At 67.0% G+C, this 57671-nt stretch carries 52 protein-coding genes (1 of these 52 running past the window's edge); 41 read left to right on the forward strand and 11 right to left on the reverse strand.

Going from position 1 to position 57671, the window contains the following annotated elements; genetic code table 11:
- Positions 1 to 202, forward strand: a 202-nt coding sequence (locus tag JW958_00565; GenBank protein MBN1824722.1) for a hypothetical protein, incomplete at its 5' end; no start/stop codon positions are given.
- A 161-nt stretch (positions 203 to 363) separates the two neighbouring features.
- On the opposite strand, the gene JW958_00570 is transcribed toward JW958_00565, so the two are convergent.
- From JW958_00570 to JW958_00595, 6 genes are all read right to left on the reverse strand, one after another.
- Complete coding sequence (locus tag JW958_00570) at positions 364 to 843, reverse strand: hypothetical protein (protein ID MBN1824723.1); 480 nt, start codon at positions 841 to 843, stop codon at positions 364 to 366.
- An 18-nt stretch (positions 844 to 861) separates the two neighbouring features.
- Positions 862 to 2178 (reverse strand): pyridoxal phosphate-dependent aminotransferase, encoded by a 1317-nt coding sequence (locus JW958_00575; GenBank protein MBN1824724.1) that lies wholly within the window; start codon positions 2176 to 2178, stop codon positions 862 to 864.
- A 50-nt stretch (positions 2179 to 2228) separates the two neighbouring features.
- Positions 2229 to 4037 carry a phenylalanine--tRNA ligase subunit beta gene (locus tag JW958_00580; protein ID MBN1824725.1) on the reverse strand — a complete coding sequence of 603 codons (1809 nt, stop codon included), beginning with the start codon at positions 4035 to 4037 and terminating at the stop codon, positions 2229 to 2231.
- A complete protein-coding gene (locus JW958_00585; GenBank protein ID MBN1824726.1) occupies positions 4028 to 5551 on the reverse strand; it encodes a phenylalanine--tRNA ligase subunit alpha in 1524 nt (507 codons plus the stop codon). The genes JW958_00580 and JW958_00585 overlap by 10 nt, the downstream gene beginning before the upstream one ends.
- A gap of 196 nt (positions 5552 to 5747) precedes the next feature.
- The gene (locus JW958_00590) at positions 5748 to 6092 is read right to left on the reverse strand and encodes a hypothetical protein (protein MBN1824727.1); all 345 of its coding nucleotides are present in this window, start codon (positions 6090 to 6092) and stop codon (positions 5748 to 5750) included.
- Positions 6093 to 6104: 12 nt separating this feature from the next.
- Positions 6105 to 6566 carry a PTS sugar transporter subunit IIA gene (locus JW958_00595; GenBank protein MBN1824728.1) on the reverse strand — a complete coding sequence of 154 codons (462 nt, stop codon included), beginning with the start codon at positions 6564 to 6566 and terminating at the stop codon, positions 6105 to 6107.
- Positions 6567 to 6725: 159 nt separating this feature from the next.
- Here JW958_00595 and JW958_00600 point away from each other — a divergent pair, with 159 nt between their 5' ends.
- From JW958_00600 to JW958_00675, 16 genes are all read left to right on the forward strand, one after another.
- Entirely contained in the window at positions 6726 to 7550 is an 825-nt protein-coding gene (locus JW958_00600; GenBank protein MBN1824729.1) for a DNA alkylation repair protein, read from the forward strand.
- A gap of 70 nt (positions 7551 to 7620) precedes the next feature.
- Positions 7621 to 9696, forward strand: a complete 2076-nt coding sequence (fusA, locus tag JW958_00605) for an elongation factor G (protein ID MBN1824730.1) — start codon at positions 7621 to 7623, stop codon at positions 9694 to 9696.
- Between the two features lie 187 nt (positions 9697 to 9883).
- A complete protein-coding gene (locus JW958_00610; GenBank protein MBN1824731.1) occupies positions 9884 to 10636 on the forward strand; it encodes a YebC/PmpR family DNA-binding transcriptional regulator in 753 nt (250 codons plus the stop codon).
- Positions 10637 to 10666: 30 nt separating this feature from the next.
- Complete coding sequence (gene ruvC, locus JW958_00615; GenBank protein MBN1824732.1) at positions 10667 to 11152, forward strand: crossover junction endodeoxyribonuclease RuvC; 486 nt, start codon at positions 10667 to 10669, stop codon at positions 11150 to 11152.
- Positions 11149 to 11733, forward strand: a complete 585-nt coding sequence (ruvA, locus tag JW958_00620; protein MBN1824733.1) for a Holliday junction branch migration protein RuvA — start codon at positions 11149 to 11151, stop codon at positions 11731 to 11733. The genes ruvC and ruvA overlap by 4 nt, the downstream gene beginning before the upstream one ends.
- Complete coding sequence (gene ruvB, locus JW958_00625; protein MBN1824734.1) at positions 11726 to 12775, forward strand: Holliday junction branch migration DNA helicase RuvB; 1050 nt, start codon at positions 11726 to 11728, stop codon at positions 12773 to 12775. Before ruvA ends, ruvB begins: the two co-directional genes overlap by 8 nt.
- A gap of 10 nt (positions 12776 to 12785) precedes the next feature.
- A complete protein-coding gene (gene queA / locus JW958_00630; GenBank protein ID MBN1824735.1) occupies positions 12786 to 13811 on the forward strand; it encodes a tRNA preQ1(34) S-adenosylmethionine ribosyltransferase-isomerase QueA in 1026 nt (341 codons plus the stop codon).
- A 116-nt stretch (positions 13812 to 13927) separates the two neighbouring features.
- On the forward strand, positions 13928 to 14323 hold the full coding sequence (locus JW958_00635) for a hypothetical protein (protein ID MBN1824736.1): 396 nt from the start codon (positions 13928 to 13930) through the stop codon (positions 14321 to 14323).
- Between the two features lie 72 nt (positions 14324 to 14395).
- Positions 14396 to 16186 (forward strand): T9SS type A sorting domain-containing protein, encoded by a 1791-nt coding sequence (locus JW958_00640; protein ID MBN1824737.1) that lies wholly within the window; start codon positions 14396 to 14398, stop codon positions 16184 to 16186.
- A 76-nt stretch (positions 16187 to 16262) separates the two neighbouring features.
- Positions 16263 to 17414 (forward strand): tRNA guanosine(34) transglycosylase Tgt, encoded by a 1152-nt coding sequence (tgt, locus tag JW958_00645; protein ID MBN1824738.1) that lies wholly within the window; start codon positions 16263 to 16265, stop codon positions 17412 to 17414.
- A gap of 101 nt (positions 17415 to 17515) precedes the next feature.
- Complete coding sequence (yajC, locus tag JW958_00650; GenBank protein ID MBN1824739.1) at positions 17516 to 17869, forward strand: preprotein translocase subunit YajC; 354 nt, start codon at positions 17516 to 17518, stop codon at positions 17867 to 17869.
- Complete coding sequence (locus JW958_00655) at positions 17866 to 18804, forward strand: methionyl-tRNA formyltransferase (protein ID MBN1824740.1); 939 nt, start codon at positions 17866 to 17868, stop codon at positions 18802 to 18804. The genes yajC and JW958_00655 overlap by 4 nt, the downstream gene beginning before the upstream one ends.
- Before the next feature lie 2 nt (positions 18805 to 18806).
- Positions 18807 to 20150 (forward strand): 16S rRNA (cytosine(967)-C(5))-methyltransferase RsmB, encoded by a 1344-nt coding sequence (gene rsmB, locus JW958_00660; GenBank protein ID MBN1824741.1) that lies wholly within the window; start codon positions 18807 to 18809, stop codon positions 20148 to 20150.
- Complete coding sequence (locus tag JW958_00665) at positions 20150 to 20875, forward strand: PASTA domain-containing protein (protein ID MBN1824742.1); 726 nt, start codon at positions 20150 to 20152, stop codon at positions 20873 to 20875. The genes rsmB and JW958_00665 overlap by 1 nt, the downstream gene beginning before the upstream one ends.
- Entirely contained in the window at positions 20872 to 21528 is a 657-nt protein-coding gene (rpe, locus tag JW958_00670; protein MBN1824743.1) for a ribulose-phosphate 3-epimerase, read from the forward strand. The genes JW958_00665 and rpe overlap by 4 nt, the downstream gene beginning before the upstream one ends.
- 153 nt (positions 21529 to 21681) lie before the next feature.
- Entirely contained in the window at positions 21682 to 22308 is a 627-nt protein-coding gene (locus JW958_00675; protein ID MBN1824744.1) for an OmpA family protein, read from the forward strand.
- Between the two features lie 23 nt (positions 22309 to 22331).
- Here the strand turns inward: JW958_00675 and JW958_00680 are convergent, their stop codons facing one another.
- Positions 22332 to 23081, reverse strand: a complete 750-nt coding sequence (locus tag JW958_00680) for a metal-dependent transcriptional regulator (GenBank protein ID MBN1824745.1) — start codon at positions 23079 to 23081, stop codon at positions 22332 to 22334.
- Between the two features lie 179 nt (positions 23082 to 23260).
- On the opposite strand from JW958_00680, the gene ffh reads away from it, so the two are divergent.
- The 8 genes from ffh (at position 23261) to JW958_00720 (ending at position 31127) form a co-directional block, all read left to right on the forward strand.
- A complete protein-coding gene (gene ffh, locus JW958_00685) occupies positions 23261 to 24577 on the forward strand; it encodes a signal recognition particle protein (GenBank protein ID MBN1824746.1) in 1317 nt (438 codons plus the stop codon).
- A gap of 77 nt (positions 24578 to 24654) precedes the next feature.
- Positions 24655 to 25164: a 30S ribosomal protein S16 gene (gene rpsP / locus JW958_00690; GenBank protein MBN1824747.1), complete on the forward strand. Its 510-nt coding sequence runs from the start codon at positions 24655 to 24657 to the stop codon at positions 25162 to 25164.
- Entirely contained in the window at positions 25161 to 25391 is a 231-nt protein-coding gene (locus JW958_00695) for a KH domain-containing protein (protein ID MBN1824748.1), read from the forward strand. The genes rpsP and JW958_00695 overlap by 4 nt, the downstream gene beginning before the upstream one ends.
- 316 nt (positions 25392 to 25707) lie before the next feature.
- A complete protein-coding gene (rimM, locus tag JW958_00700; GenBank protein ID MBN1824749.1) occupies positions 25708 to 26223 on the forward strand; it encodes a 16S rRNA processing protein RimM in 516 nt (171 codons plus the stop codon).
- Between the two features lie 11 nt (positions 26224 to 26234).
- Positions 26235 to 26924 (forward strand): tRNA (guanosine(37)-N1)-methyltransferase TrmD, encoded by a 690-nt coding sequence (trmD, locus tag JW958_00705; GenBank protein ID MBN1824750.1) that lies wholly within the window; start codon positions 26235 to 26237, stop codon positions 26922 to 26924.
- Positions 26925 to 26937: 13 nt separating this feature from the next.
- Complete coding sequence (locus tag JW958_00710) at positions 26938 to 28074, forward strand: BamA/TamA family outer membrane protein (GenBank protein MBN1824751.1); 1137 nt, start codon at positions 26938 to 26940, stop codon at positions 28072 to 28074.
- A gap of 256 nt (positions 28075 to 28330) precedes the next feature.
- Positions 28331 to 29776 carry a T9SS type A sorting domain-containing protein gene (locus tag JW958_00715; protein MBN1824752.1) on the forward strand — a complete coding sequence of 482 codons (1446 nt, stop codon included), beginning with the start codon at positions 28331 to 28333 and terminating at the stop codon, positions 29774 to 29776.
- 43 nt (positions 29777 to 29819) lie between these two features.
- Complete coding sequence (locus tag JW958_00720; GenBank protein MBN1824753.1) at positions 29820 to 31127, forward strand: class I SAM-dependent RNA methyltransferase; 1308 nt, start codon at positions 29820 to 29822, stop codon at positions 31125 to 31127.
- 79 nt (positions 31128 to 31206) lie between these two features.
- On the opposite strand, the gene JW958_00725 is transcribed toward JW958_00720, so the two are convergent.
- Positions 31207 to 33084, reverse strand: a complete 1878-nt coding sequence (locus tag JW958_00725; GenBank protein ID MBN1824754.1) for a cation:proton antiporter — start codon at positions 33082 to 33084, stop codon at positions 31207 to 31209.
- A 222-nt stretch (positions 33085 to 33306) separates the two neighbouring features.
- On the opposite strand from JW958_00725, the gene rplS reads away from it, so the two are divergent.
- The 12 genes from rplS to JW958_00785 all read left to right on the forward strand — a co-directional run bounded on the left by rplS (position 33307) and on the right by JW958_00785 (position 46774).
- Positions 33307 to 33651 (forward strand): 50S ribosomal protein L19, encoded by a 345-nt coding sequence (gene rplS, locus JW958_00730; GenBank protein ID MBN1824755.1) that lies wholly within the window; start codon positions 33307 to 33309, stop codon positions 33649 to 33651.
- 122 nt (positions 33652 to 33773) lie between these two features.
- Positions 33774 to 34367 carry a ribonuclease HII gene (locus JW958_00735; GenBank protein ID MBN1824756.1) on the forward strand — a complete coding sequence of 198 codons (594 nt, stop codon included), beginning with the start codon at positions 33774 to 33776 and terminating at the stop codon, positions 34365 to 34367.
- A complete protein-coding gene (locus tag JW958_00740; GenBank protein MBN1824757.1) occupies positions 34364 to 34768 on the forward strand; it encodes a YraN family protein in 405 nt (134 codons plus the stop codon). The genes JW958_00735 and JW958_00740 overlap by 4 nt, the downstream gene beginning before the upstream one ends.
- 120 nt (positions 34769 to 34888) lie before the next feature.
- A complete protein-coding gene (locus tag JW958_00745; GenBank protein ID MBN1824758.1) occupies positions 34889 to 35536 on the forward strand; it encodes a hypothetical protein in 648 nt (215 codons plus the stop codon).
- Entirely contained in the window at positions 35533 to 39279 is a 3747-nt protein-coding gene (locus JW958_00750) for a hypothetical protein (GenBank protein MBN1824759.1), read from the forward strand. Before JW958_00745 ends, JW958_00750 begins: the two co-directional genes overlap by 4 nt.
- 143 nt (positions 39280 to 39422) lie before the next feature.
- Complete coding sequence (locus JW958_00755) at positions 39423 to 41597, forward strand: ATP-dependent RecD-like DNA helicase (protein ID MBN1824760.1); 2175 nt, start codon at positions 39423 to 39425, stop codon at positions 41595 to 41597.
- Positions 41594 to 43225 carry a glycosyltransferase family 39 protein gene (locus JW958_00760; protein ID MBN1824761.1) on the forward strand — a complete coding sequence of 544 codons (1632 nt, stop codon included), beginning with the start codon at positions 41594 to 41596 and terminating at the stop codon, positions 43223 to 43225. Before JW958_00755 ends, JW958_00760 begins: the two co-directional genes overlap by 4 nt.
- A 3-nt stretch (positions 43226 to 43228) precedes the next feature.
- The gene (locus JW958_00765; protein MBN1824762.1) at positions 43229 to 44254 is read left to right on the forward strand and encodes an inositol phosphorylceramide synthase; all 1026 of its coding nucleotides are present in this window, start codon (positions 43229 to 43231) and stop codon (positions 44252 to 44254) included.
- Positions 44255 to 44335: 81 nt separating this feature from the next.
- Entirely contained in the window at positions 44336 to 44668 is a 333-nt protein-coding gene (gene trxA, locus JW958_00770; GenBank protein ID MBN1824763.1) for a thioredoxin, read from the forward strand.
- A 103-nt stretch (positions 44669 to 44771) separates the two neighbouring features.
- A complete protein-coding gene (locus JW958_00775; protein MBN1824764.1) occupies positions 44772 to 45302 on the forward strand; it encodes a flavin reductase family protein in 531 nt (176 codons plus the stop codon).
- Positions 45303 to 45405: 103 nt separating this feature from the next.
- The gene (locus JW958_00780; GenBank protein ID MBN1824765.1) at positions 45406 to 45996 is read left to right on the forward strand and encodes a uracil-DNA glycosylase; all 591 of its coding nucleotides are present in this window, start codon (positions 45406 to 45408) and stop codon (positions 45994 to 45996) included.
- A 1-nt stretch (position 45997) separates the two neighbouring features.
- On the forward strand, positions 45998 to 46774 hold the full coding sequence (locus JW958_00785) for a prepilin peptidase (protein MBN1824766.1): 777 nt from the start codon (positions 45998 to 46000) through the stop codon (positions 46772 to 46774).
- Here the strand turns inward: JW958_00785 and JW958_00790 are convergent.
- A complete protein-coding gene (locus JW958_00790) occupies positions 46764 to 47432 on the reverse strand; it encodes an RlmE family RNA methyltransferase (GenBank protein ID MBN1824767.1) in 669 nt (222 codons plus the stop codon). The two genes, JW958_00785 and JW958_00790, sit on opposite strands and share 11 nt — an antisense overlap.
- Positions 47389 to 47850 carry a PTS sugar transporter subunit IIA gene (locus tag JW958_00795; protein ID MBN1824768.1) on the reverse strand — a complete coding sequence of 154 codons (462 nt, stop codon included), beginning with the start codon at positions 47848 to 47850 and terminating at the stop codon, positions 47389 to 47391. The genes JW958_00790 and JW958_00795 overlap by 44 nt, the downstream gene beginning before the upstream one ends.
- A 119-nt stretch (positions 47851 to 47969) precedes the next feature.
- On the opposite strand from JW958_00795, the gene JW958_00800 reads away from it, so the two are divergent.
- Positions 47970 to 51212, forward strand: a complete 3243-nt coding sequence (locus tag JW958_00800; GenBank protein ID MBN1824769.1) for a hypothetical protein — start codon at positions 47970 to 47972, stop codon at positions 51210 to 51212.
- On the opposite strand, the gene JW958_00805 is transcribed toward JW958_00800, so the two are convergent.
- The gene (locus JW958_00805) at positions 51161 to 51997 is read right to left on the reverse strand and encodes a PIG-L family deacetylase (GenBank protein ID MBN1824770.1); all 837 of its coding nucleotides are present in this window, start codon (positions 51995 to 51997) and stop codon (positions 51161 to 51163) included. The genes JW958_00800 and JW958_00805 overlap by 52 nt on opposite strands.
- Positions 51998 to 52105: 108 nt before the next feature.
- Between JW958_00805 and JW958_00810 the strand changes: the two genes are divergently transcribed.
- The 3 genes in view from JW958_00810 to JW958_00820 are tightly spaced (at most 54 nt apart) and all read left to right on the forward strand, a layout consistent with a single transcriptional unit that may run on beyond the window.
- Entirely contained in the window at positions 52106 to 53131 is a 1026-nt protein-coding gene (locus tag JW958_00810; GenBank protein MBN1824771.1) for an HD domain-containing protein, read from the forward strand.
- 54 nt (positions 53132 to 53185) lie between these two features.
- The gene (locus JW958_00815) at positions 53186 to 56158 is read left to right on the forward strand and encodes a PD-(D/E)XK nuclease family protein (GenBank protein ID MBN1824772.1); all 2973 of its coding nucleotides are present in this window, start codon (positions 53186 to 53188) and stop codon (positions 56156 to 56158) included.
- On the forward strand, positions 56155 to 57671 hold the 5' end (the start) of the coding sequence (locus tag JW958_00820; GenBank protein MBN1824773.1) for a UvrD-helicase domain-containing protein. It continues 1795 nt past the right edge of the window; only the first 1517 of its 3312 coding nucleotides appear in the window; the start codon lies at positions 56155 to 56157; its stop codon lies off the right edge, out of view. Before JW958_00815 ends, JW958_00820 begins: the two co-directional genes overlap by 4 nt.

Below are 57671 nucleotides of genomic sequence, written 5' to 3' on the forward strand. Positions count from 1 at the left end.
CCTCTCGGAGTCCGGGGCGTGCCGCCCCCTGGGTGGGTTCGTGATCGCCACGGAGTTCCCACAAGGGTGCGACCTCGCGCGGCTGTTCCTCACGCACCTCGAGAGGTTGGGGCCCCCGTCCCGCCCCTTCTCCTCGAAGGATCACGCCGTCCGTCCGGGGAAGAGGCGGAGGGGATGGCGGGAGAGGGTGAGGGTGCTTTGAAAACCCCTCGTAACCTGATTCACTTTTCCGGAGCGGAGCGGAGGAAAAGGTATCTGGTTACGAGGATCCGCGAAGGGCTTGCCGTCACTATCGGGATCGGGATCGCTATCGCAATCGAAATCGACCCGATTCGAATTCGTGAGCGGGGGATGGAGGAGATGCTAGTCCAGCGTGGCGTGCAGCATGGTCCAGTCGATCCGGCCGGCTTCGACTTCGTAGCCGAGGAGCATGCGGCCGGCGATGTGGCCGTCCTCGAACAAGGCGAAAGCGCTTCCCCCCGGGAGGATGACGATGTTGGAGAAGAACATCGTTCCCCCGTGCACGCCATCGAAGGGGATCAGATCCGTGCGGCTCCGTAAATCGGCGATGAGATCTCTCTCCGGATCTTCGAGTCCCTGCTTTCGCAGGAGTCGGATATCGGTGTCCGAGAGGGGGGAGGGGGATGCGTCGTCCGCCGCCGTTTCCTCTTCCGCTTCCGGAGCGGCGGTCTCCTCGACCCGGGCCTTCGCGTCCCGCAGTTCCGCCTCCCGCCGGAGGCGGATGTCGTCGACGAGGAGGATGGTCGCGAGAACGACGAGGAGGACGACGGCGAAAAAGGGGATCGGGAAGGACCGCCCGGAACCGCTCTCTCTCCACGCCATCCCCCTTTTCCTCCCTTCCTAGGCGTGCGCCGCGGCGAAGGCGCGAAGCCGCTCCTCCAACTCCGGGATCTGGTCGAGGGAGGTCAGGCTGGTGCATGCCCTGAGCCCCTCGGTCCGCACGCTCCCGGCGGTGTCCAGCGTGATGGCGCTGATCCCGTAGTGGAGCAGTTCGGCGATCAGCTTCCATCCCTCGTCGTATTTCGGATGAGAAAGGGTGAAGTAGAAACCGTCCGCCAGCGGCTCGCCGAGGTCGTTGTCGTAGACGAGTCGGAAGCCGTTCTCCAGGAAAGCCTTTTTCATCGCCGCGGCGCGGCGGGCGTACTCCTTCACGTCCTGCAGGAAGGGGATCGTTCCGTCGTTCACCCCTTTGAGGAGCGCCAGAAGGCCGTACTGCGGTCCCTCGGGGGTGCAGGCGGTGATCGGGTAGACGCCGCCGTGAATGAAGGCATAGCCGATCTTCTCCGTCCCGAACCGGTCCTTCAGGTGAGGGGACCGCTCCTCCAAGAGCGCCGGCGAGAGGAAGGTGATCGCCACGCGCTGGCCGGCGTAGCTGAAGCTCTTGGAACTGGAGACCACCGAGAACCACCGCTTGCCGTGGCGGCCGATCGTCGGCTGGTAGGGGGGCTCGCCGGGGCGGCCGTACTCTTTGCGGAAGTCCATGCCGAAGTAGGCGAGATCCTCGATGGCGATGGCGCCGTGACGGTCGATCGCCTCCGCCATGCCGGCCAGCTCTTCCTCGGTGAGGATGATCCAGGACGGATTGTTCGGGCTGGACCAGAGCACCGCCGCCACATCCCCCTTCGCGAGCCGCTCGTCCAAGGCGCGGATCAGCTTCTCCCCCCGGTGGTCGTAGAAATCGATGTGGTCGGTTTTCAGCCCGAGAAAGCGGGTCTGCTGCTTGTTCACCGGAAACCCGGGGTCGAGAAAGAGGACCGTGTCCTTCCCGGGATCCACGTGTCCCGCCACGGCGAGGCTTACGAAGCATCCCTGCATGGCCCCGACGGTGGGGACGCAGCAGGACGGCGGCAGGTCGAGGTTCATGAAGTTCTTCGCGAAGCGCGCCGCCTCCGCCTTCAGTTCCGGCACGCCGTCGAAGGGGGCGTACCGCTGGGCGACCCCCTTTTCGCGGAGCGCCGTGATCTCCGCCTCCACGCCCGCCGGGTTCGGCGGCAACCCGGGGATGCCGAACTCCATCCGGATAAAGCGGACGTCCAGCGCCTGCTCGATCTCGTTCACCACCCTGTTCATCTCGCGGATCGAAGCGGTGCTGAGGTCCACGCCCGCCTCCCGAACGATCCGCGCCACCGTTTCTCTGTCGAAAGGCACGTCGGGCATCGGTCTCTCCTATCCCTCGTGACGAAAGTCCGTGCAATCCAGGCTACGGTTCACCGGGATCGATCGAGTTCGATTTCGAAGATCGCCGCCGGCGCGGCGATGGAGTAGTTCTCCAGGACCTCCGGGTGCACCTCGCCGGCGCGGCCGATCACGCGGTTCTCGGCGAGAAGCTCCGCGCCCCGCCCCTCCAGAAAGAGGGGGTCGCGGGAAGGCCGGTAGGCGAGGGGGATCCCCAGCTCGCGGGCGGCGGCGTCGGCCACCGAACGGATGTCGGCGAAGCCGGCGGTCCGGTCCTGGATCACGCCGGCCAGATGGAGCCGCTCCTCCGGTTCGTCGTGTCCCTCCGCGAGAAGAACCACGTCGTCCGCCTCGAAGAGGCGGTGCGTTACGCCGGCGCCCCGGTTTCGTCCGAGCAGGCGGAGCAAACCGGGCGCGAGGGCGGTGCGGAGGATCCTCTGCTCCACCGACGCGGGATTCTCGGCGCGCACCGCGTCGCCCGGGTCGGCGGAGCGGGTCCTCTCGTAGAGATCCTTCTCGTTGGTCAGCATCAGGCTCATCGCCTCGGAGAAACCGAGGCCGAGCATGGTCTCCCGGGCGCGGCGCTGCAGCACCCTCTCCGGCCGTTCCCCGGCGAGGGTGAAGCTGGGGATGAGACGGCGCGGGATCTCGTCGTAGCCGATCGCCATCGCCACGTCCTCGATCAGGTCGACGGGGTGGAGGATGTCGTTCCGGTAGGCGGGGACGACGGCGCGCACCATGTCCCCCTCCGGCTCCGCGTCGTGCCGCATGGCGCGAAGAAGCTTCGCCGTTCGCGCGGCGTCCAGCGGGACGCCGATCACCCGCTCCGCCTCGCGCGGGTCGAGGCGCATCTCCGCCGGCGTCAAGTCCGGCGTCTCCCGCCGCTCACCTCCCCGAACGATCGCCACCTTCTCAGGCCGCGCCTCCTCGAAAAGCTCGAGAAAGCTGGTCGTTAACACATGAAGCGCCTTTTCCACCGGGCGCTCCTCGATCCCCGTCACGTCGATGAAGAGGTCCGTCGACCCGGCGTGGATCGCCGTCTCCTTGCTGTTGATGACGGGGGGTATGCTGAGGACCTTCCCGCGGGCGTCCTCCAGGAGCGGGTAGCGCGCGTGTTCCTTGAGCAGATGGGCGTAGTCGATCCCCTTGGGATGCTTTTCCAGGATCTCCCGCGGCGTGAGCGCCCGGTCGTCCCGCGAGGCGAGTGGGACGAAGCGGATCTCCTCGGGGCCGACGGGCCGGTAGAGGAAGGGACCTTCGAGAACGGAGAGGTCGTAGACGCCGATGGAGGCGAACTTCCGGTTGCGGCCGAGCGCCCAGTGCAGATCCTCCTGGAGCTTCATCACCGCGCGGATGGTGAAGTCGTCGAGGCGGACGCCGCGCACCGCCGCGCAGGCGATGTAGGGGCGGTAGGAATCGGAACGCCCCATGTCCGGATCGACGCGGACTTCCAGGGACGCCGGCGCGAGATCGTAACGGGGGAGGCCGGTCTCGCGCCCCAGCAGACCGCGCAGCGCGCGGGCGAGACCACCGGCGTCGAACAGATCCGGCCGCACGGGAAGGAGATCCATCCGGATCGCGTTTTCCCAGCCGAGGTCGATCCAGTACTTCTCCGGATCGCCGCCGGCGTCGGCGAGACACTCCGGGCACGCGCCGGGCGGTTCCCCCTTCTCCGTCCTCTCCACGATGGAGCCGCAGGAAGGGCAGCGGAGGCGGCGCACCGGGGCGAAGCCTTCCACGTCGCAGCCGAGCCGTTCGAGAAGATGCATCAGTGTATCGTCGTCGACGGGGGCGCCGATCCGGCGCCGCAGCGCGTCGGTGGGTATGGCGACTACAGGCACAGCGGCGTCTCCTCCAGCCAGCGGATATCGCTCCAGTAGAGTTTGCGGATGTCGGTGATGCCGAAGCGGCGCATGGCGAGCCGCTCCAGGCCGAGCCCCCATGCGAGGACCGGCGTGGCGCAGCCGTACGGCGCGGTCACCTCGGGACGGAAGACGCCGGCGCCGCCCAGCTCGAACCAGTCTCCCCGCTCCTCGTCGCGGACGAAGACCCCCACGCTCGGTTCGGTGTAGGGGAAATAGTCCGGACGGAAGCGGATCCGTTCGAAGCCCATCTGGCGGTAGAACTCGGCGAGCGTGCCGAGGAGGGTGCTGAGGCTCGCCTTCTCGTCCACGATGATCCCGTCCACCTGATAGAACTCGGGAAGGTGCTTGTAGTCGATCTTCTCGCGGCGAAAGACGCGGCCGACGAGGAAGACCTTGCGCGGGGGACGGGGATCCTCCCGGAGCGCGGCGACGGTGGCGGCCGTGGTGTGGGTGCGGAGCACCACGCGGCGCGCCGTCTCCTCGTCCCACTCGTAACGCCAGCCGATCGATCCGGTGCCGCCGCCGTTTTCGTGGATCGCGCGCACCTTCTCCACCAGCTCCCTTTCCGGAAGGGGGAAGCGCGGCGGGCGATCGACGTAGAAGGTGTCCTGCATCTCACGGGCCGGGTGGTCCTGGGGCTGGAAGAGGGCGTCGAAGTCCCAGAAGGCGCTCTCCACGCAGGAGCCGCGGATCTCTTGAAAGCCGAGGTGCAGGAAGGCGCGGCGCGCCTCCTCCAAGATGCGGCGGAAGGGATGCGCCTTCGCCGGATGCACCGGCGCCGCCTCGACCGTCACGTCGTAGGGCCGGAAGGCGACCTTCCTCCAGGCGCCGTCCACGAGGAGTTCGGGATCGAGCTGGTTTCTCTCGTCCAGCGCATCGACGCCGGCCTTCAGGAGCGCGCGCCCCTCGCCGGTGAGGGCGAGCCGCCGCCGCGTCCGGGCGCGCACCTTCACGAACTCCCTCGCCTTCAGGTCGCCGAGGGCTTCCCGGAGTCGTTCCGCCTCCGCCCCGAGGAGCTCGAGCGGGGCTTCGCCGCGTCCCCGGAAACGCTCCAGAAGTTCCGCGTCCGCGAATCCCTCCGCCGCCGCGTCCGGGTCGGGCGCGAGGGCGCCTTTCTCCTTGCGGGCCAGTTTTTTGGAGAAGAGGAAGCGGAGCAGCTTCCCCGCCTCGCCCGGCGCCATTCCGAGCCGCGCGGCGATCTCCGTCACCGGAAGAGGACCCTCCTCGACGAGGATCCGGTGAACCCGGAGCTCCGGGAGCGGCTCGCCCGATTGCAGGAAGAGGCGGCCGGCGTCCAGGAGGCTCACCTCCTCGAAGGGCTCCTCCTCGACGCGGACCCAGCCCCGCTCCTCCGCCTCCACGGCCGCGGCGGCGATGAGCGACTGGTCCACGCCGGCGGCCTCGGCCACCTCGGGAAGATAGGCGCCGGCTTCCGCGCCTTCGAGGCCGCGGAGCAACGCGCATTGATTCGGTGGTAAAGCAGTACTCATGGGGCGTCTTCCTCGTTTCCTACGTGATTGCGCGCGTTTTCGGAAGGAGGATACCACAAAGCCCCGGGGGACGGAAAACGGCAAAGTAAAACGCCGGCGGCGCTTTGCGGGGTTGTGAAGGGCGGGGTGCGGGTACGCGCGCGGCCGCTCCTCCCCGGGACGGGGAGGCGGCGGGCGCCGGACGTTTCATAAACCGTTATCTCATAAAGTAGATGAACCGTCCGCAGTGCGGGCAGCTGAGGATCTCCTCGTTCTTGTTGACCTGGGCGAGCTGGGTGGGGAGCCTCTGGAAGCAGCCGTAGCAGACTCCGTCGAAAACGGGGGCGATCACCTTGCCGTATTTGCCGCGGATCCGGTCGTAGCGGGAGAGAAGCTGCGGCGAGCAACTCTCGCGGGTGCGCTTGCGCGCGTCCTCGAGCTTTTCCTTCCGGCTCACGTCGAAACCGAGTTTCTCCTCCACTTCGGCGTTCCCTTTGCCCAGGTCGTCGATCATCAGCTCGATATCGTTCAGGATGACGAGGTATTCCAGTTCCGTCTTCAAGGACTTCTCCTATTATGAGGCCAGTTCGTCGATCAGATTGAGCAGTTCGGCTTTGGAATCGATCTCGCCCAGCCTCTTCCGGTTCTTGGGGAGCCGGATCAATTGCACGATCTTGGCCAGAATCGGGTGGTAGAGATTCGAAGGGTCGATGGGGGGGGAAGCGACGAGGAAAAAGTGCCTGACCGGTTTGCCGTCCACCGCCCCGAAATCGATCCCTTTGAGGGACCGCCCGTAGACGAGAGTGATCTGCGAGAAGATGGTGGATCGCAGATGAGGGATCGCGACCTCTTTCCCGATGCCGGTGGATCCGAGCGCCTCCCGCGACCGAACCAGTTCCAGGGCGATGTTCTTCGACTCGGGATCGATGTTCAGAAGGGCGACCAGCTCCTCCAGGACTTTGTCCTTAGTGCCGGCCTGCAATTCGAGGCTGATCGCATTCAGATCGAGATAGTCCGAAAGATGGATCGATTCCATTTGCGGGCTCCTTATTGGAGCGTTTCGCCTACGCCACGTTTTCCCCAGGGAATGTACGGTAATCGACGGCGGTCCGGCAAATGGTTTTTTCCTCCTCCGGCGCCGCTTGACCGGGCGGCCGGCCCTCCGCTACAGTCAATCGATACGGAGGAACCTGATTTGGAACAGGGAAGACTGACGAAAGAAGAGCGCAAGAACATACGGGATAAGACGTTGGAATCGTTGAACGCCTTGACCCCCGAGAGCGGAATCGAGGCGACGGCGGGCATCGCGCCGCTTCTCGTTCCGGACCCGAAAGCCGCGCCCGGGCAGAACGGTCTTCGCGTCGGTAGGGAAACGATCCTGGAAGTGATCGACGCGGTAGACAAGAAGATCCGGAGCAAGGCGAAGCGTTCCGCTCTGGTGGAGGCGCTCTGGTCCACCGGTTCCGGCGAGTGTCGCGTGGCCGCCGCGCTCCTTCTGCCCCCGCTCCTCCCCGCGCCGAACGAGGAGGAGGAGGCTATCGCGGTGGAGCGCGTTCGCGCCTATCTGGCGGCGACCGATTCGCCGGCCGTTCGGGAGGCGCTCGCCGATGCGGTCTCCCGCGAACTCGAGGCGGGGCGGGACGATTCCTGGAACCGGGCTTTCAAGGTCTGGCGGTCCGAAACGGACCCCCGCTATCGCGTGTTCGGCGTCGCCGCCTACGCCCGGCTCCTCTCCCGGGGGAAGGCGCCGGAGAAACTCTTCGACGGCCTGATGGTCGCCCGGCGCCATGCCGCCGATTCCGATCCGATGGTGCGTCGCTCCGTCGTGCAGCTTCTTCTCGCCGGGGCGCGCCGCCAGGCCCTCGCGGTGAGCCGCTTCGTGGCCCGGTTCGAAGAGGACGATCGGGAAGAGGTCCGCGCCCTTGCGGTGGAAGTGCTTCCCCGCGTCCGCAGGGAGCGGGACCAGGAGACCGGCGCCGCGCCGGGGGAGGCGGACGGGGCCGGCGTCGCCCTCTCTTGACGCGCCAGAACACCCAGTGATACACTTCCTGATTCCGATGTTAAGCGAAAAGGAATAAGGAGATACGGTTGTGAAGGAATATGGAACGGACGCTCTCCGCAACCTGGCATTCGTCGGGCACGGAGGCTCGGGCAAAACCTCCCTCGCCGACGCCCTCCTGTTCATCGCCGGCGGATCGAACCGACTGGGCCGGGTGGACGACGGCACCTCCCAATTCGATTTCGACGAGGAGGAGAAGAAGCGGAAGCTGACCATCCGGAGCAGCCTCGGATTCGTCGAATGGAAGAAGAGCAAGATCAACTTCCTCGACACACCCGGCTACGCCGACTTCATCGGAGACGTGGTGGCCGCTCTGCAGGTGACCGACGCGGTCGTGGTCCTCGTGGACGCCCAAGCGGGCGTCGAGGTGGGCACCGACCGGGTTTGGCGCTACGCCAAGAGCCGTTCCCTTCCCGCTTTCTTTTGCGTGAACAAAGTCGATCGGGAGCACGCCGACTTCGCCAAGGCCTACGGATCGATCCGGGAGCGCCTCGCCGACGGGGCGGTGGCGGTGACCATTCCCCTGAACGAAGGGGAAGGCTTCGACGGCGTGATCGACGTTCTCCGGATGAAGGCGTTCCGTTATCCCTCCGACGGCTCCGGCAAAGGGAACCCGGAGGAGATTCCCGCGGACGCGGCGGACCGCGCGCGGGAGGCGCGGGAGCGGTTGGTCGAGCAGGCCGCCGAGACGGATGATTCACTCGTGGAGAAATACCTCGACGGCGGCGAGCTGACCGAGGAGGAGATTCTTCGCGGGCTGAAGGCGGGAATCGCCGCCGGCACGCTGTACCCCGTGTTCGCCGTTTCCACGGGCCGCAACATGGGCACCGACCTGTTGCTCGATCGGATCGCCGAGTCGGGCCCCTCGCCGGCGAACCGCTCCGAGATCGTTTCCGCCGACGGCGAGCAGAAGCGGAAACCTTCCGAGAGCGAACCCCTGGCGGCGCTCGCCTTCAAGACCGTTTCCGAAGCCCACATGGGTGAACTCACCTACTTCCGCGTTTTCAGCGGCGAGATGAAGGCCTCTTCCGAGCCGTACAACCCGAGGACGGAGAAGCCCGAGAGGATCGGACAGCTCTTCTACGTTCGCGGCAGGGAGCGGGTCGAGGCGACACGGCTCACGGCCGGCGATTTCGGCGCGGGCGTCAAGCTCAAGGAAACCAAGACCGGCGACACGCTTTGCGAGCCCGGCGGCGACTTCGTCCTTCCCGCCATTCCCTTCCCGAAACCGGTGATCCGCTCCGCGGTGATCGCGATCAACAAGGGGGAGGAGGACAAGATCGGCAACGGCCTCGCCCGCCTGCAGGAAGAGGATCCCACCTTCCGCGTGGTGCACGACAAGGAAGTGCGCCAGACCCTCCTTCACGGCCTCGGCGAGATGCATCTGGACATCCTCGTGCAGAAGCTGAAGGAACGGTTCAACGTCGGGGTGGAGCTGATCAAGCCGCGCATTCCATATAAAGAAACGATCCGCGGAAAGGCGGAGGTGCAGGGCCGCTACAAGAAACAGACCGGCGGCCGCGGCCAGTTCGGCGACGTCTGGCTCCGCATCGAGCCGCAACCGCGCGGCGTCGGTTTCGAGTTCGTCGATGCCGTCGTGGGCGGCGTGGTGCCGAACAAGTTCATCCCCGCCGTCGAGAAGGGCGTGGTGGCGGCGATGGAAGAGGGGGTCGTCGCCGGCTATAAGGTGGTGGACGTGAAGGTCAGCCTTTACGACGGATCCCACCATCCGGTCGACTCTTCGGAAAACTCCTTCAAGGTCGCCGGTTCGATGGCGTTCAAGAAGGGCTTCCTCCAGGCGAACCCGATTCTCCTCGAGCCGATTTACGAGGTGAAGGTGACCGTGCCCGAGGAGTACATGGGCGACGTGATGGGCGATCTCTCCTCCCGGCGCGGCAAGATCCTCGGCATGGACTCCGAGGGGGGATTCCAGGTGTTGCGCGCCCGGGTTCCGCTGGCGGAGCTGTACAAGTATTCCACCAACCTGCGTTCCCTCACACAAGGTCGCGGGTTGTACGAGAGGGAATTCTCCACCTACGAGGAGGTTCCGAAGGATTTCGCCGAAAAGGTGATCGCCGAGGCACAGGCGGCCAAGGAGGAGGCCTGATCGGCCGGGTACGATGCGACAGACCGATCGAGACGTCGCGGGGGATCGGGCCTGTCCGGCCTGATCCCCCTTTTCATCCGAACCGGGCGCCGTTGCCCGGTTCTCGAGGGATGTGCTACACTTTCCCCGACGCGGCGGGGACGGTTCCGCCGGCGCCGCGCGGGCGATCCTACGGTTGAGGTGTGCCATGTCCGGACACTCCAAGTGGTCGACGATCAAACGTAAAAAAGGGAAGGCCGACGCGCAGCGCGGCAAGATCTTCACGCGGCTCATCCGGGAATTGACCATCGCCGCCCGGTCGGGCGGGGGCGATCCTACCTCCAATCCGCGCCTCCGCACCGCCATCGACAACGCCAAAGCGAACAACATGCCGAACGCGAACATCGAGCGAGCGATCAAGAAGGGGACCGGCGACATCCCGGGCGAGACGATCGAGGAGATCAATTACGAAGGATACGCGCCGGGCGGCGTCGCGCTCCTGATCGAGACGATGACGGACAATCGAAACCGGACCACTTCCGAGGTCCGCCACATCCTGACCAAGCTGGGCGGGCGGATGGGCGAGGTCGGTTCGGTGGCCTACCTGTTCAAACAGAAGGGCCTGATCGTGGTGGAGAAGAGGGATGGGCTCTCGGAGGACGACCTGATTATGATCGCCCTCGACGCGGGGGCGGAGGACGTCTCCGACGAGGGGGATTCCTGGGAGATTACGACCGATCCCTCCGCGGTGGGCGAAGTGACCGCGGCGCTCAAGGGGGCGGGGATCGTTCCCGACGAAGCCGAGGTGGTGCGGCTTCCCATGACCACGGTGCCGCTGGGCCGGGATGCGGCGGGGAAGGTGCTTCGTATGGTCGAGGAGTTGGAGGACAATGACGACGTGCACCGCGTCTCCGCCAATTTCGACATCCCCGACGAGTTCCTCGAAGAGCTGAGTTCCTAGGCCGCGACGCGGGCCCGAGGCGGGCGTCCCATGATCGTTCTCGGCGTCGATCCGGGGAGCGCGAGCACGGGCTTCGGCCTGATCCGCGCCGTCGGCGGGCGTTTGATCCGCATCCACTCCGGCGAGATCCGCCCCCCCCGAAACGCCCCTTTCCCGGAGAAACTGCAGGTGGTTTACCGCGGCGTGCGGGATCTCCTGGACAGGGAGGCTGTGGACGAGGCGGCGGTGGAGGATCTCTTCCAGGGCGTGAACCCCCGGACCGTGGCGCGGATCGGCCTGGTGCGCGGCGTGGTGCTCCTCGCCGCGGCGGACTCTTCGGTTTCCATCGCCGAATACCCGCCGGCGCGGATCAAGTCGGCGGTGACCGGGAACGGCCAAGCCACCAAGGAGCAGGTGCGTTATATGGTGCGGAGCATCCTCGACCTAGCCGATCTCTCCGGATCGACGGACGAGTCGGACGCCCTCGCCGTGGCGATCTGCCACTGCCACCGGGTGGCGCGGGAGGGGGCGCGATGATCGCCTACGTGCGGGGCCGCCTGGCGGAGAAGAGCCCTTCGCGGGCGGTGGTGGATGTGGGGGGCGTCGGTTTCGACCTCCTCATCTCGCTCTCCACTTTCGAGGACCTGCCCGCCGAGGGGAGAGAAGCGACGCTTTTCACCCTCCCCTATCTCCGGGAGGAGAAACTATACCTCTATGGTTTTTCCGATCGATCCGAGAGGGACGTTTTCCTGCAGACACTCGCCGTGCCGGGTGTCGGTCCCAAGCTGGCGCTGGCGGTGCTGTCGGCCCTCCGGCCGGATCGGTTCCGCGAGGCGGTACTGAACGGGGACACGATTCTCCTCACCCGGGTGCCCGGGATCGGCAAGAAGAGTGCCGAGCGGTTGGTGTTGGAGCTGAAGGGGCGTTTCGAACTGGAAGGTGGGACGGCGGGCACCGCCCTCCCCGGCGGGATCGCCGGCGAAGCGATCCTGGCGTTGGAAGCGCTCGGTTTCCGGGGGGACAAGGCGGCGAGGGCCGTGGAGCGGGCCGCCTCGGAGGGCGGTGGGGAAGACTCGACTCTGGAGCAATTGGTGAGGGAGGCTCTTCGTTTTGTCTGATTCGAACGCGCGCGATCAACGGGACCTGACCGCCGGCGCCCCCTTTCCGGGGGAGGAGCGTTTCGAAGAGACGCTGCGGCCGCGGAGGTTGGACGACTTCATCGGCCAGGAAAAGGTGAAGGCGAACCTGCGCGTGTTCATCGAGGCGACGCGGAATCGGGGCGAGGCGCTGGATCACGTTCTTCTCTCCGGACCGCCGGGGCTCGGCAAAACCACCCTCGCCTGGATTCTCGCCGAGGAACTGGGGGTGGAGATCAAGACGAGCTCCGGGCCGATCATCGAGAAGCCTGGTGATCTCGCCGGAATGCTCACCGGCCTCTCGGAGCGCGCGATTCTCTTTCTGGACGAGATCCACCGGATGAGCCACGTGGTGGAGGAATACCTTTATCCGGCCATGGAGGACTATCAGATCGATATCCTGATCGACAAGGGCCCCCACGCCCGCTCGGTCCGCCTCAGCCTTCCTCCCTTCACGCTCGTCGGCGCCACCACCCGCTCCGGTCTTTTGACGCGGCCGCTCCGGAGCCGATTCGGCGTGGAGTGCCACATGGACTTCTACGATGCAAAGGATCTGCACAGGATCGTCATCCGCTCCGGCCGGATCCTCGGCGTGGATGTGGACGACGAGGGCGCCTCCGAGATCGCCCGCCGCTCCCGCGGAACGCCGCGGGTCGCCAACCGGTTGCTCCGGCGGGTGCGGGATTTCGCCGAGGTGGAGGGGAGCGGCCTGATCGACGTCTCCCTGGCGCGACACGCCCTCGCCCGTCTCGACGTGGACGAGCGGGGTCTCGGGGGGATGGATATCCGGATCCTGGAGGCGGTGGTGCGCAAGTTCGACGGCGGGCCGGTGGGACTCGGCACGCTGGCCGTCTCCGTCGGCGAAGAGGCGGACACCATCGAAGACGTGCACGAACCTTTCCTCCTCCGCGAGGGTCTCCTGCAGCGGACTCCGCGGGGGCGCGTGGCGACCGCCGAAGCGTACCGCCACCTCGGCGTGGATCCGGAGGGGGATCGCCGGCGGCCGCAGGAGCGCCTCCTTTGATCGCTTCCCGATGAAAATCTCCGACTACGATTTCGAGCTGCCCGAGGAGCGGATCGCCCAGACGCCTGCGCCGGAGCGGGACCGGGCGCGGCTGATGACGGTGGAGCGTCGCGGCGGCGGGATCGGGCATGCCGAGGTTCGTGACCTGCCCTGGCTTCTCCGGCCGGGCGATCTTTTAATCTTCAACGACACGCGCGTTTTTCCCGCCCGCCTCTTCGGCGTTCTCGACGGGACGCGGAGGGCGGAAGCGCTCTTCCTCCGTCCGGTCGGGGAGGGGGAGTGGCTCCTTCTCGTCCGTCCTTCCCGCAAGGTGCGGCCCGGTTCGATCCTCCGCTTCGAGGGGGCGGGACTGGAAGGCGAGGCGGTGCGCCGCGGCGGCGAGGGGGAATGGGTGGTCCGCTTCTCGGGGGGAGAAGACGTGGACCGCGCCCTGGACGGAGCGGGGGAGGTGCCTCTCCCTCCCTACATTCGGCGCCGCCCCGACGAGTCGGACCGTACGCGCTACCAGACCGTGTTCGCGCGAACGAGGGGATCCATCGCTGCGCCCACCGCCGGGCTTCATTTCACCGAGTCGCTTCTCGAGGATCTGGACCGCGCCGGAATCCGCCGCGCACGCGTGACTCTGCACGTCGGGCCGGGGACTTTCCGTCCCGTCCGCGCCGAAGAGGTGGAGGACCACCGGATGGAGGAGGAGGAGTACCGCGTTCCGGAGGAGACCGCGGAAGCGGTGGATCGCGTCCGCCGTGAGGGAGGAAGAGTGGTGGCGGTGGGAACGACCGTGGTGCGCGCGTTGGAGACGGTCGCCCGGGGGGACCGCATCGAACCGGGGACCGGGTGGACGCGTCTCTTCCTCCATCCGCCGGCCAAGCCGCGCGTGACGGACGGATTATTGACCAATTTTCACCTGCCCCGCTCCACACTTTTCCTGCTCGTTTGCGCCTTCACCGGCGCGGACCGGATGATCGACGCCTACCGGTACGCGGTAGGGGAGGGGTATCGTTTCTACAGCTACGGCGACTGCATGCTGATCCTCTGATTCCCCGCCGCCGCCGAACGCCGACCCGTGAAATTCTCGGTGCTGAATAGCGGTCTGGGCCGTCCCACCATGCCGAACGACATCGCGACCTTCGCACCGGACGGCGCTCATGTTTCGTGAGCAGCGGGAACATTCCCCTGTGGCCGGACGGCACCAACTCCATGATCATTCAGGCGCCGTTGATCGGCCTCCTGGAGAGTGAAGAGGTGGATGCCCTCTCCTGGGGGAAGGATCTGGTGGTGCTTCCCTCGGAAGTTCAAAAGCATTTCCCTCTCACCTTCTATTTCTCCGTCGATTATCTGACCACCGGCCTTCAGGGAACGGCGGTTTACACGGAGTCGCAGAGCGGCAATATCCTGGGGGACATCTTCTTCTCCGACTTTTCAGGGATGGACTGGAAGGTGCTCGACGGATCCAACTCGATTCCCTCTGCGAAAGGGCGTCCGGCCGGCGGGCCGGGCGCCCTTTTCCATGCCTCCTCGAACCTTTCCCGTGTTGACTTTCCCCGCTGATTTCATTACAATTAAGTCATTCAAACGGTCTCCCCAGACTCTCCCCGAGAACGTGATTACCTGGAGGATAGAATGCGGATTCGTCTGATTTTCGCCGTTTTGTCGATCCTGTCCCTCGCCGCCGCGGTACACGCCGCCGATAGGCCGCGCCCCTTCGAGGATGTGGTGAACGACGCGCAGGAGCGAGGGGTGATCGACCGGGAAGAAGCGCTTCTGAGCCGTTTCCGTTTCGTCTTCGCGCCGGAGCGCGTCGCCCCGGTTTTGGCCGTCGAAAACGTTTTGCCCATCAAAAGTCTCACCCGGGCGGTTTGGGAATACGAGGAGGGGAAGGCGGGCTTCCGCGCCTCTACGGTGGAGGAGATCGAGGGATATCTGCGGGGGGATAGCGGCGCGGGAAAGACCGCGGCCTATACCTACGACAGTCCGAGCGGGCATTTCCGTTTGACCTATGAAACGATCGGAACGAACGCGGTGCCCACCGAGGATGTGAACCCCGCCAACGGGATTCCGGACTACGTGGAGAAGGTGGCGATCTACTGCGATTCGTCCTGGACCCGCGAGGTGGACGAACTCGGATTTCACGCCCCCGCCCTCGAACCCGGCGAGAAGTACTCCATCTCCTTCGAGAACATGGGCGCCTACGGCTACACGACTTCCGACGGGCACGGCGGAAGCGCGATCGTCATCGAGAACAATTTCGTCGGTTTCCCACCCAACGACGATCCGGAAGGGGATCAGCTCGGCGCCGCGAAGGTGACTTGCGCCCACGAGTTCAAGCACGCCACCCAGATGAACACCACCGGCGGCATGTCGATGGGGGGATGGATCGAGCTGGACGCGGTTTGGGCGGAGGATGTGGTTTTCGACGAGAGCAACGACTACTACAACTACTTCGGATACAACGACGGGATCACCACGCCGGCCCTCTCGCTGGACGACGGCGGGAGCGGAACCTACGAGGACGCCATCTGGCAGCACTTCCTCTGTGAGAAGTGGGGGATCGGGATGGGGCTCGCTCTCATGAACCGCCGCGAGATCGAACCCGCCGAGACCGTTCCGAACAGTTACGAGGCGATCATCGGCGACCAGGGGATGTCCTTTCAGGACGCCTTCGCCGAGTTCGCCACCTGGAACTATCTGACCGCCGGCCGGGCGAACGACGACATACCCTGCTACGGGGAGGCCGATACCTATCCTCTCGGCATGGTCTACGCCACCGTCGACGCCTACCCCCACGAGGCGACCGACGTCATTTCGCGGATGTCCGCCCACCCCTACCGGATCCGCAGCCTCGGCGATCTGACCGGCGCGCTCCGCGTCATCTTCGACGGATCGAACTTCCAGAGAGTGACCGCTCTCTACCGCCGCGACGCGGCCTACGGGGGAGGCTGGTTCCGGGAGGACATCCCGCTGGATTCGCTGAACCAGGCGGATCAGACCCTCGCCCTGCCGGCGGAGCAGACGGCGCAGCTCGTGGTGATCGTCGTGAACGGGAAGAAAAGAAGCGATCCGACGTCCTATACGATTCGCTTCGAGGACGGCACGGTGCAGACCGGCGTCGGCTCCGCCGTTCCGGTGGCGCTCCCCTTCGGCCTCGAACCGAACCGCCCCAATCCGTTCAACCCGACGACGACCATCGATTTTCGCCTCCCCGCGGAGGCGTCCACGTCTCTGTTGGTGTATAATCCGGCGGGACGTTTGGTGCGCACGCTGATCGGCGGCGAGAGCCTGCCGGCCGGCGGGCATTCGGTCCGCTGGGACGGCTCCGACGATTCGGGCCGCGACGCGGCTTCCGGCGTCTATTACTACCGGCTCACGTCGGGCGAACGGACGGAGACGCGCCGCATGGTCCTTATCCGCTGACCGGCGCGTCGCGCGAGCGAACGCGAGCCCCCGTCGCCATCGAGCGGCGGGGGCTTTTTCACGGGAGCGACGGGCGATGGCGGCGATTCGATTTACGTGTGAGGCGACCGATCCCGCTTCCGAGGCGCGGGCGGGGAGGATCGATTCGCCCCACGGCATCGTTCCCACCCCCGCCTTCATGCCCGTCGGGACGCGCGGTGCGGTGCGCGCCCTCGATCCCCGGGAGATCGAGGCGGCGGGGGGGCGGATCCTCCTCTCCAACACCTACCACCTCTATCTCCGCCCCGGCCACGAGCTGATCCGCGAACGGGGCGGTCTCCACCGCTTCATGGGCTGGACGAGGCCGATCCTGACCGACAGCGGCGGCTTCCAGGTCTTTTCCCTCTCGGCGCTCCGCCGGATCCGGGACGAGGGCGTGGAGTTCCGCTCCCACCTCGACGGCTCGGCCCATCACTTTACGCCTGAACTGGCCGTGGAGATCCAGGCGGCGCTCGGCGTGGACATCGCCATGTCCTTCGACCACTGCCCGCCCCTCCCGGCGGAACGGAGAAGCGTCGAGGAGGCGGTCCGCCGCACCACGCTTTGGGCGGAACGGGGGCGCCGCGCTCTGGACGCGCTCCCGCCGGAACGGACGCCGGAGGGGCGGAAACCGGCGCTTTTCGGCATCGTCCAGGGGGGGCTCGATCGGGACCTCCGGCGGAGGAGCGCCGAGGAGATCGCCGCCATCGGTTTCGACGGCCACGCCATCGGAGGGCTCTCGGTGGGGGAGACGAAGGAGCAGATGGGGGACACGCTCTCCTTCACGGCGCCGCTCCTCCCGGCGGACCGTCCCCGCTATCTGATGGGCGTCGGCTTTCCCGAGGATATCGTCGCCGGAATCGAACGGGGGATCGACCTCTTCGATTGCGTCCTCCCCACCCGAATGGCGCGCAACGGCACTCTCCTCACGTCGCGGGGGCGGTTGGTGGTGAAGAACGGCGCCTACGCCCGCGACGACCGTCCCCCCGATCCGGATTGCGACTGTCCCGCCTGCCGGCTCTTCTCCCGCGCCTATCTGCGACACCTTTTTTCCGCGGGGGAGATCCTGGCGCTCCGCTCGGCGACACTTCACAACCTAACATTCTATTTTCGCATCGTTCGCGAGGCTCGGGAGGCGATCCGGCGGGGCGAATACGCCGCCTGGAAGGGCGCCTTCCTGGAGCGCTGGTTCTCCGGCGAGGGTCTCTGATCCTCTCCGCGCCCGCGTTTAGGGGTTGCCAGGTCCCGCGCGGATCGGGGAAGATGGCGGGGATCGAAAACGAACCAACAACCCGAGCACGGGAGGGTTTCATGAACGCGCACTGGCTTCTCGCCATGGGCTCATCGGGCGGCGGCGGCGCCTCGTCGGGAGGGGGCGGCGGATTCGGCCTGCTCTTTCTCTTCGGCGGTCTCTTTCTCATCTGGTGGTTCCTCTTTCTTCGGCCGCAGTTCAAGCGCCAGAAGGACCGCCAAAAAATGCTCGACGCCCTCAAGAAGGGGGACCGGGTGGTCACGCGGGGCGGTCTTCTCGGCACCATCGTGGGAATCAAGGAAAAGGTGGTGGTGGTCCGGATCGCCGAGAACGTGAAGGTGGAAGTGCTCCGGAGCAGCTTGGAAGGGATCGCGGGCGAAGGGGCGTCCCCGCAGCCGGAACAGAAGGAATGAGGATTCTCTTCGCCGGCACGCCGGCCTTCGCGCTCCCCTCCCTGGACGCGATCGCCGGCGCCTCCCGGCACAGGCTGGTGGGCGTGCTCACCCGGCCGGACCGCCCGCGGGGGCGCGGCCGGAAGCAGGAGCCGCCGCCGGTCAAGGCGCGCGCCGAGGAGCTGGGGCTTCCGGTTCTCCAGCCGGCGCGCCCCTCCTCGGAGGAATCCCTCCGCTCGATCCGGGAACTGGCCCCCGAAGCGGTCGCCGTGGTCGCCTTCGGCCGCATACTGAAGCCCCCCTTTCTCGCCCTCCCTCCCCGCGGGTGCGTCAACGCGCACGCCTCGCTTCTCCCCGCCTACCGCGGCGCCGCGCCGATCGAAAGGGCGATTCTCGAGGGGGAGACGGAGACGGGGATCACCACCATGCTGATCGACGAGGGGCTGGACACGGGGGAGATGCTCCTTCGGGAGAAGACGCCGATCGGAGAGGGAGAGACCGCCGGAGAGCTGGCGGAACGGCTCGCGCGCATCGGTGGGAGGCTTCTGGTGGAGACGCTGGATCGATTGGAGCGGGGGGATTGTCCGCGCGAGCCGCAAAGGGAGGAGCGGGCGACCCACGCCCCGCCGATCCGCAAGGAAGAGGCGCGCGTCGATTGGGCCGCGCCGGCGGCGCGCGTCGTCCGTCTTGTGCGGGCGATGAATCCGAAGCCGGTCGCCTTCACCGGAACGTCGCGGGGGGCGATGCGGATCTGGCGCGCCTCCGAAACGGAGGGAGAGGGGGCGCCGGGGACGGTGCTCGTCGCCGAGGCGCGGTCGGGTCTCGTGATCGCCGCCGGAGAGGGAGCGGTTCGCCTGGAGGAAGTGCAGCTTCCGGGGAAACGGCGCGTCGAGGCGCGCGCCCTTCTCGCCGGCGTCCGTTTTCCCGTCGGCGCCCCGCTCGCCGGGGAGGCGTGACGATGGGCCGGGGAGGCGCCCGCGCGGCGGCGCTCACCGCGCTGATCGCCGTCGAAGAGGGTCTTTTCCTGGAACCGGCCCTGGAGCGGGGGGACCGGGTCGCCGGCCCGGACGGACGGGAGAGGGGGCTCGCCCGCCGGATCGTGCGCGGCGTGCTGCAGAACCGCGGCCGGATCGATTGGATCCTCGGTCGCTTCCTCGACCGGAGCGGACCGGAGCGACTCGATCCGCGCACCCGGAACCTTCTCCGGGCGGGCCTCTTCCAGCTCCTCTTTCTCTCCGCCGTCCCGGCGCGCGCCGCCGTGTTCGAGACGGTCGCCCTCGCCCGGCGGAGCGGCGGTGAACCGGCGGCGCGCCTCGTGAACGGCGTACTCCGCCGTTTCCTGCGCGAAGGGGAACCCCCGGGGATCCCCTCCATCGAGGACGACCCGGCGGGACATCTGTCGATCCGGGAGTCTCATCCTCTATGGCTCGCCTCCCGTTGGGTCGCTCGTCTCGGCGTGGAGCGCGCCGCTCTCCGGATGGCGGCGGGGAACCGGATCCCTCCTCTCTCCCTCCGTGTGCTTGACGGTAAAAAGGTTGATGCCATCGCCGGGGAGCTGGAGGCGGAGGGGGCGATCGTTCTGAAGAGCGCGCTCCACCCGGCCGTCCTCATGCTGCGGGAGGGCGGGGATCCCTCCCGTCTCGCCCCCTTCCGGCGCGGGGAGATGATCGTGCAGGACGAAGGGATCGCGGCGGCGGGGCGGGCCGCCGAGCCGGTGGACCCCGCGGCGCGGGTGGCGGATCTCTGCGCCGCGCCGGGGGGGAAGATCCTCCCCATCGCCGTCGCGCTCGGCCCGGAGGGGCGCTCGGCGGCGCTGGACCTCTCGGAGAGGAGGCTGCGACGCCTGGAGGAAAACAGAAGGCGGGTCGCCGCGGACAGGCTCCTTATCGCCGCGGCGGACGCGCTGGCGCCCCCTCTTCGGCGCGCCCGATTCGACCTCGTCCTCCTCGACGTTCCCTGCAGCGGTCTCGGCGTGCTTGCGCGGAGGCCGGATCTCCGCTGGCGCGTGCGCGAGGAGGACCCCGCCCGCCTCGCGCGCCTGCAGATCCGCATGATCCGCTCGGCGGCGGAGCTTGTTGAGCCGGGCGGGCTGCTCGTTTATAGTACCTGTACCACCGAGGCGGAGGAGAACGAGGAGACGGTGGGGCGCTTTCTCGGGGAGAACCGGCGGTTCCGGCTCGAGGCGCCGCCGGCCGATCTCCCGGAAAGCTGCGTCGCCCCGGACGGGACGGTGCGGATCCTCCCGGAAACGCATCGGTGCGACGGCGCTTTCGCGGCCCGCCTTCGGAGGATCGATCGCTGATGCGCGTGTTTCGTTTTTTGCTCATCGCCGTCGCCCTCGGCGCTCTCTCTTTCGTCGGGGGGATCTTCCTCATGGACGTGGTCATGGGGGGCGTGGTCGGGCGTGGGGACGTGGTGAGCGTACCCTCGATCGAGGAGCTGCCCGAGGAAGAGGCGTCCCTCCGTCTGGAGGAGACCGGGCTCTACCTCGCGGTCGACCGGATCGAATTCAGCGCGCTCCTCGATTCCGGCATCGTGCTCCGCCAGCGCCCGGCTGCGGGGGAGAGGGTCAAGCGCGGGCGGCGGATCGGCGTGATCCTCTCCGCGGGAGCCGAGAGAGCGGCGGTACCGGAGTTGGTGGGGGAGAGGATCCGCCAGGCGCGGATCGCCCTCGCCGAGAAGGGGCTCCGCGTGGGAGGCGTGATCTCCGTTCCCCACGAAACGGTGGAGGAGCAGCGGGTGATCGCCACCGACCCCGTGGCCGGAACGGCGACCCTCAAGGGGGCGCCGGTCGACCTTCTGGTCAGCCTCGGTCCCGAGCCCTCCCGTTTCCTGGCGCCCGACCTGGTCGGGCTTCCGCTCGCGGAGGTGAGGCGCCACCTCCGTCTCTTCGGGCTCTCCCTGGCGAACGTCGCGTACGAAACCGAAACGGACAAGCCGGAGGGGACGGTGCTGGCGCAAACCCCGCCCCCCGGCGTGCGGCTCGACCGGGACCGCCGGATCGAGCTGAAAGTGGCGTCGCCGTGAACCGCGCCGAGGTCCTGCCGTCTCTCCTCTCAGCGGATTTCTCGCGTCTCGGCGAGGAGATTCGGAGCGTGGAGGAGGCGGGGGCGCGCACCCTGCATCTGGACGTGATGGACGGCCGTTTCGTCCCCAACCTCACCTTCGGCCCGATCGTGGTCCGGGCGATCCGCAGGCTATCCTCGGCGGTGCTCGACACGCATCTGATGGTTCGCGAGCCGGCTCATCTCGTTCCCGCCTTCCGGAAGGCGGGAGCGGACTGGATCTCGATCCACGCCGAGGCGTGCGCCGACGTGGAGGGAACCCTGGAGGCGATTCGCGTTTCCGGCGCGCGGCCCGGCCTGGTGCTGAACCCGCCCACCCCGCTGGAGGCGGTCCTCCCCTGGATCGACGGGATCCACCACCTTCTGATCATGACCGTGAACCCGGGCTTCGGGGGACAATCGTTCATGCGCGAAGTGGTTCCCAAGATCCGCGAGGCACGCCGCGTCCGCGACGAGAGGGGGCTCGGTTTTCGGATCGAGGTGGACGGAGGCGTGAATCGTGAAACCGCGCCGATCGTCCGCGAGGCGGGGGGGGATCTGCTCGTCGCCGGCTCCGCCGTCTTCGGAGCCGCCGACCGGGCCGCCGAGATGCGCCTCATCGCGGGAGGGGACTGAACGCCCGCGCCGCGGAGGCGCCCCCGCCGAAACTCCCGCACCCCGCTCTCGCCTTCCTCCTTGCCTTTCACCGTCCGGCGGGTACACTGAGAAGACGTCGGCGCGCCGCGCCGGCTTCGAGGTGGGTTTTCGCGAAGGAAAAGGGGGAAATCGATGGCCGGAAAACGCATCGGCGTCTACTGTCTCGTCCTTATCCTGGCGGCGGGTCTGGGGTGCTCGGGGAAAAAGGAGCTTCTGCTCCAGAAGGACCAGGAGATCACCCGGCTGCAGGACCGCGTCGCCACGCTGGAGGAAAAGGCCCTCGCGGAGAAGACGCGGGCCGACGACCTGGAGCAGAACCTCCGGGGGGCGCTGAAGGATCTGGAGGAGACGGAGCAGGTCTGCATGCAGGAGAAGGAAGGCTGCCAGAGGATCACCCTCACGGACGCGGCCACGTTCGGCTCCGGTAGCGCGACGCTTTCCAAGAACGGACGGTCGATCATCGACCGGATCTGGAATGTCCTGGATGAGTACCCCGACCGATACATCCTGATCGAGGGGCACACGGACAACGTGCCGATCGCGCCGAAGTTCCGGGACCGCTATGCGTCGAACTGGGAACTCTCCACGTCGCGGGCGCTGTCGGTGCTTCAGTACATCCTGTCGAAGGGGAAGGCGGACCCGACCCGCTTGGCCGTGGTCGGTTACGGCGAGGAGAGACCGGTGGCGTCGAACGACACCGCCGAGGGGCGGGCGCAGAACCGCCGCGTGGTGATCGCCGTCCGCGATTTCATGGAATAGCCCGGATACCGCGCGAAGTTCCCTCAGTCGGCCGACTCGACGAGAACCGCCTCCGCCTCGTCCCGGCCGAGGACGATCTCGAAACCTTCCAGGCGGATGCGGAAAGCGTCCTCATCCGTCTGGAAGGCGACCACCGTCACCACTCCGTTCGGCAGTATGCCGAGATCGAGGATCTTCTGCCGGAGCGCGCCGGTGGCGTTCACCTGAACGACCCGGCCCCTTTCGCCCGCCTCCATCTCGGCGAGATTCCGGAGACGGCCGAGGCGATCGGCGCGGGCGCGCTCCCTTGCCTCGCAGGCCAATTCGCACTCCGCCGAGGGGTTGTCGCGCACGAGCCCGCAGTGTTGAAACAGATCGAGGAGGCGCCGTCCCTCGGGGCACACCTGGAGGAATTCGAAGAAGCGGACCAGAGAGGACATCCCCTGACGGGTGAGGCTGTGCTCCATGCAGCAGGCGTTCTCCACCGCGTCCTCCCGGGAGAGGCCGAGTACCTCCTCGAAGAGGCGGGTCAGGATGCGGTGACGGGCGTACACGCGCTGCGCCTGCTCCAAACCCTCGGGGGTGAGATCGATGTACTCCCGGCGGACGTAGCGGATGAGCCCCATGTCGGCCAGCCGTTTCATCGCCGGCGAAACCGACCCCGAGCGGACGCCGCGAAGGCTCGCGATATCGCGTACGCGGGCCAGTTTACGGTCCCGGACCAGCTCGTAGATCGTCTCCAGGTAGTCTTCCAGGGCGCCGGTCAGGGCGGGGGGCTGCTCCCGGTTCTCCATGGCGTTCTCCTTCGTACCCTGTCTATCAGGAAGGGGAGGAGAGGGTCAACGGGATAGTGCCCCTCTCCCGGTCCTCTCGGAGTCGGGGAGGGGAGGGGAGAATTTGGGGATGGAACCCCGGCCGAATGCGTGCTAGATTACTCGTTTAGGTCCCGCCTAGTCTGGTTTGGATTGGGAGCATGTTCGACGAGCTGACCGAAAAGCTGGACGCCGCGTTCCGCAAGCTGCGCGGGCGGGGCAAGTTGTCCGAGAAGGACGTCAAAGAGGGGCTCCGGGGAATCCGGCTCGCCCTTCTCGAGGCGGACGTACACTACCGGACGGTGAAAGAGTTCCTCGGCGCCGTGCGGGAAAGAGCCGTCGGCGCGGAGGTTCTGGAGAGCCTCTCGCCGGGGCAGCAGATCGTCAAGATCGTCCACGACGAGCTGGTGCGGCTCCTCGGCGGCCGGTCCTCGTCGATATCCCTCGCCTCCCAGCCGCCGACGGTGATCCTGATGGTCGGCCTGCAGGGGTCGGGGAAGACGACGGCGTCGGCCAAGCTCGCGGCCCGATTCGCGAAGCGGGGGAAGAGAACGCTCCTGGTCGCGGCGGACACGCACCGTCCGGCGGCGGCGGACCAGCTGGAACAGCTCGCCGCCGCGGTGGGATGCGATTTTATTCGCGGCGCCGGCGGGGAGAAGGCGGAGGAGATCGCCGGGCGCGCGATCGGGGAAGCCCGCGGCCGCCTCGTCGACGTGGTGATCGTCGACACCGCGGGACGGCTCCACGTGGACGAGGAGCTGATGGACGAGGTGGTCCGGATCCATGACGCGGTCCGGCCGACGGAGACGCTTCTCGTCGTGGACGGGATGACCGGCCAGGACGCGGTCAACGTCGCCGAGGCCTTCCGCGACCGGGTCGGCGTGGATGGCTTCCTCCTGACCAAGATGGACGGCGACGCCCGCGGCGGCGCGGCGCTCTCGATTCGCTCGGTCACCGGCAAGCCGATCAAGTTCCTCGGAACCGGCGAGGGGATCGACGCGCTGGAGGAGTTCCATCCCGAGCGGATGGCGACCCGCATTCTGGGGATGGGCGACGTGGTCACCCTCGCCGAGAAAGCGCGGGAGGTATTCGACGAAAAACAGGCGGAGCGACTGGCGGAGAAGCTGCGGCGGAACGCCTTCACGCTTGACGATTTCGCCGATCAGATACGGGCGCTCAAGAAAATGGGCCCCCTGGACCAGGTCCTCGGAATGCTGCCGGGGGCGGCGCGACTGCCGAAAGGGGTGTCCATGGAAGACGGCGCGGTCCGGCGGGTCGAGGCGATACTATCGTCCATGACGCCGCGGGAGCGGGGGGAACCCGCGATCCTGAACGGCAGCCGTAGAAAGAGAATCGCCCGGGGGAGCGGCACCTCCGTGCAGGAGGTGAACCAGCTCGTCAAACAGTACGAAATGATCCGGAAGATGATGAGCCGCTCCGGCAGGAGAAAGGGGATGGCCCTTCCCTGGGGCGTGTAGCCCGAACGAAAGAAAACGTTTTTCATTTCAAGCAAAAAGGCCGGACCGGGGGTCCGGTCCGAGAGGAGACGGAGAAGGTGTCGACCAAGATTCGACTGGCCAGGCATGGACGCAAAAAACGCCCCTTTTATCGCATCGTCGTAACCGATTCGCGGAACGCCCGGGATGGGCGGTTCGTGGAGGTACTGGGAAGCTACAACCCGATCCACAATCCGGCCAAGGTGCAGGTGAACCAGGAGAAGGCTTTCCGCTGGCTGGGAGACGGCGCGGAGATGAGCGGTACGGTGGAAAACATCTTCGCCCGCGCCGGCGTTCTCTCCCGTTATCAGTCCGCCCGTTCCGGAGAGGAGCTGCGGGAAGAGGAGCGCAAGGTCACCATCGAGATCTTCGGGCATCCGCTGGACGAGCACGGATCGAAACGGAAGGGGAAGAAGGACGCTCCCTCCGGGCCGAGTGAGGAAGCGCCGGTCGCCGTCGCCGAGGAGCCGGTCGCCGAAGCGGCCGCCGAGGAGCCCGCCGCCGGGATCGAGGCGGAGGCCGTCCCGCCCGAGGAGGGCGCCGAGCCCGGCGAGGAAGTCAAGGAATGAGGGAGCTGGTCGAATACATCGCGCGGCACCTGGTGGACAATCCGGATCAGGTACGGGTCGAGGAGGTGGAGAGGGACGGCGGCGTCGAATTCCTCCTCCACGTAGCCAAGGAGGACCTGGGCAAAGTGATCGGTAAGAACGGTCGGACCGCCCGATCGATCCGCGCCCTTCTCGGCGTGGTTTCGGCGAAGGAGGGGCGGAAGGCCGTACTGAGCATAGTAGACTAACCGACCCGCGGTCCGAGGGTCCATTCTACTGCGGCGTCGAACGCCGGGCTGCAAGGCCGCCTCTCCATCGTCGCTTCCTCCATCGTAGCTAAGGCTACGACTCCGGAAGCTCCTCGTCCGAGGCGCCCTCTCGCCTCGGCGTTCGGCGCCTCGTCACGAATGGGCCCTCGGACCGCGGGTCGACGGCCTTGGTGGGTCGAGGGCCTGTAATAAGGCCGTCTCTCGCCTCGTCCGCCGGCGTCTCGTCAACGAACGCGCTCGTGGACCGCGGGTCGAGGCCGGGGCGATACGGGGAAGAAGGAAGAAAGAGAAGTCGATGGAGTCGCAGTGGATCCGGATCGGTGGGGTCGGGAAGGCGCATGGGCTGCAGGGGGAGGTCCGGGTCTATCTGGACCGTCGCTTCGCGGCGGCTTTTCCCGATCTGCGCAGGATACTGCTCGTGGACGAGAAGGGACGCGAAAAGGAAACCGATTTCGAGGTGAGGCCCTCCTTCGCGGATTCGGGTTTGATCTCGACCGCCCTCGCCGGCGACCGGGACGGAGCGGAAGCGCTTCGGAACGCGGTGATCTTTGCGGACCGGGAAGACCTGGCGGCGGTAGGCGTCGAAGGTCCGTTCCACGAGGACCTGATCGGCCTTCGAGTCGTGACCCGGGAAGGCCGCGACCTCGGCGTGCTCGAGGATGTGCTCCCCTATCCGGCGGGTGACCTCTATCGGGTCGTCGGCGAAGGAGGGGAAACGCTTCTCCCCGATTCGCCCGGGCTGATCGTCGGGATCGACGGCGGTGTGATGACCGTCGATCCGCTCCCCGGTCTATTAGGTCTAAACGGTTGAGCCGCACGGACATGATTTTTTACGTCATCACCCTATTTCCGGATCTCTTCCCCGGCCCCCTCGCTTCCGGCGTCACCGGCAAAGCGATCGACGCGGGGAAGGCGAAGATCGTCCCGGTGAACCTGCGGGATTTTACCGACGACCGCCATCGAACGGTGGACGATTCCCCATACGGCGGAGGGCCGGGAATGGTCATGATGTGCGATCCCCTTTTCCGGGCGGTGGAGTCGATCCGGGAGGAAAGGGGCGAGAAGACGCCGGTGGTTCTGCTCACGCCCCAGGGGGAGCCTCTCCGGCAGGACCGCGTGGAGAGGATGATCCGGGAAGATGCATGGATACTCGTGTGCGGCCGTTACCGCGGCGTCGACCAGCGTTTTCGAAACGAGATGGTGGATCTGGAACTGTCGATGGGCGATTTCGTGATGAGCGGAGGCGAGATCCCCGCGATGGCGCTTTTGGACGCGGCGATCCGGCTTCTCCCCGGCGCGCTCGGCAACGAGGATTCGGCGGAGGAGGACAGTTTCTCCCGCGGAACCCTCGGACCGCCCGATTACACGCGCCCCGAGAGCTACCGCGGTCTCCGCGTGCCGGAGGTTCTCCTCAGCGGAGACCACGCCCGTATCGCGGCTTGGCGGGAAGAGGAGGCGCGGCGGCGCACCGTGGAACGACGACCCGACCTGCCGCGTCGCCCGGTAGAATAGGGAATACCCGCCGATGCGATGGGAGAAGAGAATCGCGTCCCAGGTGATCACGTGGCTCGCCTCTTTGTTCCCGGCGGCGGCGCTCCTCGTTCTTGTCGCCGCGCTCCACGTCCCTCCCGCCGCCGCGGAGAAACCCGCGCCGGAGGGAGGGTTCTCCTTCCTCCCCTTGCCGGTCCTTTTCTACACCCCCGAAACGCATCTCGGAGGGGGCGCGGCGCTCCTGGTGATCCACCGCCCGGAGGATCGGCCGGAGGCGCACCGGCCTTCCCAGATCGCCGTCTTATTGGTTCACACAGAAAAGAAACAGACTCAAATCGTGGTCAAGGCGGATCTCTTCCTCCGGGAGGATGACTGGCGGTTTCTCGCCGAAGCCCAGTACGAAAACTACCCGGATCTCTTCTATGGAATCGGGCGGAACAGCCGCGCGGAGGAAGAGGAAACTTATACGCAACGCGGCCCGACGGTTCTCTTCGGCGTGCGGCGGAGGCTCGCTGAGGGGCTTTACGCCGGGCCGCGCTTTTCCTTCATGGACGTCGATGTCCGGGACGCGGAGGAGGGGGGCGCGATCGCGGAGGGTGCCGTAGACGGGGGCGGCGGCGCGAAGACCGCGACCATCGGCTTCGGATTCGGCTGGGACAGGCGGAACCACCCTTTCCTCCCCGACGGCGGTTTCCTTCTGCAGGGGACGGCGGATTTCGGCGACCGGCGCACCGGCTCCGATTTCGCCTACAATGCCTTCGCCCTGGACGGCCGCGCCTTCTTTCCCGGTTTCGGCGGCGACCACTCCATCGGGGCGCATCTGCTCTTCGAGGCGAGCACCGGCTCGCCCCCCTTCCAACTCCTCTACGGCCTCGGCGACGAGTCGATCCTCCGGGGATACCACGGCCGCCGTTACGTGGACCGGATGAAGGCGGCCTTGCAAGCGGAGTACCGCCTCCCGCTCACGGGACGCCTCGGCGCGGTCCTCTACGGCGGCGCCGGCGATGTAGTCCGCGATCCCGGGGACTTCAAGAGATCGAAGTTCAAACACGGTTTCGGGTTCGGCTTCCGGTACGACGTGAAACCGGAGGAACGCCTCCGGCTCCGTCTCGATATCGCCTACGGCGCCGACGAGTCGGGCGTGTACGTCAACTTCGGCGAGGCGTTCTAGGCGGTTCGCGCCGGACGTTCACGTAAAACCTTCCTTCGCTCTCCCTATGCTGTTTTGTCTTCCGGAGATCGATTCAATCCCCATTCCCATAGATGATATTGATCAATAGAAAAAAATGAAATATATGTTAGTATTATATTCAACATATGCGGTTCGCCGCAAGGACATACACATTGCAGCAATATCAACTTAGCAATGTAAAGGCTCCAACGCGGGGGATCGCGCTCATCTCCATGGAAAAGGGAGGGCGATCTTCATGCGTAGATTCTTGTGCATCTTGTCTCTTCTTGTCGTGAGTGCCGGATCGGCGGCGAGCATCGGTGTTCTTCTCCCCGAGAAGACCTCCGACGGATCTCTCTTCGTCGACGACTTCAACGACGGCGTGATGGACACCTCCTCCATTCTCGCCGCCCTCGTCCCCTGGCAACCGATGTACGCCGATTCTTCGCTCGATTTTCGCGAAAGGGACGGATATTTCCAGGTGTTCGGCAACACCGGTCCGGAGAAGCTAGGCCAGCACCGGGGCATCCAGACCAACCCATACACCTATCGAGGATGGGTGGCGGCCTCGCTGGAGACACTGGAACTCGTCTCGGTCGTGGAGATGCGGAACATGGATCCCGCCGAGCCGGCCGTCAATCCCTGGGGCGGACCGGCGGTGGCGCGGATGGCCCATCACTACTGTTGCAATTGCTGCGGCGCCGGCGGGGACTTCAACGCCACCGTCTCCGTCGGATATCTATTCGGCGAGGGGACCGGGCCGGGTTGGAACCCGCCCGGCGGGAAATGGGGATTCCGCGTCAAATGGCACGAGTGGAGCGACCGATATTTAGTCGACATGGACACTCTCTTCGGCGACGAAGCAGATCGTTTCTTTCCCACGATGGTGGACAACTTCGGTTTCGACGAGGACGATTCTACCACCGCCACGGGGTATGTCCGGCGGAACGGTGAATGGATCTGTCTGGGGAGCCGCAAGCTCGACATGCGAACCTGCCGGAAGACGGAACTGAAATCCATGTGCGAGTGGGCTCGGAATCACGACATCGACTACCGCTGGGATAATTTTCGCCTGTTCCTCCACTCCGCGAAGTGGCCCGTCGAATTCCTTCTCGTGGACATGGACACAATCCCGATGGAGGGGGATTACGTGCTCGAGGCGAGAGACACGGAGTCGGATGAGCTGATCGACCGTGACACTCTCGTCGCCTCGTCGAATTTCTCCATCCACCTCGATCACGTTCGTCATGTGATTCCGGCCGATGTCGATCTGATCCTTTTCGACGGCGAGGGCGCGGTGGTCGCAGCGGGACAGCTTCCGGCGAGCGGGGTAAAGGGATGCTATCCGAACGACGCCTGGAGGCTTTTCTGCGACACGACGTCGAATCTGACCGGGGTGACCGCAGCCGGCCGAAGCGATCCTCCCTCGCTTCGTCTTCTCCCCAACCGGCCGAACCCGTTCAACCCGGAGACCCGTATCGTTTTCGAACTCGTCCGTCCCTCCGAGGCGGCCCTCTCGATCCACGATCTATCGGGGAGGCGGATCGTCACGCTCTTTGAGGGCCGCCTGGGATTCGGCGCCTTCCAGTCGGTTTGGGACGGTCGGGACGGATCCGGACGAGCGGCCCCGTCCGGCGTCTATTTCGCACGGCTCCGCGCCGGAAGCGCCGAAGAAACCCGCAAACTGCTCCTGATCCGCTAGAATGGGCGTGCGCCCGGCTCGATCCGGCCGGGCGCGGGGGAGCATGGACGAAGCGCCGGTCATCGAGACGACCATCGAGAAACTCGCCACGGGTGGAGCGGGCCTCGCGAGGGTGGGGGGGGAGGTGTTCTTCGTGCGGGGCGCCCTGCCGGGGGAGAGGGTCCTCACGCGGATCGTCCGGCGCGCCCGGGGGGTGGTGGAGGCGGAGGCGACGGAGATCCTCGACCCTTCGCCGGACCGGGTCGAACCGCCGCCCGGCCCGCCGGGAGCTCTCGCGGGCGCCGACCTGGCGCACATGCGGCTGGACGCCCAGCGAGCCGCGAAAACCGAGATCCTCCGGGACTGTCTCTCCCGGATCGGCCGGATCGTTCCCGCCGATTTCGTGGAGCCGCCGGAGCCGGTCGGCCCCCCCTGGGGTTACCGAAACAAGATCCGCCTTCACGGCGACGGCGCGGGTTTGTACGGGATGCACTTCCCCGGCACGCGCCGCCTGATTCCTTTGGAACGAAACCATCTTCTTCCCGATCTCTTTCACGAAGAGGCGCTCCCCCTGTTGCGGCGACTTCCTCCGGCGGAGGAGGCGACGATCCGTTTCGACGGGCGGGGCGGTTTTCTCCTCTCCCTCGGAAGCCGCGGCCGCGGCGCGGATCGCCTCGCGGCGCGGACGCCGACCGCTCTCCGGCGGGAACCTCCTCCCGCCTCCTGCGCGGGCGTACTCGCAGCCGGGCGGCGCGCGCACGGAAAGAAGCATCTCGAGATCCGTATCGCCGGAAAGCGGTTTCGCGTCCACGCGGGCAGTTTCTTCCAGGTGAACCTCGCCGAGACGGAAGGATTGCTTTCCCTCGTAGTCGCCGCGCTCGACGAGGCCGGCGCCTCGCCCGGAACGCCCGCCCCGCTCCTACTCGACTTGTACGGAGGCGTCGGGCTCTTCTCCCTCGCCCTGGCGGATCGTTTCGAGAGGATTCTGTTGGTGGAGAGCGGCGGTTCCGAGATCCGCGACGCCGGGCCGAACGTACGGCGCGACCCGGATGCCGCGGGCAGGGTGGAGGTGATCCACGGCGCGGTGGAGGAAATCGTGGCGGGATGGTCCGCGCGGGGGTTTCCACGGGGTGATTCGCGTGAGGCGATCGCTCTGGTCGACCCGCCGCGGGAGGGACTCGCGCCCGCCGCCCTCGACGCCCTGGTCTCCCTCGCCCCGCGGCGGATCCTTTATGTCGGTTGCGATCCAGCCACCCTCTCCCGGGACGCGGGCCGCCTGGTCCGGGAAGGGTACGAACCTCTGCGCGCCCGGGTGATCGACATGTTCCCCCAGACCTCCCATCTGGAGACGCTGCTCGTCCTCGCCCGTTGAGTCGCTTTCCCGCCGACCGGTCCGGAGAGCCCGCCCTCTTCTTCCGGCCGAACCCTCCGACACGGAGGGACGGCGCCGGTCAACTCCCCGTCCGTTCGCCCGGGGGCGGACCGTCCGGTCGCCAGTCCCCGCCGCGCAGCCACTCCTCCGCCTCGGCACGATGGTCTCCGGCGATCACGAAGGCGGCGCGATCGGCCTTCCGGAGGCGGGTCTCGTCGTCCACCGGCTTCCCCCGGCCGCCGGCGTGAACCGCAAGGGGGAGGATCACGTTTTCCGGCGCTTCTCGGCTCTCTTCCGTCTCCTCTGTACCGCCGTCCGGAGCCCACCATTCCACGATTCCCTTTCCCCTGCGGAGGCGGAGCGACCAGAGGTGAATGTCCCGCTGCGCCCCGAAGAGGATCGTCGCCCCTTCCTCGCGAATCATTCCCTCGTTCAGGTGTCCCTCCCGGAGGTGAAGCGCCACGATCCGTTTCGGCACCTTGAACTCCTCGCCCGCTCGGGTGGCGAAGAGTAGATTCACTTCTTCGTTCGGCGTGAGGGCGACGCACCCCGCCCGGTCCGCCAACCCGGCGCGATGGAGGGTCCGCTCCTCAAGGGCGTTGCCGAAGACGGCGCGGAAGCCCCCCTCCTGAGCGGCTCGGACCGCGCCGGCGTTGGAGTCGATGTAGACCGTCTCCTCGCCGCATTCGCGGAGCGCCGCGCCGAGCGCCAGCCCCAGCTCGTTCGCGCCGAGCACCGCGTACCCGCGTCTCGCGCCGCGCCGCACGCCGAGGAGCGACGCCAGCGGTCCCCCGGCGAGGCCTTGCACGAGCACCGTGACCGCGATCACGAGGAAGACCATCGCCCGGAGTTCCGCACCTCCCTCCATTCCCGCCTCGTCCATGACGGAGGCGAAGAAGGAGGCGACCGCCGCCGCCACGATTCCCCGCGGCGCCAGAAAGGAGAGAAAGAGCACCTGACGTCCGGAGAGGCCGGACCGGAAGGTGCTTGCCGCCACGTTCAGGGGGCGGACCACGAACATCAGCGCCGCCACCACGCCGAGCCCCGCCCACCCGAGGCTCCTCACCTCCGCGAAGCGGACGTCCGCTGCGAGGAGAACAAAAAGGAGACCGATGAGGAGGAGCGTGAGCTGTTCCTTGAACTCCATGAGGTCCCGCAGCACGCGTGTCCGGACGTTTCCGACCGCCATCCCCGCGGTCACCGCCGCCGCGATTCCGCTCTCCGGGAAAAACGCGTTGCTTCCGTGGAAAAGGGCGAGCACCGCGCCGAGGACGAACACGTTTTCGTAACCTTCCGGTATCAATCTTTTGGGCCGAAGCAGGGCGGCGAGGAGCAGGCCGCCGGCGGCGCCGAAGAGCGCCCCTCCGCCGAGGCGGGCCACCAGCTCCCGCGCGCCCGAAACGACGGAGGGGGAATCGGCGTGGACGGCCAGTTCGAGGGCGACCACGGCGACGATCGCGCCGATCGGATCGATCAGCACTCCTTCCGCCTCGAGCACGGTCTGCAGGTCGCTGCGAAGGCGGATCCGGCGGACCAGGGGTTGGATCACCGTCGGGCCGGTGACGATCACCAGCGTGCCGAAGAGGAGAGAGAGACGCCAATCCCAGCCGAGGAGGAGGTGGGCCGCCGCGGCGCCGCCGAGCGCGGTGATCACCGCGCCGATCGTGATCAGCCGGCGGATCACGCCCGACTCGCGACGGATTTGGCGGAGGTTCAGGTTGAGTCCCCCCTCGAAGAGGATCACCGCCACCGCGTACCCGACCAGCGCCCGGAGCGCCTCTCCCAGCGATTCCGGGCGGATCACGCCGAGCGCCTCCGGGCCGAGGAGAGCCCCCGCGGCGAGAAGGAGCACGATTCCCGGGATCCGCAGGTGCCATGCGATCGACTGCGCCGCCAGCCCCGCGAGCAGGGCGAGGGCGACGGTGAGCGCCGGATCGGCGAGTGTCGGGTGCGGCATGGTTCCTCCCTCGGGGCGTCGCCGGAGCGCAGGCGGGAGATCCGCCCCGTCCCCTTTTCCTACCACAAACGGTCTCCCCGGGGCCAGAGGCGGGTTCCCGCGCCACCCCTTTCGGGGCGCCTCCCGAGGGGATTCCGGGGCTTGACAAGATGGAGAAATGTGCTAGATTTATCGTTTCTATGAGGGAGGGTACCCCTCCCGGGAACGAAGGATGGTGGAAGCATGGATTCGATCAAACAGCTGCAGTCGAGCCAGGTCCGCACGGACCTTCCCGATTTCGGGGCGGGCGACACGATCGCCGTCTCGGTGCGCGTGAGGGAAGGGGACAAGGAGCGCACACAGGTGTTCCAGGGTGTGGTGATCCAGCGGCGCGGCAGCGGGTTTTCCGAGACCTTCACGGTTCGTAAGGTGAGCGGTGGGATCGGAGTGGAGCGGGTTTTCCCGAACCAATCCCCCTCCGTCGCCGCCATCAAGTTGATCCGCCGCGGGCGTGTGCGCCGCGCACGGATCTTCTATCTGCGCGACCGGATCGGCAAGGCGGCGCGCGTGAAGGAGAAACGGGGCTAGTGCCCCCCGCGTACCGCTTCTCGGAAGAACTCGTCGGCCGTCTTTTCCGGGTGACCCTGGAGGAGACGGCTTTCTCGTTTTTCCCGGCGCGGCGGAAGAGACGGCCCGACCCGACCGACGAGTTGGAGCGCCCCTTCCGGCTTCGCGGCCGGACCGTCGCGGGCGTGGACGAGGCGGGCCGCGGCCCACTGGCGGGCCCGGTGGTGGCCGCCGCCGTGATCCTCGACCCGGACCGAACGCCGGACGGACTGGACGACTCCAAGAAGCTCTCCCCGGCGGCGCGTTCGGCCCTTTTCCCCCGTATCGTGCGGAGTGCCCGCGCCGTCGGAGTCGGGCTGGCGAGCGCCGGCGAGATCGACGAGGGGAACATCCTGGCCGCCGCGCGCACCGCCATGATCCGCGCGGTGCGGGCGCTTCCCGAACCGCCGGACTGGGCGGCGGTGGACGGCCGCCGGCTCACCGGTTTCCCCATCCCCCAAATCGCCGTCGTCGGTGGAGACCGGCTCGTCCCGTCGATCGCCGCCGCCTCGGTGGTCGCCAAGGTTCTCCGCGACCGGCTGATGGAGGCGTTGGACCGTCTACTTCCCGTATACGGATTCGCCGGCCACAAGGGATACCCCACCGAGGATCACGCCGAGGCGATCCGGGAGAGGGGGGCGTCCGCCGTGCACCGCGCCACCTTCCACGTTCCTTGCGCGCCGGGAGAACGACGATGACGGAACGCGCCGAATCGGGGCGTTTGGGAGAGCGACTCGCCGCGGCTTTTCTGGAAAACGCGGGCCATCGGATCTTGGATCGCAACTATCGTACCCCCCGCGGGGAGATCGACCTGATCACCGAGGAGGGTGGGGATCTGGTCTTCGTGGAGGTCCGCCTGCGGAGCGGCACCGGTTTCGGGGGGGCGGCGGGATCGGTCGGTCCCGGAAAGCGGCGCCGGCTGGTGCGGGCCGCCGAGCGTTACTTGCTGGAGGCCGGCGATCCGGACCGACCGTGCCGTTTCGACGTCGTCTCCATCACCGCCGAGGGGGATTCCCACAGGATCGAGCACCTCAGAAACGCCTTCGACGGGGAGGGGAGGGCGACGGGAACCTGGTCTTCCGGACGTCCCCCCCGGTAGGGTCTTGGGCCGCCCGCGGTTCCGGCCGATGCATGGAGAGGGGGTCCCCGAAAGGGGCTGCCGTTCCCGGCTTTTTATAGTAAGGTATAGCCATATCGGCTGTTACGGTTTGGGGGAATCATGGGCTTTCGGGTCATCGCAGCGGCGCTCCTCCTCATGGTCTCGCTCCTCGCCGGTTGTTCGGAGAAATCCCCCAATGATCCGAACGGCAACGGGAACGTGACAAAGGATGAGGCTTACTGGACCGATGTCGGCTGGGCACGGTATGAGACGGGCGATTTCCAGGACGCCCTCAACGCGCACCTGAACGCCCTCAAAATCGATTCCACCTATGTGCCCGCCATCTCCGGTCAAGCGTGGGTGAACCTGGAACTCGGTTGGAGCGGGCTCGCGCTCCGGCAGTTCGAGGAGGCGATCGGCTATGACAGCCTCTGCGTGGATTGCCGTTACGGCGCCGCCTACATGGCCCACACCCAAGCGCTCACTTTCACCGGCAACTCCCGGCCCCATTACGAAAAGACGGTACGATACGGGGAGGATGCGCTCGAACTGAGCGGCGACGGTTGGATCTTCCGGTACAACGAGGAAGTGAACGCCGGCGGCCTCCGGGTGTTGCTCGCCCGCGCCTATTACGCCCTCGCCGAATACGACCGCGCCCACGACATCGTGGACCTCCTCGACCCGAACAACACGCTGAACCCGAGCGAGCCGGGGTATCTGCAGGACCTGCTCATCGCCATCGAGAGCCTGGGAGGGGGGGGGAATTGAGAAAAGCGGTGAGGACGGGCGCCCTGGCATGGGTTCTGGGGATGTTGGCTTTCACGGCGCTCTCACCGGGCGCGCAGGAGATCGTCCCCGTCGGGGCGGCGCTCTTCTCCGCTCCCGCGGATATTCAATTCGTCGGTGATTATTTATACGTGATTTATCCGTCCGGGTTCGCCGTGGTGAACGCCTCTTCCCCGTACGAGCCTTCCCGTATTGCCGAGAGGGCGATCCCCGGGGAGGGGCGGGGAATCTTCGCCGGCGACTCGCTGGTCTATCTGAGCTGCGGAACCGGCGGTTTGGTCACCGTCGACGTCTCCGTTCCCTGGGCCCCCGTGATGCTGGACACCGTACCGGCGGGCTCCTCCTTCGGGAGGATCGTGGAGAACCGCGGGCGGATCCTGGTGGCGGACGACCGGGACGGCCTCGTTATCTTCGGTTTGGACGATCCCGGCCATCCGGAGAAACTCAGCGCCTTCGACGTGGGCGTGGAGATCGAGGACATGGTCGCCGCCGGGCGGGTCGCCTATCTGGCGACGGAACTCGCCGGCGTGCAACTGGTGGACATCTCCTCCTGGGAGGGAGTTCCACTCACCGGTCTTGTCGAGCTCGCCCCGGCGAACGATTTGGTCCTCTCCGGGGACACCCTCTTCGTCGCCCGTGGCGCCTTGGGCATCGCCGCGGTGGATGTGGCCGACTCGTCGGCGCCGTCGATTCTCGCCGGGACGTGGGTTCCGCCGGACACCCTCGACGGCATCGCCGGGATCGACTCTCTGTTGGCGGCGGTCGCCGGCGACTCCGTTCTTCTCTTCCGTAAATCGGATCTTTCCGGCGGACCGGTGGGGGTCGTGGAGGACACTTCCGGCATCGGCCGGGTCTTCCGGTCCGGAAATCTGGTCGCGCTCGCCTCGGAAAGGGACGGGGTCGTTCTCTCCGATCTGATCCTTCCGAAGTCGACGGCGCTTCTCACGCGATACCTTCCCGGTAATTTCACGATTCAAACGGTTTCCGTCCTGGGGGACAGCGTGTTTCTGGGTACGAGCGAAGCCGGAGTATTTCTGGCGTCGCTCGAGAATCCCCTGGAGCCCGAATCGCTCGGCGTTATCGTGACGGACGGGAACGTGCTCGATTGCGATGTCCGGCGGAGTCTGCTCTACACCATAGAGGACCGCGACACTCCGGGCGGCGTTCGGATTTACGACGTCGCCGCCGGGGAGCGGATCGCGAACCTCTCCCTTCCCGGAATCATGACGGAGATGACCCGAAGCGATTCGATTCTCTATGTCTGCGCCGTCGATCGGGGCGTTTACGTGTTGGACGTCTCCGATTCCTCGGCGCCCGCACTCGTCGATTCCGTGCCGATCGGCTCGGTATCGAACCGCTTCGCTCGTTCGGTGGACATCGCCGGCGATCTCGCCGCGGTGGCCGAGGGAACGGCCGGGTTAAGGATCCTGGATCTCTCCGATCCGCTTCATCCCGTCGAGCTGGGCGCCTATAACCCGTTCGATTTCGTGTCCGACGTAGTCTGGGGGGAAGGGGGACGGCTTTACGTCTGCCTGCGCACCACCGGCGTCCTCGTTCTCGACGTGAACGATCCCGAGGCTCCCGATTCGGTGGGAGTGCTCGATATCGATCCTTTCTTCGACAAGCCGATTCTGCTGGAGGACATCATCCGATCCGCCGAATTCCTTTACATCACCGGCTACGGGGGGATCGGCGGGTCGGGGGATCTGCACATCGTCTCCATCGACGATCCCGACGGACCGGAATACGTCAAGGCGGTCGAGTCCTCCGGGAATCCCTATGACATCCGCTTGGTGGGGAACACCATTCACGTGGCCGCCGGGTCCGATGGATATGAACAGTACGGGGTGTTCAACGATTTCGACCTGATCCGGCGGGGTCGCTATCGGCCCTCGCCTCCGGTGAGCCTGGCGGGCGCATCCGATTCGCGGATTCTCATCGTCGACGACGAAGGGGGCGTTTGGCCGTTGGCGGTGGTGGGAGGGGAGTCTCTCGCCGTCGGCGAGCGCTACGACCTGGGCGGACCGGCGAACGATCTCTTCGTCGAGGAGAGGCGCGCCTTCGTCGCCCTGAACGGTGAGGACCGTTTGGCGATGTTCGACCTCCCCTTGAGCACCCAGGCTTTCTTCTCCCGGTGGATTCCTCTCGACGCGGCGGCGCAAGGTGTGGACGTCGTCGATTCGCTTCTCTACGTGGCGCAGGGTACGGGGGGGCTCGCGGTATTCGACGTCTCGCGAACCGACACGGTGATCCGGGTCGGTTCCTACGTGACCGACGGCGTGTACGACTTGGGCGGGGCCGCGGCGACCTCGGTCCGGGTCAGTGACGGCGTGGCCTACGTGGTCACCCGCGACCGAACCAATTCCCTCTTCCTGCTCGACGTGACCGACCCGTCGGCGATCGAGGCGCTCGGCACGTACGGCAGCGGGCGCCGCGCGTTCCACGTGGCCGTCTACGGCGGCTATGCCTATCTGACCCAGCGGATCACCGGCATGGAGGTGATCGACGTCCAGAATCCGGCCAACCCGCTTTTCGTGATCGACCGGAACGACATGTTCGACGCGCGTTTCATGGAGATCGCCGAGGACGCGCTGTTCGTGGCGCGCCGCACGAGCGGCCTTTCGGTGCTCGACCTGACCAACGCCTACAATCCCAGCGTGATCTTCAACCGGGTCACGGCCGGAGCGGTGGATGACCTGGCGCTCCACAGCAGCTATCTCGTCTTGGCGGATCGCAATGCGGCGCGGGTTTTCCTGCAGGACTTCGCCAACGCGGACCAGCAGGCGCCGGGCTACACCGTCGGGATCCTCCCCAACACCTTCGCCAACGCCTACGTGGATTTCATCGTCGTCGCCTCGGAGGCGCTGATCGAAGCGCCGAAGATCCGGTTCAGCATGGGCGAAACCGACTCGCTGCTTTCCGTCTTTCCCCTGAACACGGTGGAACACATCTACCACGCGGGCTACCGCCTCACCCAGACGGGGATCGGCAGCGTGCGCGTCGAGGGGGAGGATCTGGCCGGGAACAAATCGGAAACGAGCCGCGGCTTCTCCGTCTCCTACGTCCGCGGCGCCAAGGGCGGATCGATCTACGACGCCGCCGGCAAGGTGGAGGTGGCGGTCCCCGCCTCGGGTGCGGCGGACGAGGGCTATGTGATTCTCCTTCCCGCCTCTTCCTACGAGCTGGCGGACCGGATGAACGGCATGCCCGATCCGGTCGCCGGCCCCTTCCGCGTCGCCCTCGGTTCCCTGGAGGGACCGGTCACGGTCCGATTGCACGGCGTGGAGCCGGTGGAGGAGGGACCGACGCCGGCGCTCTGGCGGCTCGAAGGCTCCACCTGGGTCCGTGTCGAAGGGGCTTATGACGCGGAGAAACGCGTGGTGGAGGCCGGCCTCCCCGGTTCGTCCTTCTTCCTCTTCTCACCGGAAGGGGGCGCGCCCGCGCCCTTCGTCGTTCGCCTCGACCCGAACCGTCCCAACCCGTTCAATCCGACCACCACGCTCCGATTCTATCTCTCGCGCCCCGCCTCGGCGCGGCTCGCCGTCTACGACGTGGCGGGCCGGATGGTGCGGCTCCTGTTCGACGGGAAGAGCCCCGCCGGTTGGAACGATGTGGTGTGGAACGGCGAGAACGGATCGGGCCGCCCGGTGGGGAGCGGCATCTATCTCTCTCGGCTGGAGGCGGCCGGGCTCGTCCGCACCGGCAAGATGATTCTTCTCCGCTAGTCCCCGCTTCTCCTTTTTCTCGACCCCGGTGCGTTCCCCTTTCTCCCCTCCGTGGTTCTTTGCTCCCCGGGCCGAATCGGTTATGGTGAGCGGAAGGCCGGCGCGTCCCTTGGCCCCGCCGTGCCGAGGAGGACCGCCGATCGATGGAGACGCCTCTCGAGGGGACTCTGGAACGGGTTGTTTTCCGCAATCCGGAAAACAGCTGGACCGTGGCCCGCCTCCGCGATGAGAAGGAAGACCGCATCGTCAGCGTGGTGGGGCGGATGCCCGATCTCTCCGCCGGCGAGTTGCTCCGACTCACGGGCCGGTGGGTTCTCCACCCGCGTTTCGGCGAGCAGTTCGAGGTGGAAACCGTCGAGGTGCGGCCGCCGGTGACGGAGGGGGGAATCGAGCGCTACCTCTCTTCCGGCCTGGTGCGCGGCATCGGCGGCGAGATGGCGCGACGGATCGTGGAGCGTTTCGGCGAGGGAACGCTCGACGTGATCGACAACGAGCCGGAGCGCCTGCTCGAGGTGGACGGGATCGGCGCCAAGCGGCTCGACATGATCCGCGACGGCTGGCGCGACCAGAAGAGCGTTCGCGAAACGCTTATCTTTCTTCACGATCTCCCCATCGGTCCCGCCCTGGCGGCGCGTATCTACGAGACGTACCGCGAGCGAACCGTGCAGACGGTGCGATCCGATCCCTATCTCTTGGCGGATGAAGTGTGGGGGGTCGGCTTCCGCACCGCGGACCGGGTCGCGGAGGCGCTCGGCATAAGCGCCGATTCGCCGCGCCGCGCAGACGCGGGGGTGCTCTACCATCTCGGTCGCCTCCACCAAGCCGGCCACGTTTGCTTTCCCCGGGACGAGTTGGTGAGCGGCACCGCCGCATTCCTCGAGGCCGATGAACAGCACGTCGAGGAAGCCCTCGAGCGCCTCCTCGCCGCCGGCTCTCTCCAAGCGGAGGAGGCGGAGCCGGACCGGGAGCTGATCTACCGCGCCGAGATGCTCCATGCCGAGGAATCGGTGGCGCGCCGCGTCAACACGCTGCTCTCCGAGCCCGGCGTCGGCCCGGCCATCGACACTTTCCAGGCGCTTCGATGGATCGACGCCGCCCTCGATACCCGTCTCGGCGAGGAGCAGCAGGCGGCCGTGGAGGCGGCGCTGGAGGGGCGGGTGACGGTCGTGACCGGCGGTCCGGGGACGGGGAAGACCACGCTGGTCCGCTCGCTGCTCGCCGTGTTGGAACGCTCCGGCGAGGCGGCGCTTCTCGCCGCGCCGACCGGACGGGCGGCGAAGAAGATGGAGGAGGCGACGGGTCGTCCGGCGCGCACCATCCACCGGCTCCTCGAGTTCGATCCGCGAACCGGGCGTTTCCAAAGGGACGCGGAGAACCCGCTCTCCGCGTCCACGGTGATCCTCGACGAGGTCTCCATGGTCGACCTGCTGCTGATGGACGGGCTGTTGGAGGCGATTCCGCCCGGCTGCCGCCTCGTGCTCGTCGGCGACGTGGATCAGCTTCCCTCGGTGGGGCCGGGGAACGTTCTCCGGGACCTGATCGAGTCCGGCCGGGTCCCCACGGTCCGGCTCACCCGGATTTACCGCCAGGCCCGGGAGAGCCGCATCGTCCGAAACGCCCACCGCGTGAACCGCGGGGAGATGCCCCTCATGGATGACGAGGCGCGGGACTTTCGCTTCGTCGTGGCGGAGGACGGCGCGCGCGCGCTCGAGTGGATCCGGTCTTTCCTCGGCGGCGAGGCGAAGAGCGGGTACGGCTTCGATCCGATACGGGACGTGCAGGTGCTCGCGCCGATGCACAAGGGGATCGCGGGCGTGACCAATCTCAACCGCGAGATCCAGGAGCTGCTCAATCCGCGGGGGGAGGAGCTGCGCAGGGAAAACCGCGTTCTCCGGGTAGGGGATAAAATCATTCAGCTACGAAATAATTACGACTTGGACGTGTACAACGGCGACTCGGGTTGGATCGAATCGGTGGACCCGGAGGGACAGAAGGTCGAGGTCCGTTTCGGTCCGCGGTCGGTCATCTACGACTTCGCCCGGCTCGACGAACTGGCGCTGGCCTACGCCGTGTCGGTTCACAAGTCCCAGGGGAGCGAGTACCGGGCGGTGGTGGTTCCCCTTCTCGGCGAGCACTACCCGATGCTGCAGAGGAACCTGCTGTACACGGCGCTCACCCGTGGGCGCGAGCTGGTGGTGCTGGTCGGCACCAAGCGAACCGTCGGGCTCGCCGTGCGGAACAACCGCATCCGGCATCGCTACTCCCTGCTCGCCGAACGCCTCTGGCGCGCGGTCCTCCCCGGAGGAGTCGCATCTTGAGCCGCCGCGCCGCCCGAGCCGCCGCCGCCCTCGTCGCCCTGCTTCTCCTCGCGCGGCTCGCCACCCTCGGGCTCCCCCCGCTTTTCGACGCCACGGAGGGGCGCTACGCCGAAATCGGCCGCGAGATGCTCGGCTCCGGCGATTGGATCACGCCCACCCTGCACGGCGGGGAGCCTTTCTGGGCGAAGCCGCCCCTCCATTTCTGGATGACCGCCCTCTCGCTCCGCGCGTTCGGCGTGAACGAGTGGGCGGCGCGCTTCCCCGGTTTCCTTTCCGGTCTCGGGATTCTGGCGCTCACGATGATCGCCGCGCGCCGGCTCTACGGCGGCCGGGCGGCGCTCCTCGCCGGCTCCATCCTCGGCTCGTCGGGACTCTTCGCGCTCCTCGTCGGCACGGTGATCCTCGACGTGACCTTCACCTGCACGGTGACCGGCGCGCTCGTCTGCTATCTCCTGTTCCGCAAGGATCCCTCCCGACGTTGGCCGGGGCTCCTCCTCTTTCTCTTTCTCGGTCTCGGTCTTCTCGCCAAGGGGCCGATCGCGCTCGTCCTCGCCGGACTCCCCGTCTTTTTCGACGTGATCCGCGCGCGGAAACTCGGCGCGGTCCGACGTCTTCCCTGGGTGGCGGGGATCGGCCTCCTGCTCCTCGTCGCCGTCCCCTGGTACGTCCTCGCGGAGAGGAAAACGCCCGGGTTTTGGAATTATTTCTTTCTGCACGAACATTTTCTCCGATACGTGCGCGCCGAGTACGGCGACCGCTACGGCCACGGCCACGTCTCCCCCTACGGCCTGATCTGGGCGCTCGGCCTGCTCGGCTTTCTCCCCTGGACGCCCGCCGCGGTCGGCGCGGCGATCCGGCGTTTCCGCCCCCACGCGACGACGGGCGCCGGCGACCCGTCGGAGGAAGAGGGCACCGCGTTTCTCTGGCTGTGGGCGCTCTCGCCGCTCCTCTTCTTCACCTTCAGCCGTTCCCTCTCGCTTCCTTACGTCTTTCCCGCCTTTCCGCCGCTGGCGATTCTCCTCGGCCGGGAGGCGGCGGGAGAAGGAGGGATTCCGGCCCGTCGAGTCGGGCTCGCCGTTCCGCTGTTTCTCCTGGTCGCCGGGACCGTCTACGGTTTGGCCCGATTCTCAGGCCGTCCGGCGGAGGGGGCGGCGCTCCTCCTCCCCCTGCTCCTTGCCGGAGGGGCGGCGCTCTTCGCGTTCCGGCGGGGAGGCTCGGCGGCGGCGATCCTCTCCGGTTCGCTCCTCTTCCCCCTTTTCCTGATCGCCCTCTCCGTCGCCGTTCCCGGCGCGGTGGAGGAGGGGAAGTCGACGCGGCACCTCGCCCGGGCGACGGCTCCCCTCGGGGGAGAGCCTCTCTTTTTCGACGGCGTCCCTCCCTCGGCGGAGTTCTATTTCAGGGGGCGGGCGGTGAATCTGCGCGGCGAGGTCGGGGAGATCCTCCGCCGCTTCGAGGACGGGGGGGGGGATTTGCTCCTTCTCCGGGAGAAGCAGGAGCGGTATCTTTCCTCCACGATGATCGCCGCGCTGGAGCCTCTCCGTCGAACCGGGGATTACGTGATTTATCGGATCGTGGGGACGCCGGAGCGGGAGGCCGCGACGACCGCGGCGGAGAGAAAGGAGAAATAGAAGATGCGCGCGGATTCGGGAGCGAAAGGGAAGACGTCCGGGCGTGAAATCGTCGGCGCCGTTCTCGACCCGCTCCGGAGGCTCCGCCTGGAGGAGGCGCTCTTCGTTCTTCTCTTCATTCCATCCACGGCGGTGACGGTCTGGGCGAACCTGGAGATGCAACGCGCCGGCGAGGGATCCCGCAAGATCGAGGGAGGGATACTCCGGCTGGTGATCGTCGCCGCCGTGGCGGCGCTCCTGCCGCTCTTGGAGAAGGCGCGCCGCTCCCCCTCGGCCTCCCGGGCGCTCCGGGAGTCGGTGGAGTTCTTCCGGGTCATCCTCCCCTTCGCGCTCTGCTCGGCGGTCTACACGAACCTGCACGACACGGTCCGTTTCGTGAATCCCCACGACATCCACACGACGCTCGCGATGATCGAGGAGCGGTTGTTCGGTCTCCAGCCGGTGGTCTGGGCGGAGCAGTTCATCACGCCGGCGCGCACCGAGTTCTTCAGCTTTTTCTACACCAATTTCTTCCTCGTCGCCCCCTCGGTGGCGCTGTTGCTCTGGTTCACCGGCAGGAGGAGGGAGGCGCGGGAGACTCTCCTCGGCGTGATCATCACGTTCTACACCGGCTACGTGCTCTACGTGATCTTTCCCGCCGCGCCTCCTCGACTCTATTTCGAGTCGCTCGGCCTCTTTTCGGTCAACCTCGGCGGCGGCGCGATCGCCGATTTCCAGAACGCGCTGATCGCGATGATGCCGAACCACGCCTCGCGCGCCGCCTTCCCGAGCCTGCACACCGCGGTGAGTCTCGTTTCCCTCTACTACGCCTGGCGCTACTGCCGCCGTTTCTTTCCGATCCTCCTCTTTTTCGTGATCGGTCTGCTCGCCTCCACGGTCTACCTGCGCCATCACTACGTGGTGGATCTGATCGCGGGAGCCTTTCTGGTCCCCTGGACCGCCTGGGTGACGCCCCGGCTGGATCGTCTCTGGCAGCGTTTCCGCGGGGGCCGGTCCGATCGCGTTGACAGCGAGCGGAGCCTCCTCTAGACTGGTCCCCGAACCGAAATCCACACCCTCTCCCGCCGCGATTCCTCTCCGAGCCGGCGGCCGATGGAGGAGATCGACCGAATGGCATCCGAGCATGTGATGGAAGTGGCGGACAACGATTTTCAGGAGAAAGTGATCGGGTCGCCGGTCCTGGTGATCACGGATTTCTGGGCCGAATGGTGCGGCCCGTGCAAACGAATCGGCCCGATCCTGGAGGAAGTGGCCGACCAATACGGCGGCAAGCTGAAGATCGCCAAGATCAACGTGGACGTGAATCCCACCGTGGCGGCGAACTTCGGCATCCGGAGCATTCCCACCCTGCTTTTCTTCAAGGGGGGCGAGGTGGTGGATACGGTCATCGGCGCCGTGCCGAAAAAGGAGATCGTGGAAAAGGTCGAGAAGATCATCGGTTAGGGAAAGGACCGTTGGAAACCACGGGGTCCGGTCGGGGCGCCTCCACGAGGGGCGCCGCCCGGCCGGGCCCTTTTTCGCGCCGGCCCGGCGGGGAGTAGAGACCTTGAAACTCGAAGCGATTCCGATCGATCGTCTGCTGGTGCGCGCTCATTCCCTCTGGGCCGATCGTTGGCTGATACTCGCCGCCGGCGACCTCGCCGCCGGGGAGTACAACGCCATGACCGTCGCCTGGGGGAGCCTGGGCTGCATGTGGAATTTCCCCTTCGCGCAGGTGGTGGTTCGTCCCACACGGCACACCTACGGCTTCATGGAGCGTTTTCCCGGCTTCACGCTCTCCGTGCTCCCGGAGCCGCTCCGGGAGGCGGCGCGGATTCTGGGCACCCGGTCCGGCCGGGACGGGGACAAGATCGCCGCCGCTGGCCTGACGCCGGTTCCGTCGGAGCGCGTCGCCGCTCCCGCCTTCGCCGAGGCGGAACTCGTCCTCGAGTGCCGAACTCTCTATTCCCAGGATATGGATCCCGCACGTTTCCTGGACCCCTCCATAGAAGAGCGTTACCCCGAGAAGGACTACCACCGCGTCTATTTCGGCGAGATCGTCGCCGCGCGGGGGACGGCGACTTGGAACGCCCCGTAATTCGATTTATGGGTGAATTTCGCGCCCCTCCCGTTTTCCCTTGTGCGCCGCCGCCGCCGCCGCTATGCTCTTTATCCGGAAGAAGTGCGACGGAGGGAGCGGCATGCGCGACATGATCGAGCTGCGCGGCGTGGTGGAAGCGTGCCGCCGTTGTCCCCTCGGCCGGACCCGGACCCAGCCCGTGTTCGGCGCCGGCGACGAGAGCGCGGATGTGGTGCTGATCGGCGAGGCGCCCGGCCGCCGGGAAGACGAGAGCGGCGTTCCCTTCGTCGGACAAGCGGGGAAGCTGCTGGACAAGGCGCTGGAGGCGGTCGGCCTCCGGCGGGAAGAGATATACATCGCCAACGTCCTCAAATGCCGGCCGCCGGAGAACCGGAATCCCAAGCGGGAGGAGATCGAGGCGTGCCGCCCCTTCCTGGAGGAGCAGCTCGCGCTCATCCGTCCCCGGGTTCTGGTGCCGATGGGCAATTTCGCGCTCAACCTCTTTACGCGGAAACGGGTGAGCATCAGCAAGGCGCACGGCCAGCGATTCTCCTGGAGCGACCGGACGGTGATCCCGATCTACCACCCCGCCGCGGTGCTCTACAACCGTTCCCTCGAGACGGTTCTGGCGGAGGATTTTCGCCGCATCGTCGCTTTTCTCGCGAGCGGCGACGAGGCGGAGGCCGAGCCGGAACAGATGACGCTCTTCTGAGATGCAAACGATCCTTCTCCCCTTTCTCTTTCTCGCCGGGCTCTCGGTGGGCAGCTTTCTGAACGTTTGCATTTATCGGCTCCCGCGGGGACGTTCGGTGGCGCGTCCCCCCTCGGCCTGTCCCGCCTGCGGCGCGCCGGTTCGCCGGCGCCACAACGTACCGGTGCTCGGATGGCTCGTTCTGCGCGGTCGCTGCCGGGATTGCGGCGCCCCCATCTCGGTCCGCTACCCTTTGATCGAACTGGCCGGGGGCTTCCTCTTCCTCTGGATCGCCCTCTCCTTCCCGCAGGACTGGACGCTCCTCTTTCCGCTCTATTACGGCTGCGTGTTGCTCGTGGTGGTCTTCACCGACCTGGACCTGCAGCTCATCCCGGACTCGCTCACCCTGCCGGCGATCCCGATCGGTTTTCTCTATCACGGCTGGATCGAGGGGGCATGGGTCGACGCGGCGCTCGGTTTTCTGGTCGGCGGCGGGAGTCTCTGGTTGATCGGGGAGGTCTACCTGCGCGCCCGCGGCCGCGAGGGGATGGGGGGAGGGGACGTGAAACTCGCCGCCATGATGGGCGCTTTCCTCGGCTGGCAATCGATCTTGCTGGTCCTCTTTCTCTCCTCGTTCGCCGGCGGCCTCTTCGGGATCGCGCTGATCGCCTTCGCGCGGAAGGGAGGAGGGGCGAAGATCCCCTTCGGCGTCTTCCTCGCGCCGGTCGGTTTCCTCGCCCTGCTCTACGGAAACGCCTGGATCGATTGGTACCTGCGATTCGCCGGTCTCAGCGGCTGACCGGATCCTTCGAACCGTCCACCCCTCCGCTCTCCTTGAGTCCGGTGCCGACGAGGAAGAGCTCCACGCTCCCTCCTCGGGATCCCTTCGGCTTTTCGACGGCGAGCCTCTCGAAGAGGGGGCGCGCCTCCTTTTTCAGGGCGGCCAGATCCTCCCCCTGGAAGACCTTGCAGACCCAGGCGCCGCCGGGGGCGACCACCGCGCGGGCGAGTTCGAGTGTGCGACGCGCCAGCTCGACGGAGCGCGCGCTGTCGGCGAAGACGACGCCGGTCGTATTGGGCGCCGCGTCGGAGAGGAGAATGTCGAAACGGGGGGCGAAGGAGAGAAGGTCGGCCGGCTCGAGGCGGAAGATGTCCGCGCGGAGCACCCGGACCGTGTCCGGGAGAGAGATCCGGATCTCGGAGAGGTCGACGCCGACCACGAGTCCTTGGGGGCCGACCCGTTCAGCGATGTACTGGAGCCACGAGCCGGGGGCGGAGCCCAGGTCGACCACGCGGGCTCCCCGGCGGATCAGGTGATGGCGGCGATCGATTTCTCGGAGCTTATAGAGAGAGCGGGCGGCGTACCCCTCCGTCTTCGCCTGCTTAAAAAAAAATCGCGCGGACGAAAGCGGCTCACTCGGCGGTCTCCGTGAGGATGCGTTCCACCTCGGCGGTATCCTTCGCCTCGAGTAGGGCGTGCTGAATCTCCTCTCTCTTGAGGAGACGGGCCATGGTGGCCAGCGCCTGGACGTGGGTGGTGGTGGCGTTTCGGGGGGAAACGAGAAGAAAGATGAAACGGCTCGGTTTTCCGTCCAATGCGCCGAAATCGATCCCCTCCCGCGCCAGCGCGAAGGCGGCGGCCAGCGTATCGGTCCCCTCGGTCCGGCAGTGCGGCACCGCCACCCCTTGCTCCAGCCCGGTCCCTTTCTCCTTCTCCCGATCGATTACGTCGGCGAGCGCCTTTTTGGGGTTCTTCACCCGGTCGGCTTTGGAGAGAAGCCCCACCAGATCCCGCAGGAGATCGGTCTTCTTCCTCGACTTGGAGAGTATGAGAATCGACCTCCGGTCCAGGAGGTCACCCATTGAAAGCATCATGTCCTTCGTCTGCTCGATCTTGTTCGTTTGCAACGGTCTTGGTAAAATGACCCGTCGAGACCCATGAAGTGTACGACCATGGGGTCTCCCTGACAAGGCCGATCTGGGGAGAGGGAACGATGAACGGTGATGTGAAAAAGAGCGAAGGGAGGAGCGCCCTGCTCCAGATCCCGCCCTTTTTCGGTGGGGCGGCGTGGGCGTTTCTCCTTCTGGGCGGGCTCCGGGCGATCCGTTCCTTGATGGGCTCGGCCGGCGCGGACCCTGCGCGGGAAACTGTTTTGGCCGGGCTTTTAGCCGGTATCGCCGTGGGGGGACTCGCCGGCGACGCCGGGTTTCTGCGTCGGGGGCGCTCTCTCCGGGCGGCGGTTCGTCTCGTCCCCGCCGGAATCGCCCTCCTGCTGCCGTTGCTTCCACGGGCGTCCGCGGCGATTCCCGCCGAGGTCTTCGCGCCGATCCTCTCCGCCCTCGCCGGCCTCTGTCTGGGCGCGGCGGCGGCGGACCTGATCGCCGACCCGGAGAGGGGGAGAACCGGCCTCGCCGTTTCCCTGGCCGGCGCCTCGGCGGCCTCCTTTCTCGGTGGTTGGATCCTCTTCCCGTCCGCGGGCCTCGGCGGAATCGTCCTCTTCTCTTTCGCCCTCTTCTTGATCGCCGGCGGCGCGCTGATTCTCCCCGGACCGGGGAGTGCGGGGGTGGAGGCGGTGGGCGACGAAGAGCGGGAGGAGAGAGGCTTCGCATCGACGCTCGCCCTCCTGCCCGTCGGCGCGGCCGCGGCGATGGCGATGATCGCCTGGGTCCGGATCGGCGATCTGGTGCTCGGCTCCACCGAGAGGAATCTCGCTCTCCTCATCGCTGTGATTCTGCTCGGTTCGGGTGTGGGCATCGTTTCGAGCGTTTTCTCAAGTCGAATGCGAATTGATTTCTGGACAGGCGGTTGCGCCGTTCTTTTTGCGTCGTTTCTGATGTTTGTTCTTTTCCTGGTCCCGCACATGCCTTTCTGGTACGCCCGTTCGATCGGGGGCGGATTCCTCTCCCCGGGAGGGGTGTTTTCCATCGCGGCTCTCCTGGCGGCCCTCATCGTTCTGCCGGGGGCGATCCCCCTCGGAGCGGCGGGAGGCGCGCTCCTCTTCCGGCACCGAAGGGTCGCCTCCTCTTCGGGGATCGGACGGCGCGGAGTCGCCCTCACCGCCGGCGCGGCGCTCGGAGCGTTCGTCGGTCCGCGACTCCTTCCCTCCATCGGCGTTCGGGGGATGGTCTCCGGAGCGGGGATGGTTCTTCTCCTCCTCGCGGCGCTTCTTCTCCTTTTCTCGCGCAGGCGCCCCCTCTCCATGAGGTTGCTCGGGATCGTCCCTCTCGTCCTTCTTCTGCTCTTCGTCCTTTTCAACCCACCGCGATGGAAGCCCGCCCTCGCCTCGGCGGGGATGTTCCGGCTCGCCTCCCTCCAGAAGGGGAACGACTGGGACGCCTATCGGCTGGAGCACAACCAACTCCCCTCGCTTTATGGGGACGGCTCCAGCGCGAGCGTGATGGTGGTCGGCGCGCCCGGCTCCCGGGTGGTCCGCCGGGACGGTTGGATCGATGGATCGGACGGCGGGCTCAAGTCGATCGACATCCTTCTCGCGCGTCTCCCCTTTCTTTTCCGGCCCGATGCGGAGAGCGCGCTCGTCCTCGGCGCCGGAACGGGCGTCACCTCGGGAATGCTCTTCCGGGCCGGAGCGGAGCGAGTTCTCCTCGTCGATCCGGAACCGTTCGCGTTCCGGGCGATCCGCCATTTCGGGCGCATCAACGGGGAGCCGTGGAAGGAGGAGGGTTTCCAAACGCGCGCGGCGGATCCGCGCCGGCACCTGCTCCACGGGGAACCGGTCGACGTGATCGTCTGCGCCGACGCCCCGGTCGCCGACCGCAAGAGGGCGCACCTGCGGACGGAGGAGTTCTTCCGCCTCGCCGCGTCCCGGCTGAAGGAGGGGGGGGTGGCGGTTTGTCCTTTGCCGCTTTCCGGTCTCCGGGAGGATCACCTTCGCTCCCTTCTCCTCTCTTTCCGCGCCTCCTTTCCCGAGGTGCTCGGTTTCCGGGCGGGAGACCAGCAGCGCCTGATCCTGTTGGGAAGCGATCGTCCTCTCACACTCCGCGCCTCCGAAGCGCTCGAGCGTTGGGAGGAGAACGCTCTGCGCGCCGATTTCGGCGAAGCACGCATCCGGGATCTGGAGGGCCTGGCGGCCGCCGTCCGACTCGACGGGGAAACGATCGATCGATACGCCGACGGAGCCGTTCCGAACCGGGACGCCGGCGGGTTCGTCGAGTACGGAGCGGAGTGGTGGCTTCGTGACTTGGAAGGGGGGAGCATGGACGCGATCCTCCGCGGTCGGGGATACGACGTGGAACGCTTCCTCGATTTCGAGGGATTGCCGCCGGCGGCGGCGGCGGAACTCCACCTTCGTATCGCGCGCGCCTTCCGTCGCGACGGGTATGGACCGGGGGGGCTGCGGCACGCCGAGAAGAGCTGGCGTCTCGGGGAGACGCCGGTCGCCGCCGGTATGTACGCCTTCTTCCTGCGGACCGAGGAGAACGATCTCGACTCGGCGATCGCCGTGACCCGAAGCGGTCTCGCCCTCGATCCGGGGAACGCGCCGCTCATACGCCAGCTGGCCGACGATCTTTTCTCCTCCCATCGATTCGAAGAGTGCGAAGCATTTCTCACCGGGATCATTCGGGGCGGTTTCCGCCAGGCATGGATCTATCTGATCCGCGGCAAGGCTCGTCTCGCCCAGGGCCGCCACGAGGCGGGGCTCGAGGACATGTTGGAGGCGAAGGAGATCGACCGCCTACAGGATCAGACGGGGACCATCAACTTCTTCATCGGGATGGCCCTTAAGAATCTGGGCCGCCTGGAGGAGTCCCAAAACTATTTGGAGAGGACGATCCGCAAGAACTCCCGCCACAGGATGGCGCGCTACGAATACGGCGAAAACAAAATGCTCATGGGCGAGATCGACCGGGAGGAGTTCGAGAGGGAGTATCTGATCCCCAACAACCGGGCGCGGGCCGAATCGCTTTTCGTCAAGAGCGAGAAAGATTTCTACGAGCCGCGTCACGCCGAGGAGGTGGAGAAGGGGCTGATCACGGTCCTCAACTCCACGCCGAATCACTTCGGCGCCTATTTCCGGCTCGCCGAGTACTACGCGCGCCGCGGTGAGACGGAGCGGGAGAAGCGGGTGATCGAGAGGGCTCTCGTCCAGTTCGCGCGCCGCCCGGAGATCCTCGCGCTGACGGAGGAGTATCTGCGGCGGACCGGCGGCGGGGAGAAGGTGCGCGCCTACGGGGACCTCCTGCGCGGAGAAGGGTCCGGGGCCGCGGAGGATCCGTAGGGGAAGAGGCTCTCCGCGCAAGGCCGGTTCTCATCATCCTCCGGATCGAGGACGGAGAATCGGGAGGGGAGAGGCCCGGCCGAGGGTTCGCCTCTTTCGAAAACGAGACGGAAGAGTTCTTCCCGGGTCGCCTCCCGGTAGTCCTCGAACGCGCGGCGGAGCTGCCTGTAAAAAGCGGTCTGCGTTCTGTGCCTCCGGATCGCCTCGATTTTTCTATCCATCGCCTCGTCGGAGACGCGGATCACCGCCTCGCGCTCATGGTCGCGAATCGGGAGGATCGGTTTTTTCCGGTGGAGAGAGAGGCGGGCCGCCGCCGTGGCGGAGATCCCGTACTCATAGATCCGTGCGGGTCCCTCCGCCCCCGCGCGAAGATAGGCGATCCGTGTGAAAAGGGTCACCGCGCGGTGGTCCGCGTGTCCGGAGATCCCCTTTTCGTCAAAAGTTATAAGGACTTGCGGGCGTGTTCTCATGATTTCGTCGAGCACTTCCCGCGCTCCGGCCTCCCTGCCGATTCCCTCCACCGCCCCGTCCGGCGCCCCGACGATCCTGTGTCCCGCGACGCCGAGGGCGCGGCAAGCCGCGGCGAGTTCCTCTTCCCGGCGGCACGCCAGCTCCTCCCGAGTGAAGCGGCGACTGCTCCCGAGAGAGCCCGCTTCTCCGCGCGTGAAGGTGAGGATATGGACCGGATACCCTTCGAGGGCGTAACGCGCCAGAGTTCCTCCCGGACCGTAGCACTCGTCGTCCGGGTGGGCGAACACACCGAGAATCGCGGGTTTGTTATTCATCACTTCACCTTCTTTCGAGCATAAAAAAAAGCTCCTCTTGCGGCAAGTGCGTCGGGGGGACTCCTTGACCGCTGTGGGGGGGCCTTCTATACTGCGGAAGCGAGGAGAATGATGAATACCGAGATCCATCTTCATCGAGGACAATTCATCGACACCCTGCGGGAAGGGGACCGGGTGACCGAGCACTATCGCGTGCTCAGGAAGAGCGTGAAGACCTCTCGCTCCGGCGAGCCCTACCTGGACCTCGACGTCGGCGACCGCACCGGCCGGATCACGGCCCGCATGTTCAAGCCCCGCCAGTCCGTCGGCGATCCCATCCAGTCCTTCGCTTCCCTTTTCCAGGTGGGGGATTCGATCCGCGTCTCCGGGCGCATCGATCTCTTCCAGGGACGCCTGCAGATGATCCTCGACAAACTCCGCGTCAGCCTCCCCGAAGAAGTGGACGACGCGCTCTTCGAAAAGGCGAGCCCCCGCTCGCCGGAGGAGATGGAGGCGGAACTCCGCGGAGCGATCGAGCGGATCGGCGACCCGATGCTCCGGGCGATGATGGAGCGGATCTTCGAGGACGCCTCCTTCGCCGAACGATTCGCCGCCGCTCCCGCGGCGACCCGTCTCCATCACGCCTACCGCCGCGGGCTTCTGGAACACACCCTCTCCCTGATCGGCGCCGCGGAGCGCCTCCTGCCCCATTACCCGGAACTGAACGCCGACCTCGTCCGCGTGGGCGTCCTGCTGCACGACATGGGAAAGACGGAGGAACTGGGGGAGAAGGCGGGGGAGGAGTACACCGTCGACGGTACCCTTCTCGGTCACGTCTATCTCGGCGCCCGCCGCGCCGAGAAGGCGATGGACGGTACCCCGGGCTTTCCGGAGGAGCACCGCCGCCAGGTGTTGCACATGATTCTCAGCCACCACGGCGAGCGCGAGTTCGGCGCCCCCGTTCTCCCCGCCACCCGGGAAGCGATCTTCATCTATCACCTGGACAACCTGGACGCCAAGCTGGCGAACGCCCGCGAGACCCTCGAGGCGGACCGAAACGAGGAGAGCTTTTTCACAGACCTCTATTCCTCGGGCGCCATCGGCCGGCGTTATTACAAAGCCTCCCTACCGGAGGAGCGGAACGGGGATGCGTGATCGTCTTTTCCGCGGCGGCGCCCGGCAGGCGGCGCGCCGATCGGGGAAAGCGCGATGAACCGTCCCGCGTCGCCGGTCCTTCTCACCGGACCTCCCGGCTCGGGCAAAACGGAAAAGATGGTCCGTCTCTTTCTGGAGGGGGACGGGGGATCGGCGGAGGGCGGGCGCGCGCTCGTTCTCCTGCCGGATCGCGGGGCGGTGGAGATCTTCCGCCGGCGCGTCCTCGAAGGGGCCGGAGTGGCCGGCGTTTTCGACGGCGGGATCCGCACCTTTGAGAGCTGGGCGATTCACCGCCTCGGGAGAACGCCCGAGGAGGGCGCCGCGCCGGAGGAGGAGTCTCTTCTGCTCCGCGCCGTCGCCGCCGATCTGCCCGCGGCCGTGGGGACTCGAGCGCTCTCTCCTCGGTTCCGCGGCGCTTTTCTCGCCTGGGCGGCGGACCTCGGCGAGGCGGGAATCGATCCGGCGTCGATCCGCGAGATGCTCCTCCACGCGCCCGATGAAGAGGGGCGTCTCGAGACTCTCGCCGAAACGCTCGACCGTTTCCTCCGGGAGCGCGAGGGGGCCGGCCTCTTCCACGCCGCCGCGGCGCTTCTTCGGGCGGCGGAACGTCTCGCCTCCGGCGCGGACCGCGCCCCCCTTCCGGACCTTCTCCTGGTCGACGGTTTTCATCGATTCTCCTCTCCCCGCCTCGCCCTCCTGCGCGAGCTGGCCTCCCGCGTCGGTGAGACATGGATCACTCTCCCTTCTCCTTCCGGGAACGGGGAGTGGACAGGCGAGGCTTTGGAGCGATCCTTCGCCCTTCTCTCCTCGGAGATCGGTCCGTTCCGTGAAGAGCGACTCTCCGCAAAGGGGCCGGAGCCGCGGCCCCTATTCCTCGGAGGCGCCGACAGGGAGGAAGTGGTGGAGAGGATCGCCCGGGAGATCCGCATCGCCTGCGCCGAGGAGGGGAGGCGCCCCGGCGATCACCTGATTCTCTTTCGCGATGTCGAGCCGTACCGCGTTCTGGTGGAGGAGATCTTTCCCCGCTACGGCGTTCCCTTTCACGGGCGTTTCCAAACGGCGGGGGCGGAGACCCGCGCCGGCCGCTCCCTTCTCGACTGGATCCGCCTCGCCCGAGAGGGGGTGCGCGTCTCCACGGTTCTCCCGATCCTCAAGAACAGGATGACCGGTGCCGACCCGGACCATGCGGATCGTCTCGCCGCACGACTCCGGGAAGCGCCGGACGCGGAGGAGGGGGGGGAGGCGCTCCTTCTGCGCGCGCGCGGCGCGGATCCCGGCTTCGCTTCCGCCCATCTGGAGCCGCTCGCCGCTTTCGCCGCCGAGACGGGGAGCGTTCGGGGAAGCGCCGCGGTGGAAGCCCTTCTCCGTTGGTGGGAGGAGGGGATCGAAGCATCCGTTCGCGCCGACGCCGTTCCCGAAAGGGACGGTCCTCTTCACGCCGCCGCGTGGAACCGCTACCGGGAGTTTCTCGATCGGACGGTTCGCGCCTTTCGCCGGCGCCCGGCGCTGGATTCCATGGACGCCGCGGAGGCGCTCGAGATCGTGGAGGCCGAAGCGCGGCGGATCCGCGTCTCTTACGCCGTCGGTCCGCCGGGGGGGGCGCGGGTAGACGATTTCCGCCACGGCCAGAACCTCTCCGCGCCGGTCCTCTTCCTCGCCGGCCTGGAGGCGGCGCTCTGCCCCCGCGCCTATCAGTCGGGATCGTTTTGGACCGAAACGGATCGGGAGCGCTTGGGCGAAAGCGGCCAATACCGAGTCCCCGACAGGGAAGAGCACCGGATCGAGGAGCGCTATCTTTTCCGGCGCGCCTGGACGCGGGCGACGGAGATGGTTTACTTCTGTTCCCCCGCCTTCGAACGGACCGGAGACGCCTCTCCTCCCTCCCCCTATCTTTTGGAGGCGCGCGAGTCGATCGGGGCGGAGCGGTTCGAGGATCGCGGCGCCGTGGAGCGTTTCGCGACGAGTCGTTCCCTCGCCGTCGAAGCGGACCTCTTCCCCTTTCTCGCCGCCCGCGCCGATCCGGCGGAAGGGGACGGGCCCGGTGTGGGACTCGCCGCCGCGCTCTTCCGCGAGAGGACCCCTCGAATCCCCTCCGAACCGCGACGGTTCGACGAGCCGGTTCGCGTCGGCGGCGTCAAACCCTTCCGCGTCTGGGCGGCGCGCCGCAAGGCGCACACCGTGAGCGCGCTGGAGGATTTCGGCGCCTGTCCCTATCGCTACCTCGCCCGCCATGTTTACCGCCTCGACGAGCCGGAGGAACCGCCCTTCTTCGGTTTCCCTCTTACCCGGGAGGGGGAGCTGATCCACGCCGTGTTGGAGGAGGCGCTGCGCGCAGGCGGTGATCCGGCGGCGCTCCTCGGCGAGAAGGCGATGCGGGCGCTCGGCGGCGTGCCGGAGCGAGTCGGCCACCGGCTCGCGGCCGAGCGGCTCCGGGAGGGGCTCGCCCTCCTTCTCGAGGAGGACCTCCGTTTCCGTGAGGAGCACGGCTGGGAACCGGTCGCCTATGAACGTTCTTTCGGCGGGGAGGACCGTCCCTTCCTGGCGGGGGGCGTGCCGGTCCGCGGCCGAATCGACCGCGTCGACCGCTCCCCCGCGGGCGATCTCCTGGTCATCGACTACAAAAGGTCCGCCAGGCGCGGACCGGGGCTCGCCCGCGACCTGGAAGCGGGGCTTTCCCTCGCGCTTCCCCTCTATCTTCTCGCCGCGCGGGAACTCCACGGCGGCCGGCCGGTGGGCGCTTTCCTTCTCGGGCTCGGCGATCCCGTTCGCGGTGGTTTCTACGACACCCGATTCGTCGCCGAGGGGGTCGTCCCGGAGAAGCGCGCCGGGTCGGCTGTACCGATGGAGGGGGAGAGGATGGACGCCCTCCTCGCCGGCGTCCGGGAGAGGACGGCGGAGATCGCCCGCGAGATCGAGAGCGGTGAATTTCCGGTGGAGCCGGCGGATGATCGCACCTGCGAAAGGCTCCACTGTCCCTACCGGGACCTCTGCCGGATCGTGCTCGCCGCTCTGGAGGACGGGGAATGACGAAGCGCGCCGCGGGGAAGGGGATCCGTCTTACCGAGGCGCAAGCGGCGGCGGTGCAAACCGGCGACCGGGACCTCTGGCTCACCGCCGGCGCCGGCTCGGGAAAGACGTCGGTCCTCGCCGAGCGATACCTCCACCTCCACCTCACGCGCGAGGTTCCGATCCGCCGCATCTTGGCGATTACCTTTACGGATAAAGCGGCCGCCGAGATGCGGGAGAGGATCGGCCGCCGTCTCCAGGAAGAGGGGAAGGCGGATTCGGTCCGTGAACTGGCGCACGCGCCCATCTCGACGATCGATTCTTTCTGCCGCCGCCTCCTCACGGAGTACGCCGAGCGGGCCGGCGTCGATCCCGACCTGCGCGTCCTGGACGAAGCGGAAGCGGCGGAGTTGCAGGAGAGAGTCTGGATCGACCTGCTCGATCGGTGGTGGAGGGAGCGGCCCGAGGAGACTCTTCTGCTGTTCCGCGAGCTGGAGTGGTCCGCCGGCGCGGATCATCCCGGCGGCGTCGACCCTTCCCCGCTTTTCGCCCTCGTCCGATCGATCCGCACCGCCGGACGGGATGTGGGGGACGTCCCCTTCGTTCCCGATCCGGAGGAGCTTTTCGGTTCGGCGCGGCGGCGGCTGGCGGAGGCGACGGCGGCGGTTCGCGCGGCGGCCGCCGGTGAGGCGCCGCCCAAGACGAGGGAGAAACTCCGCCGGATCCTGGCGCTGGATGGGCTCGATCCCCTCCGCGATTCGGATTGGGCGGATCGGGTCCGGACCGCCCGGGCCGGCGTCACCCGCGGCGTGGCGAAGAACGCGAAGGAGGCGGTGGGAGCGGCGATCGAAGCGATGGATCATCTCCTCGAAGCGGCGGAGGAGCTGGACCTGGAGCGGCCACGCCTCCTCCTCCGCGAGCTGGCCGTCGATTTTCTGTCCGCCTACTCCGGCGAGAAGAAGGGAGCGGGCGCGGCGGACTTTCTCGATCTCGAAGAGAAGGCGGACCGTCTCCTCGGGAACGAACGGGTCCGGGAAGAGGTGCGCCGGCGTTTCTCCTATCTCCTGCTCGACGAGTGCCAGGACACCAATGAGCTGCAGCTCCGGCTGGTCCGCCGCCTGCGCGGCGCCGGCCGTTTCCTGGCGGTGGGGGACGCCAAACAGTCGATCTACGCGTTCCGGGACGCGGACGTCTCCGCCTTTCTCGACATGGGCGCGTCCCTTCCCCGATCGACCCGGCGCATTCTTTTGGATCAAAACTTTCGCAGTCGTCCCGTCATTCTCCGTTGGGTGAACGCCCTCGTCTCCCGCCTGTGGGAAACGAACCGCGCCATGGGCGTCCCCTACGAGCCTCTCGAACCGGGCCCGCGCGAGGAGTTTCCCCGGAAACGGGAGCCTTCGGTGGAGATCCTGGTCGCGCGTGAGGAATCGATCGGCGCCGCCCGGGAGAGGGAGGCGAGGCTCCTGGCGCGCAGGCTCCGGCGGATTCGCGAGGAGGGGCTCGACGGTCTCGCCTACGGCGACATGGCCGTTCT

This window comes from Candidatus Eisenbacteria bacterium (assembly GCA_016930695.1).
Taxonomy (GTDB): Bacteria; Orphanbacterota; Orphanbacteria; order Orphanbacterales; family Orphanbacteraceae; genus JAFGGD01.

What these genes read in the sequence shown, in the direction of transcription:
- JW958_00570 (MBN1824723.1), bottom strand. Translation starts at nt 843, where the DNA reads ATGGCGTGGAGAGAGAGCGGTTCCGGGCGGTCCTTCCCGATCCCCTTT.
- JW958_00575 (MBN1824724.1), bottom strand. Translation starts at nt 2,178, where the DNA reads ATGCCCGACGTGCCTTTCGACAGAGAAACGGTGGCGCGGATCGTTCGG.
- JW958_00585 (MBN1824726.1), bottom strand. Translation starts at nt 5,551, where the DNA reads ATGAGTACTGCTTTACCACCGAATCAATGCGCGTTGCTCCGCGGCCTC.
- JW958_00595 (MBN1824728.1), bottom strand. Translation starts at nt 6,566, where the DNA reads ATGGAATCGATCCATCTTTCGGACTATCTCGATCTGAATGCGATCAGC.
- JW958_00610 (MBN1824731.1), top strand. Translation starts at nt 9,884, where the DNA reads ATGTCCGGACACTCCAAGTGGTCGACGATCAAACGTAAAAAAGGGAAG.
- ruvC (MBN1824732.1), top strand. Translation starts at nt 10,667, where the DNA reads ATGATCGTTCTCGGCGTCGATCCGGGGAGCGCGAGCACGGGCTTCGGC.
- ruvA (MBN1824733.1), top strand. Translation starts at nt 11,149, where the DNA reads ATGATCGCCTACGTGCGGGGCCGCCTGGCGGAGAAGAGCCCTTCGCGG.
- queA (MBN1824735.1), top strand. Translation starts at nt 12,786, where the DNA reads ATGAAAATCTCCGACTACGATTTCGAGCTGCCCGAGGAGCGGATCGCC.
- JW958_00640 (MBN1824737.1), top strand. Translation starts at nt 14,396, where the DNA reads ATGCGGATTCGTCTGATTTTCGCCGTTTTGTCGATCCTGTCCCTCGCC.
- tgt (MBN1824738.1), top strand. Translation starts at nt 16,263, where the DNA reads ATGGCGGCGATTCGATTTACGTGTGAGGCGACCGATCCCGCTTCCGAG.
- yajC (MBN1824739.1), top strand. Translation starts at nt 17,516, where the DNA reads ATGAACGCGCACTGGCTTCTCGCCATGGGCTCATCGGGCGGCGGCGGC.
- JW958_00655 (MBN1824740.1), top strand. Translation starts at nt 17,866, where the DNA reads ATGAGGATTCTCTTCGCCGGCACGCCGGCCTTCGCGCTCCCCTCCCTG.
- rsmB (MBN1824741.1), top strand. Translation starts at nt 18,807, where the DNA reads ATGGGCCGGGGAGGCGCCCGCGCGGCGGCGCTCACCGCGCTGATCGCC.
- JW958_00665 (MBN1824742.1), top strand. Translation starts at nt 20,150, where the DNA reads ATGCGCGTGTTTCGTTTTTTGCTCATCGCCGTCGCCCTCGGCGCTCTC.
- JW958_00675 (MBN1824744.1), top strand. Translation starts at nt 21,682, where the DNA reads ATGGCCGGAAAACGCATCGGCGTCTACTGTCTCGTCCTTATCCTGGCG.
- JW958_00680 (MBN1824745.1), bottom strand. Translation starts at nt 23,081, where the DNA reads ATGGAGAACCGGGAGCAGCCCCCCGCCCTGACCGGCGCCCTGGAAGAC.
- ffh (MBN1824746.1), top strand. Translation starts at nt 23,261, where the DNA reads ATGTTCGACGAGCTGACCGAAAAGCTGGACGCCGCGTTCCGCAAGCTG.
- JW958_00695 (MBN1824748.1), top strand. Translation starts at nt 25,161, where the DNA reads ATGAGGGAGCTGGTCGAATACATCGCGCGGCACCTGGTGGACAATCCG.
- rimM (MBN1824749.1), top strand. Translation starts at nt 25,708, where the DNA reads ATGGAGTCGCAGTGGATCCGGATCGGTGGGGTCGGGAAGGCGCATGGG.
- trmD (MBN1824750.1), top strand. Translation starts at nt 26,235, where the DNA reads ATGATTTTTTACGTCATCACCCTATTTCCGGATCTCTTCCCCGGCCCC.
- JW958_00710 (MBN1824751.1), top strand. Translation starts at nt 26,938, where the DNA reads ATGCGATGGGAGAAGAGAATCGCGTCCCAGGTGATCACGTGGCTCGCC.
- JW958_00715 (MBN1824752.1), top strand. Translation starts at nt 28,331, where the DNA reads ATGCGTAGATTCTTGTGCATCTTGTCTCTTCTTGTCGTGAGTGCCGGA.
- JW958_00720 (MBN1824753.1), top strand. Translation starts at nt 29,820, where the DNA reads ATGGACGAAGCGCCGGTCATCGAGACGACCATCGAGAAACTCGCCACG.
- JW958_00725 (MBN1824754.1), bottom strand. Translation starts at nt 33,084, where the DNA reads ATGCCGCACCCGACACTCGCCGATCCGGCGCTCACCGTCGCCCTCGCC.
- rplS (MBN1824755.1), top strand. Translation starts at nt 33,307, where the DNA reads ATGGATTCGATCAAACAGCTGCAGTCGAGCCAGGTCCGCACGGACCTT.
- JW958_00740 (MBN1824757.1), top strand. Translation starts at nt 34,364, where the DNA reads ATGACGGAACGCGCCGAATCGGGGCGTTTGGGAGAGCGACTCGCCGCG.
- JW958_00745 (MBN1824758.1), top strand. Translation starts at nt 34,889, where the DNA reads ATGGGCTTTCGGGTCATCGCAGCGGCGCTCCTCCTCATGGTCTCGCTC.
- JW958_00755 (MBN1824760.1), top strand. Translation starts at nt 39,423, where the DNA reads ATGGAGACGCCTCTCGAGGGGACTCTGGAACGGGTTGTTTTCCGCAAT.
- JW958_00765 (MBN1824762.1), top strand. Translation starts at nt 43,229, where the DNA reads ATGCGCGCGGATTCGGGAGCGAAAGGGAAGACGTCCGGGCGTGAAATC.
- trxA (MBN1824763.1), top strand. Translation starts at nt 44,336, where the DNA reads ATGGCATCCGAGCATGTGATGGAAGTGGCGGACAACGATTTTCAGGAG.
- JW958_00780 (MBN1824765.1), top strand. Translation starts at nt 45,406, where the DNA reads ATGCGCGACATGATCGAGCTGCGCGGCGTGGTGGAAGCGTGCCGCCGT.
- JW958_00785 (MBN1824766.1), top strand. Translation starts at nt 45,998, where the DNA reads ATGCAAACGATCCTTCTCCCCTTTCTCTTTCTCGCCGGGCTCTCGGTG.
- JW958_00795 (MBN1824768.1), bottom strand. Translation starts at nt 47,850, where the DNA reads ATGATGCTTTCAATGGGTGACCTCCTGGACCGGAGGTCGATTCTCATA.
- JW958_00800 (MBN1824769.1), top strand. Translation starts at nt 47,970, where the DNA reads ATGAACGGTGATGTGAAAAAGAGCGAAGGGAGGAGCGCCCTGCTCCAG.
- JW958_00805 (MBN1824770.1), bottom strand. Translation starts at nt 51,997, where the DNA reads ATGAATAACAAACCCGCGATTCTCGGTGTGTTCGCCCACCCGGACGAC.
- JW958_00810 (MBN1824771.1), top strand. Translation starts at nt 52,106, where the DNA reads ATGATGAATACCGAGATCCATCTTCATCGAGGACAATTCATCGACACC.
- JW958_00815 (MBN1824772.1), top strand. Translation starts at nt 53,186, where the DNA reads ATGAACCGTCCCGCGTCGCCGGTCCTTCTCACCGGACCTCCCGGCTCG.